The organism is Roseibium marinum (assembly GCF_002906165.1).
GTDB classification, from domain to species: Bacteria; Pseudomonadota; Alphaproteobacteria; order Rhizobiales; family Stappiaceae; genus Roseibium; species Roseibium marinum.
On the sequence record NZ_PPCN01000022.1, the window covers coordinates 1 to 57671 of the forward strand.

Annotated in this window: 46 protein-coding genes and 4 pseudogenes (1 of these 50 running past the window's edge); 29 read left to right on the forward strand and 21 right to left on the reverse strand. The window is 56.5% G+C overall.

The annotated features are described in order from the left end of the window. The 4 genes from CLV41_RS28040 to repC (CLV41_RS26980) form a co-directional block, all read left to right on the forward strand. Positions 1-181 (forward strand): hypothetical protein (locus tag CLV41_RS28040; RefSeq protein WP_208987748.1); only part of this gene is annotated, 181 nt, incomplete at its 5' end. Between the two features lie 447 nt (positions 182-628). After that, positions 629-1825, forward strand: a complete 1197-nt coding sequence (gene repA / locus CLV41_RS26970; RefSeq protein WP_103225599.1) for a plasmid partitioning protein RepA — start codon at positions 629-631, stop codon at positions 1823-1825. Continuing rightward, positions 1822-2826: a plasmid partitioning protein RepB gene (gene repB, locus CLV41_RS26975; protein WP_103225600.1), complete on the forward strand. Its 1005-nt coding sequence runs from the start codon at positions 1822-1824 to the stop codon at positions 2824-2826. Before repA ends, repB begins: the two co-directional genes overlap by 4 nt. Before the next feature lie 233 nt (positions 2827-3059). Continuing rightward, positions 3060-4328: a plasmid replication protein RepC gene (gene repC / locus CLV41_RS26980; RefSeq protein ID WP_103225601.1), complete on the forward strand. Its 1269-nt coding sequence runs from the start codon at positions 3060-3062 to the stop codon at positions 4326-4328. 280 nt (positions 4329-4608) lie between these two features. On the opposite strand, the gene CLV41_RS27675 is transcribed toward repC (CLV41_RS26980), so the two are convergent. The 6 genes and pseudogenes from CLV41_RS27675 to CLV41_RS28250 all read right to left on the reverse strand — a co-directional run. Continuing rightward, complete coding sequence (locus tag CLV41_RS27675) at positions 4609-4836, reverse strand: hypothetical protein (RefSeq protein WP_146048655.1); 228 nt, start codon at positions 4834-4836, stop codon at positions 4609-4611. A gap of 82 nt (positions 4837-4918) precedes the next feature. Next, a complete protein-coding gene (gene mog, locus CLV41_RS26990; protein ID WP_103225603.1) occupies positions 4919-5440 on the reverse strand; it encodes a molybdopterin adenylyltransferase in 522 nt (173 codons plus the stop codon). Between the two features lie 82 nt (positions 5441-5522). Beyond that, on the reverse strand, positions 5523-5900 hold the full coding sequence (locus CLV41_RS26995; RefSeq protein WP_408014301.1) for a GTP 3',8-cyclase MoaA family protein: 378 nt from the start codon (positions 5898-5900) through the stop codon (positions 5523-5525). After that, positions 5889-6209, reverse strand: a pseudogene (locus CLV41_RS28435) (radical SAM protein); the annotation flags it as partial. The pseudogene CLV41_RS28435 and the gene CLV41_RS26995, both read right to left, overlap by 12 nt. Next, positions 6202-6747, reverse strand: a complete 546-nt coding sequence (locus CLV41_RS27000; RefSeq protein ID WP_103225605.1) for a DUF2478 domain-containing protein — start codon at positions 6745-6747, stop codon at positions 6202-6204. The gene CLV41_RS27000 and the pseudogene CLV41_RS28435, both read right to left, overlap by 8 nt. A gap of 152 nt (positions 6748-6899) precedes the next feature. Next, positions 6900-7149: pseudogene (locus tag CLV41_RS28250) on the reverse strand (carbonic anhydrase); the annotation flags it as partial. A 357-nt stretch (positions 7150-7506) separates the two neighbouring features. Between CLV41_RS28250 and CLV41_RS27010 the strand changes: the two are divergent. Further along, positions 7507-8205 carry a cyclic nucleotide-binding domain-containing protein gene (locus CLV41_RS27010; protein ID WP_103225606.1) on the forward strand — a complete coding sequence of 233 codons (699 nt, stop codon included), beginning with the start codon at positions 7507-7509 and terminating at the stop codon, positions 8203-8205. A gap of 87 nt (positions 8206-8292) precedes the next feature. Here CLV41_RS27010 and CLV41_RS27015 read toward each other — a convergent pair whose 3' ends face one another. The 7 genes from CLV41_RS27015 to CLV41_RS27045 form a co-directional block, all read right to left on the reverse strand. After that, entirely contained in the window at positions 8293-9549 is a 1257-nt protein-coding gene (locus tag CLV41_RS27015) for an NnrS family protein (RefSeq protein WP_103225607.1), read from the reverse strand. Further along, positions 9546-10295, reverse strand: coding sequence for an ABC transporter ATP-binding protein (locus tag CLV41_RS27020; RefSeq protein WP_103225608.1), 750 nt, complete (start codon positions 10293-10295; stop codon positions 9546-9548). The genes CLV41_RS27015 and CLV41_RS27020 overlap by 4 nt, the downstream gene beginning before the upstream one ends. Then, the gene (locus CLV41_RS27025; protein WP_103225609.1) at positions 10292-11128 is read right to left on the reverse strand and encodes an ABC transporter permease; all 837 of its coding nucleotides are present in this window, start codon (positions 11126-11128) and stop codon (positions 10292-10294) included. Before CLV41_RS27025 ends, CLV41_RS27020 begins: the two co-directional genes overlap by 4 nt. 55 nt (positions 11129-11183) lie before the next feature. Further along, the gene (locus tag CLV41_RS27030) at positions 11184-12179 is read right to left on the reverse strand and encodes an ABC transporter substrate-binding protein (protein ID WP_103225610.1); all 996 of its coding nucleotides are present in this window, start codon (positions 12177-12179) and stop codon (positions 11184-11186) included. A 141-nt stretch (positions 12180-12320) separates the two neighbouring features. After that, on the reverse strand, positions 12321-12716 hold the full coding sequence (locus CLV41_RS27035) for a YbaN family protein (RefSeq protein WP_208987749.1): 396 nt from the start codon (positions 12714-12716) through the stop codon (positions 12321-12323). A 139-nt stretch (positions 12717-12855) separates the two neighbouring features. After that, entirely contained in the window at positions 12856-13440 is a 585-nt protein-coding gene (locus CLV41_RS27040; RefSeq protein WP_103225611.1) for a UbiX family flavin prenyltransferase, read from the reverse strand. Further along, positions 13437-14948 (reverse strand): UbiD family decarboxylase, encoded by a 1512-nt coding sequence (locus tag CLV41_RS27045; RefSeq protein WP_103225612.1) that lies wholly within the window; start codon positions 14946-14948, stop codon positions 13437-13439. The genes CLV41_RS27040 and CLV41_RS27045 overlap by 4 nt, the downstream gene beginning before the upstream one ends. Before the next feature lie 152 nt (positions 14949-15100). On the opposite strand from CLV41_RS27045, the gene ubiT reads away from it, so the two are divergent. The 6 genes from ubiT to CLV41_RS27075 all read left to right on the forward strand — a co-directional run bounded on the left by ubiT (position 15101) and on the right by CLV41_RS27075 (position 18935). After that, positions 15101-15661 carry a ubiquinone anaerobic biosynthesis accessory factor UbiT gene (ubiT, locus tag CLV41_RS27050; protein WP_103225613.1) on the forward strand — a complete coding sequence of 187 codons (561 nt, stop codon included), beginning with the start codon at positions 15101-15103 and terminating at the stop codon, positions 15659-15661. A 20-nt stretch (positions 15662-15681) separates the two neighbouring features. Further along, a complete protein-coding gene (ubiU, locus tag CLV41_RS27055) occupies positions 15682-16668 on the forward strand; it encodes a ubiquinone anaerobic biosynthesis protein UbiU (protein ID WP_103225614.1) in 987 nt (328 codons plus the stop codon). A gap of 3 nt (positions 16669-16671) precedes the next feature. Continuing rightward, a complete protein-coding gene (gene ubiV / locus CLV41_RS27060) occupies positions 16672-17583 on the forward strand; it encodes a ubiquinone anaerobic biosynthesis protein UbiV (RefSeq protein ID WP_103225615.1) in 912 nt (303 codons plus the stop codon). Further along, positions 17556-17942 carry a hypothetical protein gene (locus CLV41_RS27065; protein ID WP_103225616.1) on the forward strand — a complete coding sequence of 129 codons (387 nt, stop codon included), beginning with the start codon at positions 17556-17558 and terminating at the stop codon, positions 17940-17942. Before ubiV ends, CLV41_RS27065 begins: the two co-directional genes overlap by 28 nt. A 147-nt stretch (positions 17943-18089) precedes the next feature. Continuing rightward, positions 18090-18656, forward strand: a complete 567-nt coding sequence (locus CLV41_RS27070) for a cytochrome c oxidase subunit 3 (RefSeq protein ID WP_328590059.1) — start codon at positions 18090-18092, stop codon at positions 18654-18656. A gap of 6 nt (positions 18657-18662) precedes the next feature. After that, the gene (locus CLV41_RS27075) at positions 18663-18935 is read left to right on the forward strand and encodes a nitric oxide reductase F protein (protein ID WP_103225617.1); all 273 of its coding nucleotides are present in this window, start codon (positions 18663-18665) and stop codon (positions 18933-18935) included. 73 nt (positions 18936-19008) lie between these two features. Here CLV41_RS27075 and CLV41_RS27080 read toward each other — a convergent pair whose 3' ends face one another. Continuing rightward, positions 19009-19671: a Crp/Fnr family transcriptional regulator gene (locus tag CLV41_RS27080; protein ID WP_208987751.1), complete on the reverse strand. Its 663-nt coding sequence runs from the start codon at positions 19669-19671 to the stop codon at positions 19009-19011. A 957-nt stretch (positions 19672-20628) separates the two neighbouring features. Here CLV41_RS27080 and CLV41_RS28365 point away from each other — a divergent pair. From CLV41_RS28365 to CLV41_RS27115, 7 genes are all read left to right on the forward strand, one after another. Then, entirely contained in the window at positions 20629-23346 is a 2718-nt protein-coding gene (locus tag CLV41_RS28365; protein WP_103225643.1) for a nitrate/nitrite transporter, read from the forward strand. A gap of 13 nt (positions 23347-23359) precedes the next feature. Next, positions 23360-27100, forward strand: coding sequence for a nitrate reductase subunit alpha (locus CLV41_RS27090; protein ID WP_103225644.1), 3741 nt, complete (start codon positions 23360-23362; stop codon positions 27098-27100). Then, positions 27097-28620, forward strand: coding sequence for a nitrate reductase subunit beta (narH, locus tag CLV41_RS27095; RefSeq protein WP_103225619.1), 1524 nt, complete (start codon positions 27097-27099; stop codon positions 28618-28620). The genes CLV41_RS27090 and narH overlap by 4 nt, the downstream gene beginning before the upstream one ends. Beyond that, positions 28620-29345 carry a nitrate reductase molybdenum cofactor assembly chaperone gene (gene narJ / locus CLV41_RS27100; protein WP_103225620.1) on the forward strand — a complete coding sequence of 242 codons (726 nt, stop codon included), beginning with the start codon at positions 28620-28622 and terminating at the stop codon, positions 29343-29345. The genes narH and narJ overlap by 1 nt, the downstream gene beginning before the upstream one ends. A gap of 11 nt (positions 29346-29356) precedes the next feature. Further along, positions 29357-30091 (forward strand): respiratory nitrate reductase subunit gamma, encoded by a 735-nt coding sequence (gene narI / locus CLV41_RS27105; protein WP_103225621.1) that lies wholly within the window; start codon positions 29357-29359, stop codon positions 30089-30091. Positions 30092-30204: 113 nt separating this feature from the next. Then, positions 30205-30957, forward strand: coding sequence for a peptidylprolyl isomerase (locus CLV41_RS27110; protein ID WP_208987752.1), 753 nt, complete (start codon positions 30205-30207; stop codon positions 30955-30957). A 16-nt stretch (positions 30958-30973) separates the two neighbouring features. Continuing rightward, positions 30974-31558, forward strand: a complete 585-nt coding sequence (locus tag CLV41_RS27115; protein WP_103225623.1) for a hemerythrin domain-containing protein — start codon at positions 30974-30976, stop codon at positions 31556-31558. 260 nt (positions 31559-31818) lie between these two features. On the opposite strand, the gene CLV41_RS27120 is transcribed toward CLV41_RS27115, so the two are convergent. Further along, entirely contained in the window at positions 31819-33678 is a 1860-nt protein-coding gene (locus CLV41_RS27120; RefSeq protein ID WP_103225624.1) for an ABC transporter ATP-binding protein, read from the reverse strand. A gap of 182 nt (positions 33679-33860) precedes the next feature. Here CLV41_RS27120 and CLV41_RS27125 point away from each other — a divergent pair, with 182 nt between their 5' ends. Continuing rightward, positions 33861-34583 carry a class I SAM-dependent methyltransferase gene (locus CLV41_RS27125; RefSeq protein WP_235867278.1) on the forward strand — a complete coding sequence of 241 codons (723 nt, stop codon included), beginning with the start codon at positions 33861-33863 and terminating at the stop codon, positions 34581-34583. On the opposite strand, the gene CLV41_RS27130 is transcribed toward CLV41_RS27125, so the two are convergent. Further along, positions 34566-35156, reverse strand: a complete 591-nt coding sequence (locus CLV41_RS27130; protein WP_103225625.1) for a recombinase family protein — start codon at positions 35154-35156, stop codon at positions 34566-34568. The two genes, CLV41_RS27125 and CLV41_RS27130, sit on opposite strands and share 18 nt — an antisense overlap. A 153-nt stretch (positions 35157-35309) precedes the next feature. On the opposite strand from CLV41_RS27130, the pseudogene CLV41_RS27135 reads away from it, so the two are divergent. Then, positions 35310-38287, forward strand: a pseudogene (locus tag CLV41_RS27135) (Tn3 family transposase). A 125-nt stretch (positions 38288-38412) separates the two neighbouring features. On the opposite strand, the gene CLV41_RS27140 reads toward CLV41_RS27135, so the two are convergent. Beyond that, positions 38413-39102, reverse strand: a complete 690-nt coding sequence (locus CLV41_RS27140) for a M48 family metalloprotease (RefSeq protein ID WP_170107339.1) — start codon at positions 39100-39102, stop codon at positions 38413-38415. A gap of 711 nt (positions 39103-39813) precedes the next feature. Here CLV41_RS27140 and repC (CLV41_RS27145) point away from each other — a divergent pair. Together repC (CLV41_RS27145) and CLV41_RS27150 are read left to right on the forward strand one after the other, a co-directional pair. After that, entirely contained in the window at positions 39814-41172 is a 1359-nt protein-coding gene (gene repC / locus CLV41_RS27145) for a plasmid replication protein RepC (protein WP_103225627.1), read from the forward strand. A gap of 96 nt (positions 41173-41268) precedes the next feature. Beyond that, entirely contained in the window at positions 41269-41811 is a 543-nt protein-coding gene (locus CLV41_RS27150; protein ID WP_103225628.1) for a hypothetical protein, read from the forward strand. Positions 41812-41911: 100 nt separating this feature from the next. On the opposite strand, the gene CLV41_RS27155 is transcribed toward CLV41_RS27150, so the two are convergent. Further along, positions 41912-42868, reverse strand: a complete 957-nt coding sequence (locus tag CLV41_RS27155) for a helix-turn-helix transcriptional regulator (RefSeq protein ID WP_103225629.1) — start codon at positions 42866-42868, stop codon at positions 41912-41914. Positions 42869-43179: 311 nt separating this feature from the next. Next, positions 43180-44565: pseudogene (locus tag CLV41_RS27160) on the reverse strand (transposase). Between the two features lie 225 nt (positions 44566-44790). Between CLV41_RS27160 and CLV41_RS27165 the strand changes: the two are divergent. From CLV41_RS27165 to CLV41_RS27185, 5 genes are all read left to right on the forward strand, one after another. Then, entirely contained in the window at positions 44791-48870 is a 4080-nt protein-coding gene (locus tag CLV41_RS27165; protein ID WP_103225630.1) for an Eco57I restriction-modification methylase domain-containing protein, read from the forward strand. Continuing rightward, positions 48867-49904 carry an SIR2 family protein gene (locus CLV41_RS27170; protein ID WP_103225631.1) on the forward strand — a complete coding sequence of 346 codons (1038 nt, stop codon included), beginning with the start codon at positions 48867-48869 and terminating at the stop codon, positions 49902-49904. Before CLV41_RS27165 ends, CLV41_RS27170 begins: the two co-directional genes overlap by 4 nt. Positions 49905-49912: 8 nt before the next feature. Continuing rightward, positions 49913-51664 (forward strand): ATP-binding protein, encoded by a 1752-nt coding sequence (locus CLV41_RS27175; RefSeq protein WP_103225632.1) that lies wholly within the window; start codon positions 49913-49915, stop codon positions 51662-51664. A gap of 387 nt (positions 51665-52051) precedes the next feature. Continuing rightward, positions 52052-52294, forward strand: a complete 243-nt coding sequence (locus CLV41_RS27180) for a type II toxin-antitoxin system Phd/YefM family antitoxin (RefSeq protein ID WP_103225633.1) — start codon at positions 52052-52054, stop codon at positions 52292-52294. Beyond that, on the forward strand, positions 52287-52466 hold the full coding sequence (locus CLV41_RS27185) for a hypothetical protein (protein ID WP_103225634.1): 180 nt from the start codon (positions 52287-52289) through the stop codon (positions 52464-52466). The genes CLV41_RS27180 and CLV41_RS27185 overlap by 8 nt, the downstream gene beginning before the upstream one ends. A 525-nt stretch (positions 52467-52991) precedes the next feature. On the opposite strand, the gene CLV41_RS27195 is transcribed toward CLV41_RS27185, so the two are convergent. Together CLV41_RS27195 and CLV41_RS27680 are read right to left on the reverse strand one after the other, a co-directional pair. After that, a protein-coding gene (locus tag CLV41_RS27195; protein WP_408014300.1) for an IS3 family transposase occupies positions 52992-54079 on the reverse strand; the annotation gives its coding sequence in 2 pieces (ribosomal slippage) (positions 52992-53818 and positions 53818-54079; 1089 coding nt in all). Beyond that, complete coding sequence (locus CLV41_RS27680; RefSeq protein WP_146048657.1) at positions 54024-54326, reverse strand: transposase; 303 nt, start codon at positions 54324-54326, stop codon at positions 54024-54026. The genes CLV41_RS27195 and CLV41_RS27680 overlap by 56 nt, the downstream gene beginning before the upstream one ends. A 156-nt stretch (positions 54327-54482) precedes the next feature. Between CLV41_RS27680 and CLV41_RS27205 the strand changes: the two genes are divergently transcribed. Together CLV41_RS27205 and CLV41_RS27685 are read left to right on the forward strand one after the other, a co-directional pair. Continuing rightward, entirely contained in the window at positions 54483-54881 is a 399-nt protein-coding gene (locus CLV41_RS27205) for a hypothetical protein (RefSeq protein ID WP_103225637.1), read from the forward strand. Positions 54882-55202: 321 nt separating this feature from the next. Beyond that, positions 55203-57671: the 5' portion of a caspase family protein gene (locus CLV41_RS27685; RefSeq protein WP_146048658.1), read on the forward strand. The gene runs 297 nt beyond the window's last position; only the first 2469 of its 2766 coding nucleotides appear in the window; it begins with the start codon at positions 55203-55205; the stop codon falls past the right edge of the window.

Consider the following 57671-nt stretch of genomic DNA (forward strand, 5'->3'; position numbering starts at 1 on the left):
ACCTCGCAGCCACAACCCAGAACCTCCGCAAACTCGCAAAACTCATCCCGGCCCCGCAAACCGGCTGCCCTGCATGAAAAAGGACCGGATTGCTCAAACTCAGCGCCCCGGTCAAAACCGCAAAACCATCGAGTTTTTCAACGGAATAGGCCGTAAGTACCCACTTGAACCCTATGGGTGAATGTCAGCTTTTTACCGAATGCAGGCTGCAAGCCGACAGTCCCCTCGCGGCCCCATTCCTGACGTTTGCTTACACAGCGGTGAAAGCTCGCTTGTGTCCATCTTTTAGACCGTCGATCATGTGGTAAAATGCTATTTTAGGAACAATGCTGAGCAACACCAAATTGACGGAATGAGGCGCGAAAAGCGACCAGGTCAACGAGGCGTGCCCAATGCGCAAAAGCGTTCAACTTTTTGCTGTGTGCATTCCATTTTTCCTGGCGGCTGAAGGTCATCAAGGCTTTTGCAGGTCGAATGGCGGCGTCGGGATAGCCAACATGCCGAAGATGTTAACTTTTCATTTACGAAAAAAACCTTGGCAGAATCGGTATTTTCCGTTTACCTGACGCCTAGATGGTGTTTTGACGTCTCAGGGCGTCAGGTTGCTTCAAGGGGTGAACTTCTACCGATGACTTTTGAAAACACTTCAGAGCGTATAGCGCGCTATACGTCTCAATTGTCGGCGGAGCTCCATGATCTGAGGGCGCAACTATATCCGCCGGAGGCGCGAAAGCAATTCGGGCGGACTTTCACAACGCAGGATCTTGCGAAGTTACTGAATATTCCGAAGAGCACCCTTCGGACTTTGTCGCTGGATGGGAAGGGGCCTGTACCTGAACGTTCAAAGAACGGTTCCAGGATCTACACGCTTCAGCAAGTAGGTGAGCTACGCGAGTTTCTTGCAAGCCAGAGACCAGATGAAGAACTTGCGCTCTTGCCGCATCGCCGGGGAGCCGAGCAGCTTCAAATTCTGGCGGCCGCCAACTTCAAGGGTGGGTCAAGCAAGACGACGACAAGCGTTCATCTGGCGCACTATCTCGCGTTGCAGGGGTATAGAGTTCTTTGTATTGATCTGGACCCGCAGGCGTCGATGACCTCAACATTCGGGCTTCAGCCTGAATTTGATGTTGGTGATGACGAAACCGCCTATGCCGCGTTGCGTTATGACACAAATCGTCGGCCTTTAAAGGAGGTCATCAGGGAAACCTACTTCCCGGGGTTGGATCTCATACCTGCCAATCTGGAGCTGATGGATTTTGAGTTCGACACGCCATCTGCATTGAACAAAGGAGTCCGCGACGAACTCGGACTTTTTTTCGCCCGTTTGCGAAGCGCGATCAGCACCGTTGAAGACGATTACGACATGGTCGTAATCGATACGCCGCCTTCGTTGGGCTATTCGACATTGGCTGCTTTGTATGCGGCCACAGGGATGATCGTCACGGTGCATCCCGCAATGCTTGATGTGGCTTCCTGCAATCAGTTTCTAATCATGATTTCTCAGCTTTCTGACGTTCTCGAAGAGTTTGGCGCGAAGTTTCAGCATTCGTTTTTCAGGATACTTCTGACGCGCGTAAACCCGAATGATGGACCTCAAAAATTCATGTCTTCCGTCATGCGCAAGCTTTTTGCCGAGGACATGATGGTGGCCGAAGCCTTGGAGTCGACAGCGGTTGCGGCAGCCGGGGTCGCGAAAAAATCTCTCTATGAGCTCGAAAACGGCGAAGTTGGAAGAGACCCGCTGCTTCGCGCGCTGGATAGCGTCGATCGCGTGAACGCCGAGATACTAGGGCTCATTCACGAGCAATGGGGTAGGGCATCATGAAGAAAGGCATACTGAAAACGCTGACTTCAGCAGCAGGACAAGCGCATACGAGTCAAACGAACTCAATGCCGGTTGCCCCTAAAAGGGCAAAGGGCTCTCCGGTTCTTGCCAATGCTGAAAAAGCACTTCGAGATCTCGCCGGCGACAGCATCGTCAATTTGGATCCCCACCGTATTGAGCCTTCGCCTTTTCGGGATCGGATGGAAGAAGACGCAGAGGCGAGAGAACAACAAGACGAGTTGAAACGCTCGGTGTTGAAAGAAGGCCAAAAAATACCGGTTCTGGTTCGGCCACACCCTTCTAAGCCTAATTGTTATCAGCTTGCTTATGGACATCGCCGCTGGAAGGCAATTAAGGAAATAGCGGCGGAATCCGATCGGCCGGAAACGGTCTTCTTGAGAGCGTATGTCCGGGATCTGACAGATGCCGAGCTTATTCACGAGCAAACGATTGAAAACGGCGTTCGCGAGAACCTCTCCTGGATTGAGAAAGCTCTTTGGGCGCAGCAGCTGAAATCCACTGGAATCAGGCAGCGCGAAATGACTTCGCTACTCGGAGTGTCTGAGGCCGAAGTCTCCCGTCTGTTCAAGGTGCTTAATAGCGTTCCCGAAGCGATGATCAGGGCCATTGGCCGTGCGGATGGGATAGGGCGGCCGAGTTGGTTGGAGCTGGCCGAAAAAATGGAAGCTGCTCCCGACAAATTGGAGACGGCTCTCGCTTTGTCGCAGACTGCAGATTTCGCTTCGTTGGATTCCCCTAAACGGTTTGACCTCGTGATCAGAGCGTTTGGAGGAAATGCGCGCAATACAAACCAAATTCCCAAAGCGGCAACTGAAGTTCGCCTTGGTCAGGAGCTGATCTGTTCAGCAAAATCAAACAGAACCGGCTTCCAACTCAGTTTTCCAAAGTCTCAAAACGACTTCGGGGAGTGGTTGAGCCAGAATATGGAACGCATTTACACTGACTTCACTGCTCAAAAGGCTGACAAATCAAATGATTAGGAGGTTCAATGCGGTAGTCTGAAACAAAGAACCCGCCAATGAGGCGGGTCCTAATGAGACAAGCACAAGTGCCTAAAATCTCAGTCTAGCAACTCGAATTTTAGAATCACTTGTAGCGTAAGGCAAGCTCTGTCTTTGAGCAGAGCACGATTTCTTGCGCCTTTCTGCTTGTCTCGCATCTGCAATTTTTTGATGACCGGTTGCCGTGTGCGGTTTCCGGCACGGGAGGACTCATGTCTTCAGCACATCAGATCGCGAGTTTTCGCAAGGTATCGGCCGGTATTCTGGCAAGCGCCCATTTGGCGGCGCGCGAAGAACGGCCCCAGGTAGCCAAAAGGGACCTGTCCCTGGTTCTCAAACGCGTCGCGCCAGCATTGGGGGTCGATGGAACCGCCTATCACGTCCTGGATATCCTGCTTGGTCTTGTCCAGGCGGATGATTTCAATGCTGGGCGCCGTCCCGTCGTCGCCATTTCAAACCAGCGTCTTGCGGAATACACCCGCCGCACACCGCGCACCGTCACACGATGCCTGAAGAAACTCGTCGAGGTGGGTATCCTGGCGTATCGCGACAGCCCGACCGGCCGCCGCTATGTTTACCAGAATACCGGTGGTTCACAGGATCAAGCCTATGGCCTTGATTTTACGCCGGCGTGTTTCAACTTCCAAGCGTTTAAGGATCAGGCGGCTTCCTTTCAGCGGCGCATCAAGGCACTGCAGGAAGCAAAGCGGGCGGTCACACGCTTTTCCCGGGCGCTTGTCGACTTGGTGGACGCTCTTGGCTGTGACTATCAGGACTATATCTCGAGGTTGGATGTTATCCTTGATCTGGACGATCTTGAGCCGGTGGAGAAGGCGAAACGCTTGGAAGGCCTGTATCTCGAAGCAGTAGCAACCTTCGAGGCTCAAGCCATTGAAGCTGAATCAGAAAATGAGACTGATATGTCATCCGCGGGTGACATTGGTGTCAGCCCTTTATCTATTACAACCCCAACAGACTCATTTGGAAGTAATAGAAATCGGACTTGCTCTAACGAGCAAGAAATCCAAGACCATGCTGACAACGGCTACGCCGTTGAAGAGGCTCTTGAAAAGGAGCCTGGCGGAGCCGCCATTCGAAAACAATACCCCAAACACCAAGCAGCAAGGGCAGCGGGAGGCAAATCCGCGGAAACAAACCTCGACGGCGTTTCAATCGGGCTCATCAAATCTGCCTGCTCCAACATCCAGGAAGAACTGGGCCTGTCATTTTCAAACTGGGCAATGCTCTGCAACGCGACAGACCAGTTGCGGATGTTGATCGGCCTAAGTCCAGCCGGATACCAGAATGCCGTAGAACGCCAAGGCAGATATCTCGCCGCCGCATGTCTCGCCGTCGTTGCTGAAAAAGCCCTCCGAAATCCCGAGCAAATTACATCGCCGGGAGGATATTTCCGCGCCATGATCGACAGGGCAGGGGACGGAAAACTCCACCTCCATAAGTCACTCCATGGCCTCGTCTGACCCGGGCGCGGGTGGCGAAAGACTTGCGGTTTTGTGGCATCGAATTTAACGAGCCGGAGGTTTTGGCACCGAGTGTACGAGTTGAGGCGGATGTCTGCTGGGACAGGTTCTTAGGTGTTAGTCCCGGCATTTGATGGATCGGTTTGATGATGAAATGAACCGCACCGGTTTTGCCGGAGACCATTTGGCTTAAGTTATGCGGCCACGGCTGGCGCGTCTAGCATGGCGTAGTATCGTTCTTCGGCTTCAGCCGGAGGGATGGGAAAAGAACTCGGTAATTTCATCCCACCTCGATATCCGAAACAATCAAGTCAAACAACTTGGCAATACCAGTGGAACGGCCATGACGCTCTTTCGCGTCACGTCGAAATTCCTGGCCGTCTATGGCAATGAAGCAGAAACGCCCACCATGCAGGAGTTGTTCGCCGCCGGACGAGCCTTTGCCCGGAGGATGGCTAAGCCGATGACTGAAAGGTTGGCGTTGCAACGCAAAGAGCTGCCTTTTCACGGGTCTGTCGCAACTTTAGGGAAGGGACATATAGCATGTCTTTGGTAAGGCGGCTTGAACTGAGCGGCCGCCTCTTTTTGTCCTACCGTCCAGGCCAGTGGGCTTTCAGGATTGCTGGGTCAGTCTCCATTTTTCCGGCTCCGATCAAGTGCAGGCAATAGGGGATCGCCGGAAAGACCGTGCTGAGGCAGACATCAATGCTCGACGGGGCGCCGGGCAAATTGATGATAAAGGTCTTCCCGCGCGTTCCTGCGGTTTGCCGCGAGAGGATCGCGGTCGGTACTTGATCGAGACTGCTCCGGCGCATCAATTCGCCAAAACCGGGAAATTCCTTCACGAGCACTGCGCGCATGGCTTCCGGTGTGAGATCGCGTGGCGAAGGACCGGTGCCTCCGGTCGTCAGAACCATATCGACCCTTTGCTGGTCGCATAGTTCGATGAGTTCGTCCCGGACAGTTTCAAAGCCGTCGGAAATAGTCTTCCGCGAAATCTCCATCGGCGAGGTTATAGCTCTGCGAAGCCACCTTTCTATGGCCGGACCTCCAACGTCTTCATACTCCCCTCGGCTGGCGCGATCTGAAATTGTGAGAATGGTGATGCGCATGTCTTAACCTCCAAATGTAGACATTGTTCGTGCAATGCCTGAAGTCCGATTGGTTTCGATGTGAAAGTCGTGTCCACGCGGTTTAATAAAAACCGCGTGCCTGGTGAGGCGTTCGGTCTCTTTCATTGCCGTCAGATCGACTCAGCCCGTCGCGCAGGGAAACGCTGCCTTCCTGGCCCATGCAGGTATAGAGGTCACCTGTGCAGCTCAGGCGCATACGATTGCAGTCGGAGCAAAAGTCGCAGGACAAACGGGTGATGAAATCGACCTTCCCGTCGGTCTCGCCAACACACATATATTTTGCGGGACCGCCGCTGGATTCTTGTAAGGGCTCTGGCGACCAACGCTCGGCAGGCTCGTTCCGAAGCACCCCGACCGACAGAAAACTGCTACTCGGGCAGGAGCCGACATCGCCCAGAGGTAATTCCTCGAGAAGCGAGCCATTCGTGGTCAGGGTCAACTTGTCAAGTCCGTCGGATTCAAGGAGCCGGGAGAGGTTCCCAAGCAGGCTCATCACATTCTTGCGCACCAGTGGCTCGTCGCCCGTCAGCCCGATCTTACGCACACCGTGATTGATGAAGATCGTGGCCAGCCGGCAGAGCTCTTCAAGGGACGGGACATCCTTACGCGGCGGGAATGTCATGTGTTCTGCCATGCAACAGGTGCAGCGGAGATCGCATCTGTCTGGGATGGACAAGCGGAAATAGGTCGCCGCCGTTGGCTCGATCCTGTCCGCAAATGCACCGCGCCGGGAGACCGTGTCAGCCATGGGCAGCCGTCGCGACGGGAGCCGGTACCACTTCAGCGCACCAGAATAGAATGCCGGCCGTGTCTTCCGGCAGTTCAACCGCCAGGTCGCCGGCGAACCTTCGCCAGTCTTCCAGGTATGGCGAGCGCACCGCGGTGAGAACGGGAATGTTTCTTTCCACCGCAGTTGCAATCAGCTGCCGGAAACCCTGGCCATCCTGTTCTCCCTTGCCAAACCGATTGAGCACGAGGAGATCCGGAAACCTGTCGAGTTCGCGTGTCAGGCGCGCCGTGATCTCGGCAAGTCCGCGAGGGTCCAGTCGGCATCCGCGCGAGGCCCTGCCAAGGGGCTGCGAAATATCGATGCGTTCGCCGGTTGAAAGAAGTTCCAACCCCATTTCCGCGCAGCAGACATCGACAGCTTCAGCGTGTCGTTGCAATACGCCTGAAACACGGTGGCCGTTGCGGCGGAGCGTGTCGCAAACACTTTGCAAAAGAAGGTCCACTTCGCCGCCTTTGGTGGTGAGGACGGCAGCACAGATAGGTGTCGTCTCAGTCATCTGTCTTTCCTTTTCAATGGATGAGGTTGGGTTTCCATATCGTCGTCCGGAACGGGAGGAAGATGGGGGCAGGACCAGGGCAGTCCGATTCTGCGATGATCCAGGTTGCGGATAAGCCCATCTCTCAAATAGTAAACTCGGCCGTGTTCGTCCGCGACATCAAGGATGGGGTGGAGCCAATGATCCACGATGCCATATGCCGGTGCTGTCCTTCGCCGTCTTCACGCCGCCATATCCGGAATTGCTGCAGACATTGATATGTTTCACCCAAAGGTTCTCGACCGCGAATTCAAGTACAGACAGCAGGTTGAGATCGCTTGGATGCACGAGATTGGCCAAGTCGCGATGAACGATGATTTCGCCGGGCTTGCGGCCGGTGGTCAACATTTGCTGCGATAACATGAGCCGCCCGCCGAATTGTTCGGTCCGGACTGCGAACTTCACCGTGACGGAGAATGAGTTTAAGCCGAGCGCTCTGTACTGGTTTGAGCGTGTGACCCACTTCCAGCGAATGCATGGTACAAGCCCCTTTTTTCGAGAACACCGAAGCGGTGTCATCTCGATTTAGATGAGGCCAGATTGCGGGGTATTTTCAGTTGACCTTTGTCAAACGGATTGGTGGTTTCCCGGAAAAAAAGTTGGCAGAGGATCAACATCAAATAACACGGAAAACAATGGCAAGGGCTACGGTTGCATCCAACAAATCACTAGGGTACTTCTGCCAACTGAGGGCTTGATAAACATCAAGAGGACGAGGGCATGCGCACAACCGATTTGGAAGTGGTCAGAGGTCTGCGGCTTTTCTGCAGCATGAGCGAGCAGGCCTTCGATGATCTGGTGCAGGCTGCCTACGTCCAGAACTTTCCCGCTCAGCTGGATCTGATCCATGAAGGAGAACCGGCTGATTTTCTCTATGTCGTCCTGGAGGGAAGTGTCGAGCTCTATACCAACTGGAATGGCCGCTCGGCGACCATGGGGATGGTTTCCCCCGTCACGACATTCATCCTGGCTGCCGTATTGAAAGACGCGATCTGCCTCATGTCGGCGCGTACCTGCGAGCGGTGCAAGTTGCTGTTGATCCCTTCGGCAAACGTTCGGGCCGCCTTTCATCGCGACGAAGCGTTTTCGCATGCGATCATCATAGAGCTTGCGGATTGTTATCGAACGGTCGTCAAGGAACACAAGAACCTGAAGTTGCGTTCCGGTGTGGAGCGTCTGGCAAACAAGCTGCTTCACTATCACACCGTTCAGGGGGGAAATGGCCGGGTCGTGTTGCCCTATGACAAGAAACTTCTGGCCTCTATGCTGGCCATGACGCCGGAAAATCTCTCCAGAGCGTTCAATACGCTCAGACCTTACGGGGTCGAGGTCAACGGAGCCGAAATCACCTTCACCGACCTCAAGGGGCTCGAAACCCTAGCCAAGCCAAACCGGCTCATCGACGACCGGCAGGTTTGAAACGCTCGCGACGAGCCCTTCGCCCGAGCTGACCTTCGAACCGCTTGCGCCGGAAGGCAGCGGCAAACGCGGGGCGGTGCAATCCGCTCAGGCGGCTTTTTTGCCGTTGGTTGAAACGCTTGCACAGCTTTCCTGCGGGGCGACTTCCATCCGGCTCAGGGCGGGCCAGAAGGAAAAGAGCCAGAGGCAGAAGGACGCGGACCACAGAACCACGGCAATGCCATGGTAGGGGCCGGGGAGATCCATGCCGAAATCCGGAGCTATGCGCAGGAAGGCCGACAAGCACAGGCAGACCGCGCCAATTCGCACGGGCAGTGACTGGCCGAGCGTCTGGCCGGTGTGCAGTTTTCCCGCGATGCAGAACACCGAGTAGACGCCAAGTCCGAGCCCGCCGAGGAATGCGAGGTGCAAACCGGTCATTTCCGCCCAGGGCGCGCCGAGCCTGGAGGCACCTGCGAGCATCAGGCCGGCGCCCGCGAAGGCCGACGACCCCGCCAGCATCAGGATCTCCGATTGCATCGCCGCCTTGCCGATGAACGCTTCTGCGACCCGGTCGACGAATGCCGCGCCTGCCGCGATCAGAAGGAAACCCGATACGGCAGGGCTGAGACCGGCAGCTTCTCCCGCCATGGCGACAAGAGCCAGCCCCGGTGCAAGGTTGAGACGTCCGGGATGCGGACGAAACGGCGAGGTTGCCTCGCTCGGATCGAGTACGTGGTTGGTAACCGGAACCGTGATCCGGCTCAGCGCCAGCCCCAGCAAGCCGAAATAGGCCAGTCCGACCAGAAGCAGGGCCGTGGTGGCAAGGTCCAGATTGCCGTACCAGAAGCCGATGCGGACCGACAAGGTGCAGCCGAGCAGGATTGCCAGCCACGCCGCGAAGGCGAGCAGCCTGTCGGTTCTCTGCCGCCAGGAAAGCTTCAGGAGGTAGACGAGAAGGGCCGACATCCAGGCGATGTCCGCCAGGGCTCCAACGGCCCCGAGACCGTCCCAGCCCAACAGTCCGACGGCGCGGCCGGTGATCCAGAGGGCCGCGAGGAGCCAGAGGCCACGCCCCCTGATAGGCCTGGTATCGGTCCATTCCGGTGCTGCCGTGGTCAGAAAGCCGAGCAGGGCGGCACCGAAAGCGCCGACGAGCATTTCGTGTGCATGCCAGAGCTGTGGCGGCACATTGCTGGCGAGAGGAAGATCGAAGCCGATGGCAAGCACCCAGAGAAATGGCTGAAGCGCGGTGTAGACGGCCCCGAGCGGAAAGAACAGCCGGAATCCCTCGTCCGAGAGGACACCCCACAGGCCAGTCGGCAGGGGGCGGTCGCAGGTCTGGCTCGCCGGGCCGCAACTCATGTGATCTGCCTCTCGTCGACATCATGGATATGGCGGAACAGCGGGTCGTTCCCGAGAGTCGATTGAACCCATTCGAAATTGGTTGTGTCGGTCCGTTCGGCCGGTGCCGAGGGGAACGGCCGGATGCCGAGAACACCTCTGCCATGACTGTCCAGCACCGCGATCCTGTCCGCCAGTCGTGCGGCTTCCTGCAGGTCGTGGGTAATGAACAGTCCCGAAAGCTGGCCGCCGGCACAAGTGTCTATGACGAGATCCTGCATGCGGCGGCGAAGGGCGACGTCAAGCGCCGTGAAGGGTTCGTCGAAATAGATGAAGTCCGGTTGAACCGCCAGGGCGCGGGCAATCGCCACGCGCTGTTTCATGCCGCCGGAGAGTTCGACAGGAAATTTCCTCAGATCTTCCGGCAAAAGGGCGACGCGCTCCGCGGTTTCGGCTATCCGGGCAGCTCTCTGCCGACGCGGGACACCGGCCAGCTTGAGGGAAAAGGCAATGTTGCCCTCGGCGGTCGCCCAGGGCAGCAGGGAAGGTTCCTGAAAGATCATCCCGTGACGGCGGTAGCCGCGGGCGATCTGTCCTGCGTTGGCCTCGACAAGATCCGCCGCGATATGCGCCAGGGTGGATTTGCCGCATCCGGACGGTCCGACAAGGGCCATGATCTCTCCTCTGGAGATCGTGAGGTCGATGCCGTCCAGCACCGTCCGTCCGAGATAGGCATGCCCGACACCTTTCAGATTCAACGCACTCACCGCTTAATCCCCCAGGGTTGGGCGGCCCGCCGCCAGCGGTCGAGTTCACCCTTGACCGGATAGATGAGCGTGTATTCGACGGCGATCAGCAGGGCCACGGAAACAATGACCCAGGCAAGCGCGTCGGCGATGTCGAGATTTGTGCGGGCGTCGGCGAGTGCGCCGCCGATTCCACCGGCATTGGCGAGAAGTTCCGCCATGACCGCGACCTTGAAGGAGGTCCCCAGGGCAAGCGCGAGACCGGGAAACAGGGTCGTGGTCGTCTGGCGCAGCCCGACTGACACGAACCGCCTCAACGGCCCCGCTCCAAAGGCCTGCGCCATACGGTCGAGCCCTCGGTCGCGCGTCAGAATGCCGCGCGCCGCGCCCAGGAACACGACCGGCAGCGCCGCGATCAGAATGACCGTGCGCACCGTTGCATCCGATCCGCCGAACCAAATCATGGCAAGCACGATCCAGGCAATCGGCGGAACACCCAGGATGACGGTCACGAGCGGTGAGGCGAGGCGCATCGTGGCAGGCGAATACCCGGCAACGATACCGAGCCCACCCCCGAGAAGCGCGGCCAGGGCGAACCCCGTGACGGCACGCTGAAGCGTTGTAAAGGCAATGATCCAGGCGCGCGGATCGGCTGACAGGGCACCGGCGGCCTGCAGCGTTTCCACCGGAGAGGTCAGAATGAAAGACCCATAGGCTTCATGGCCTGCCTGCCAAACGGCGGCCAGGAGACACATCGCGGCAATTCCGGCCCAGCCGGACCACAGAAACTCCAAAACCCGGCCGATACGGTCGGCCAGGCGTTCAGGGAGACTGACGTGACGTCTTGTGGTCATTTGCTATGGGTTTTCTGTCATCTGGTCTTGTCCGGCGACAGGATGATGTGCGCCATCAGAGGTAGAAGCCGTCATCCGGCAGTTTGCCCCCGATCCGGGCCATGTTCTCTCCCGCCATGGCCTTGAGCATGCGCTCGATGTCGGCGCGCGCCTCGCCCGCCGGCCGTGCGACCAGATTGCAGTGCGGGATGGACGCCGTCAGCAGTGGCACGGGCAGTCCGAGCGGTTCGCTCGCATGTGTAGCGGCCTGAGAAGGGTTCGCCAGGACCTGCGACGTCGCGATGCGCAACACGGCCAGGATATCCGGGAGCGAAGCGCCATTTGCATCCAGAAAACCTTGGGTGACCGCCAGTCCCGCCTGCGGCAGGACGGGAGCCGTGCCGGTCATTTGTCCCCAGGCCGCCTGCAGGTTGACGACCCGCGTCACCGTCTTGCCGGCTTGGCGTCCGCGCAGGATCCCGGCCGTGGTCGACGGCTCGGCGGTGAGTGCGGCTTCAACCCTTTCGGCGAGCAGAAGCTGCATCGCCTCTATCGGCGTTCCCGCGTAAGTGATGTCCAGATCGGTTTCGGGATCCAGGCCGTTGTGCGCGAGAAGTTGCGTTAAAATGATCTCCGGTGTATCGCCGCGGAACGGTACGGCAATACTCCGCCCCTTGAGATCAGTGACCGCGCGGATGTCTTGGTCTTCGCTGATGATGTAAAGGAGGCCATCGGTCATGACGTTCGCGAGGCGGATCGGAAAACCCCGGTTGGAAAGGTTCGCGGCGGCCTGAACAGGAACGACCGACAGGCCGATTTCGCCGGACGTCAGACCTGCCCGCAGTTCATCCGGATTCCGCCAGGCCGTGAACGAGGCGTCATCGGCGATTTCCAGGAAACCTCCGTTGGCGACGGCACTGGCAAGCGTCACGGAAGGACCGGCTGGCGGGCCGAAAAGCGAAAGCTTCTCGATCGTGTCCGCTTGCGCGGCAGCGGGCAGCAGCGGAGTGGCAACGCCAGCCGCCAGAAGGGAAAGCGCATTGCGCCGGGTCAACAGGGTCTTGAAGGTCATTTCATTTTCTCCAGATGTCCCGGTTCGAGGGCGACGAGCCATTGCTGTGGCCGCTCGCGACGAAGTTCTGCAGGACCGGGGACGAGAGGGTTTCCGCTTTCGGGGCGGGGGGAGTGGCTCGCGCGAAGCTGGCTGTGGACCTCAGGCTGCTGGGCACGGCCGTTTGAAGATAAAAATGGCTGCTCCAACCATGCAGAAGGCCTGAATACAAAGAACCAGAGCCGAGGTGGACAAGGTCAGGCTGAGTCCGAAAACGCAGGCCATCATCATGATCGCCAGGACCTTGAAGCGCGTCGCGATCGCGCCGCTTTCGCGCCAGTCGGTTATGACAGATCCGAACACACTGCTGTTTTCCAGGATCTCCTGGATCCGGGGTGCGCTTTTGCCGAAGGCGAAAGCCGCGAGAACGACAAACGGTGTCGTCGGCAAGATAGGCAACACTGCCCCGAGCGCACCCAGTCCAAGCGCGGAAGCTCCCAGAAACAGCCAGAGCGCGCGTCTTGCCGTTGGTGCGGCTTCGTTCAGAAGAGTTCTCAAGGGACCTGACTCCTTTAAGTGGAGTATTGTATTCAAGATTTAGCAGACGGCGACCGGCGTTCACTTGACCAATGTCAAGTGACGGAAATTTTTCCGGCCGGAACGTGGGAGCCGCGCGGTACGGCACTTCCTGAAAACGTCAGCTATCGCGGGAACCGGTCCAGCGCCGCAAATAACCTTCAGGATCCAGACCTGCCGTGGCCAGGGACCGTGCCGCGATCTGCCGGTTCATGTCGTCCAGATCCGCAAGGCCGGAATAGAACGGCGGAACCGGCGGAGAGACGATGGCGCCCATGCGGGTGACTTTCAGCATGGCTTCCAGGTGACCTTCGTGCAGAGGGGCCTCGCGCGCGACAAGAACCAGAGGCCTGCGTTCCTTCAAGGTGACGTCCGCCGCGCGGGCGAGCAGGCCTTCACCTGTCCCATAGGCGATCGCCGCCAGGCTGCGCATCGAGCAGGGCACGACGATCATTGCCTCTACTTTGAAGGACCCGCTTGCGATCGGTGCGGCGAGATTGGATGGAGGCAGGTCCTGCGTGGCAAGCGCGCGTATCTCCGCGCGCGCGGCCGCGCCCAGCTCATGGCGAATTGTCACTTCGGCCCCTGGGGTCACCGTCACATGGCGCGCTATCCGTAAATTCTTCAGGATCCGGAGTGTCTCCAGGGCAAGGGCAGCCCCCGAGGCACCTGAAATCCCGACGACGACGCGTTTCTCTGGGGTCACCTGGCCGATCCTTCCGTATTCGTCTTGCGCGTGAGAGCGGCAAACAGCTCCTCGGCACGGGCATCCACATCGTCCGGCATGACGAGCCTCGCCGCAAAGGGCCGGCTTGTTTCCGAGCCGAACTTGACTGTCGCGTCGATGCCGAGCTTGCCACCGAGGCCGACGCGCGGACTGGCGAAATCGAGCTGATCGATCGGGGTCCCTTCGAGCACGATCATGTCCCGTTCAGGATCCGACCGGGTCGCAACCGCCCACATCACCTCGTCCCAATCGCGAAGGTTGATGTCCGGATCGACAGCAATGACATATTTGGTCATGGAGAACTGCGGCAGAAGAGACCAGAACCCCAGCATCGCGCGTTTTGCCTGGCCGGGATAGAGCTTGTCGATTGCCAGGATGGCCACGCGATAGGAACACGTGGCGGGAGGCAGAAAGACGTCCAGGATTTCCGGCAGCGCCTGCCGCAGGATAGGCCCGAACAGATCGGTCATTGCCTCGCCGATGACGGATGGCTCGTCCGGAGCCCGGCCGGTGAAGGTCGAGAGATAGACCGCATTGTCGCGCATGCGCAGCGTTCGAAGCCGGAAAAGCGGATAGGGAGCAGGGTCGTTGTAATAGCCCGTGTGATCCCCGAATGGTCCTTCCAAAGCCGTTTCCTCGGGCTGTACTTCGCCCTCTAGGACGATTTCGGCGCTTTCGGGAACATGCATGTCGATCATACTGCAGGGAGAAAGGCGAGCCGAGGAGTTGTTGAAGATCCCGGCAAGCGCAAGTTCGCTGATGTTGCCCGGGGCGGGCATGACGGCAGCCAGCAGAGTTGCCGGATCGCAGCCGATCATAACGGCTACGGGCATGACCTTGCCCTCATCCCGCCATTGCCGGTAATGGCGGGCGCCGCCGCGGAAGGGGAGCCAGCGGATGATTGCCGTGTCCTTCCCAAGAACCTGCATCCGGTAGATCCCGAGATTGTAGCTGCGCGGGTCGTCCGGCCCGGGTGGGCGGGTCACAACGACGCCCCAGGTGATCAAGGGGCCCGCATCGTCCGGCCAGCAGGTTTGCACGGGCAGTTGCGTCAAGTCCGGGGCCGCCGCTTTGAGCTGCTTGTCGAAGGACACCCGTTTCGGGCGTGTGTTCAATCCGGCCCTGGCAACGGGAAAGAGCTTGAAAGTTTCGCGTAAGGTTGCTGGAGGGGAGGGCGCGCGCAGGGACGCAAGGAACTCGCCGAGTTCCGGCAGGTGGTCCGGAGTAAGTCCCAGTCCATTGGCGACCCTTTTGCGGGTCCCGAACAGGTTGACGAGAAGAGGTGCGACAAATTGCTTCACATCTGCTTTCGCGGGCGTTTCCAGAAGGAGTGCCGGGCCGCCGCTTTCAATCGCCTTTCGGTGCAATGCGGTTGCTTCTAGCTCCACGTCCACACGATCCCTGACATGCAAAAGGTCCCGGTTTTCGCTCAGGAAGGCGAGGAATTCCTTGAGGTTACGAAACGGTTGCAGGTCGCGGCTGGACATGAAATGGGCCGATGGTTCGTGAACGGCAGGCGATGGAAAAGTGCCTGCGGGAGCAGCCGGTATCCGGGAGCCGCACTTGAATGGCCTTGATTATTGTCAAGAACTGCACTTCGGAAGTTGGCATAGGGTCTGAGCCGGAAAGTGAGACCCCCATGCAAGATCTTCGTTCAAATCTCAGCCTCCCACCCGTCGTCTCCACCTTTGTCGAGCCTCTTCCCAGGTCGCCGATCGAAGCGCTCCTTTCGGTGTTTACCCGGCGTCTGGTGGCCCGCAGACCGGACCTGCTGCGCCGCCTTGGCGCTATCGTCCATGTGCCGATCGCAATCGTGCCCGATGACATGCCGCACGCCTTTTTGCTCTCGCTCAACGCAGACAATTCCAGGGTTTCGATCTGCGAGAAGAGTGAGATCGACGATGCGGAGGCGGTCATAAGGGCACCGTTTCTGGTGCTGCTCGGGCTCCTGGACGGAACTTACGACGGCGACGCGCTGTTCTTCTCGCGCGATCTCAGGATTGAGGGCAGAACCGAATACGTTCTTGCGCTGCGTAATACGCTGGAAGAAGCCAATCTGACCTCCGGAGAGTTCTTCGGTCTGACCGGTGTTTCCGCCCGCTGGGTCGACGACATCACACGCAGCCTGCTTGCGCAGGCCCGCAGCCTGGCGTCCTTGTCCGCCGATTGGGGCAACACGGCCTCGGGACAGCGTTCGTGACGATCATGAGCGGGAAGCGGATGGAACTGGTCTGTCCGGCGGGAACACCTGCCGCTTTGCGGGCAGCCGCGGATGCGGGGGCGGACGCGATCTATTGCGGCTTTGCCGACGAGACCAATGCCCGGAATTTTCCGGGACTCAATTTTTCGCCCGAGGAACTGTCCGTGAGTGTCGCATATGCGCATGAACGGGGCGCGAAGGTCCTTGTCGCGATCAACACCTTCGCGCAGGCCGGAAGCACGGATCTCTGGACAAAGGCGGTCGACAATGCCGCTGCCTGCGGTGCGGATGCGATCATCGCAGCCGATATTGCCGTTCTGGATCACGCGGCGACCCGTCATCCGGATGTTCGCCTGCATCTTTCCGTTCAGGCCGCGGCCAACACCCCGGAGGCGATCCGGTTTTACACCGAGACATTCGGTGTCAGGCGCGTGGTCCTGCCGCGGGTTTTCAGCGTGAATGAAATCGCGGCGCTGAACCGCGAGATCGATGTTGAAACGGAAGTTTTTGTCTTCGGCGGCCTGTGCGTCATGACCGAGGGACGCTGTTCGTTGTCGTCCTATGCCACCGGCAAGTCTCCCAATCTGACCGGCGTCTGTTCGCCGCCGGACCATGTCGACTACGCGGAAGACGAAACGGGACGAATGAAGGCGCGTCTGGGCGGCTTCACAATCGACTGTTTTGAACGGGGCGAACCAGCCGGATATCCCACGCTCTGCAAGGGGCGGTTCTCCGCCATGGGGCATAGCGGCTATCTCTTCGAGGATCCGGTCAGCCTGAACGCCTTTGAACTGTTGGAAGAGCTTGCAAAGGCTGGCGTGACTGCGCTCAAGATCGAGGGCAGGCAGCGCGGCAAGGCCTATATCGCCAGTGTCGTGAGCGCATTTCGAAAGGCGGTCGACGGGCTGTCCGGCGGCGCTGACGCAAGTGCCGCGATTTCCGCGCTGAAGGCCATGTCCGAAGGTGGGCAGCAGACCACCGGTTCCTACAGAAAAACATGGCGGTAAAGAATGGCGGGTGCATCTCCCATTGAACTTGCTCTGGGCCCTTGCCTGTTCAACTGGTCGGCGGACCGGCTTCTGGATTTCTACAAGCAGATCGCCGCTGAAGCGCCTGTTGATCGGGTCTACCTCGGTGAAGTCGTCTGCGGCAAACGTATGCCGTATAACGATCCCGTCTGGCCGGACGCCATCGCGGTCCTGACAAGCGCGGGCAAGGAGGTCGTGCTCTCGACACTCGCCCAGCCCGTCAACAAGCGGGAAAGGGACATTCTCGCGCAGCAGGCGGCCTATGACATGCCCATCGAAATCAACGACATGTCCATGGTGCCCGCCTGTCGCGACCGAACCTTCACCGCCGGTCCGTTCCTGAATATCTACAATGAAGCCAGTCTGGGCTTTCTGACGAACCGGGGGGCGGTAAGCTGGTGTCCGCCTGTCGAACTCCCGCTTGCCTCGATCCAGAAGATCGCCGCGCTTGTCCCGGAAGTCGACGTGGAACTCTTTGCCTTCGGCAGATTGCCGTTGGCGCTTTCTTCCCGTTGCTACCACGCAAGGGCACACGGTCTGCGCAAGGATTCATGCCAGTTCGTGTGTGAGAAGGACCCGGACGGGATGGACATTGCGACACTGGACGGCACGCGTTTCCTGGCGGCAAACGGGATCCAGACCCTGTCCGATGCCTGTCACTATTCCGGGCTTTCCAGCGGGCAGCTGAAGGCAACAGGCATTAGGCGGCTGCGCCTGTCGCCACACTCACTCGGCATGGTCGAGGTCTTGACCGAATTCCGGACGTTTCTGGATGGCGGCATCGATGCGCAGGAGCTGGAAGCGCGCCTGACCGCAATGAATCTGCCGGGTCCGCTGTGCAACGCTTATCTTTCTGGAGATCCGGGATGGAAGAAGACAGCCCTTCCTGCATAGCCGAAAACGGGGCGGACGTGGACGAATCCTGCTGCGATGTGGTGGACCAGATCCACCGCGAACTGGCACGGCTCGACATGCCGTGCACCTGCAAGACACAGCTGGACCGCACGATCGTCGCGATCGAAGCCTGGCGAAAATTGAAACGGCAGAAGGAACTGATCCGGACAATCACCGCCGACTATGGACAGCTTGAGGCCGGTGTGGCGTTCATGTCGGAACTCGCCCGATTGGACGGGCAGTCGCTGAGCGCACAGGAAATGCACGACCATGCCGAGAGTTTGAAATTCCTTGCCGATCTTGCCGACCGCTGTGCGAGATATCTGACGGAGCTGGCAGGGATAACACCGTCCAGTTGACCGGCGCAGCAAGGCTGTCACCGACCCCGCAGATCGGCGCATGCGGAGTCTCTCCGTTAATCGCGGACCTCCGGTATGTCTTTTCCCATCCAGGTCCGCTTGTTCAGGCTCTGCCGCGGATCAACCGTCGGCTCACAGGAGGACAGGTTGGACGACAAACCCGACAATGCACCAGTTAACGCGCTGGAAACACTGCCCGGTGATCTCATCATGTGGGTCCTGATCGTCAGCGAGCTGCTGGTTTTCGGGGCGGGGCTCGCTGCTTTCCTGTCAGTCAGGATCACCGATCCATCCGGATTCTCCCTCGCGCAGGCACGGCTTTCACCGACCCTTGCCGGCATCAACACCATTGTCTTGATCACCAGTGGATTTCTGGCGGCGCGCGCACTGAATCTGCGGCTACAGGCGCGACGATCTGCGGCGCGCTGGCATCTGGCCGGGGCCGGGGCACTGGGGGCGGTGTTCATGGCGCTCAAGGTCGACGAGTATCTGGAAAAGGCGGGAGAAGGCATTTCCACCGAGACCCATCCCTTTTTCACGTTCTACTACCTTCTGACGGGATTTCATGCTGCCCATATACTGGCCGGCATGGTCATTCTCGCTCTGGTCGCTTGGAAAGACGATCCGGGTGACATGGAGACGGGAACGGCTTTCTGGCACATGGTCGATCTCGTCTGGGTGCTTTTGTTTCCGGTAATTTATCTTCTGGGATGACCTGCGATGATCCATGATGCAACGACACGTGCCTGGGTGACGCTCATGGTCCTGAGCGGGGCGTCCGTGTTGGTTGCCCTGACGGGCGGCGCGAGTTTTGGCGGTAGTGTTGCCGGCGCCTTGATCCTGTTGTTTGCCTGGATGAAGGCGCGGGTCATCCTGGCCCGCTATCTCGGTCTCTGGCGGGCGCCCGCCTGGCTGAGCGGCTTCAACTGGGTATTGGGTCTATACTGCATGCTGCTGCTCGGGCTTTTTCTGGCCCCGGATTTCATCCGGTAGAAGCCGCTGGCACCTGCGGCGGCGGATCTAGCGCGCGCTGTCCGGGACCGCAAGCAGGCTGTGACGTCTCTGATCATCCCTTGTGCCAGGCTTCGACGGGATCTTCCTCGGAAAAGGTACGCAACCGTTCAATATCGTCGATTTCCGCGTGGTTGCGGTTAATGCGCACTCCAGCGGACTTGAGGCGGGCGAAGGAGCGCGACAGGCTTTCAGGTTTCATGCCCAAACGGCCGGCGATCAGGAACTTGTCGTAGGGGAGAGTAACCTCACACTGTCCTGTTTCCTGTTCGCATAATTCCAGAAGGAATTCTGCAACGCGTTGTGGGCCGGTCTGGGCCTTGAGCTGTTCCAGTTGCGAGACGAGCGAATGCAGATGGGCAAAGGTGGATGCTATCATGGAGACGGCGATCTCCGGTTCCTTGCGCATGGCTTCCAGCAGGGCGATGCTCGGGATGCGCATGACCTCGCAGGACGTCACCGCTTCGGCCGAAACCGGATAGGCCAGGCCGCGGAAGGCAACCGCCTCACCGAAGCTTTCACCTTTCGTGAACACGTTCACGATGGCTTCGCCGCCGTTCGGTGAAATCCTATAAAGCTTCACCCAGCCATCCATCACGATGTGAATTGCCTGAGCCGTTTCACCCTGCAGGAACAGGGTTTCCCCCCTATCATAGTCCGACCAGCTAGACATGTTGAGCACCATTTCCCGGATCTGTTCCGGAAAACTCTTCAGCAACAACGAGTTCCGGGCAATCTTACTCTGGCGTTCGTTCGGCATTCCTTCTGACCCTTTCAGTCCACGCGACGGAATAGGCATGAGACATATAGTGATTTTGCACAATAGGTGAGTGCGGCCACCCACGATGATCCACACGTTGGTCCTTGGCCCGACCCCACTGTTGGCGATATCCGTGTCGGAGCTTTCCGCCAGCGCGGCCCGCCGCGCTTACGCCCTTCCATCCGGCGGTCTGCCGCACGGTCGAAGGTCAGAAATATATGGTTTCAACGGCTCGGCGGATGTCAGGCGGCGCGCCGGCAATCACCGTTTCCGGTTGCCCGGACGCTGAAGAGAGTTTCTGGCGGAGCCTGAAACGAGCCCTGGAAAGTGGCCGAAACCGCCGTGCGGATCAAAGGCGACCATATATCCCGTCTGGACGATTTCACGGCAATGATGTCAACATGCAAATATTGTCTCGCAAGCGCAAAAAAATGCATCACCATGAAAATACACTTCGTTTAGGCGCAGTCGAGATCTAGCAGAAGGGGAGTATATTTTGTTTTATGTGGCCAAAAATAGTTTTATAGCGTCCAATTTCCGGCAGAATTTCTTCTAGATTCAGATAAAAATTAAATAAAAACTTTATTTTCTCGCTGAGAAGGGTGTGTATATAAATATTTGCAAGTAAAATGGCCTGTCAAGCTTATTCGCGATACGAACCCGGAACGGGTTACTTTCAGATATGCTAAAGATCAATCCACATCTTGATAAATATCAAGAAATTAATTGATCTGTATTCTGTTTGGCTTGATATTTTGACGCGTTCAGATCGACATGTTTGTCCGTATCATTTGTTTTGCTGCGTTTCTTGAAACATCTTGATCCAAATCAAGAATTGACGGTCCTGAAGTCCTCAATCTCGTCAACGTGCTTGAAAAGAGCATGTCGCACACGCAGACGCGAGGAGGCAAATTCATGGACAGTACCGGGACCGTCCGCGCCACGGATCAGAACAGGGCACTTGGACTGAGTACAATCGCATTTACGGCGTGTTTCGCTGTCTGGACGATTTTCTCGATCATCGGTGTCGCCATCAAGGCGGAATTGGGGCTGAACGATACCGAGTTCGGTCTGCTCGTTGCCACCCCGATCCTGACCGGGTCCGTTACGCGCCTGTTCCTGGGTGTCTGGACTGAGAAATATGGTGGAAGGCTGGTCTTTTCGACGCAGATGCTCCTGACGGCTCTGGCCACCTGGGCACTCACACTGGCAGACAGCTACGTCATGTATCTGATTGCCGCCTTGGGCATCGGCCTTGCGGGCGGCTCGTTCATCATTGGTGTGGCCTACGTCTCGCGCTGGTACGACGCAGGCCGTCAGGGCACGGCGCTTGGCATTTTCGGAGCCGGCAATGTGGGCGCTGCGGTGACAAAGTTTGTCGCCCCCTTCGTGATGGTCGCTTTTGGCTGGCACGGTGTGGCCTATGCCTGGGCTGCGGGTCTGGCCATCATGGGCGTGCTGTTCTTTCTTCTGGCAAAAGACGATCCCGAACTGGTCGCGCGTCGCCAATCCGGTGTTAGAGCGCCGTCTCTGGCCGAACAGTTTGCGCCCCTGAAGAATCTTCAGGTCTGGCGCTTCTCGCTTTACTACTTCTTCGCGTTTGGCGCCTTTGTCGCGCTGGCCTTGTGGCTGCCGCACTATCTGATCGACGTCTATAGCGTGAGTATCGAGACAGCGGGCATGGCGGCAGCGACTTTCAGCCTTGCGGCGTCAGTCTTTCGCGCTTACGGCGGGAAGCTGTCGGATCAATTCGGTGCGCGCAGGGTCATGTATTGGAGCCTTGGGTTCTCGACGCTTCTGCTGTTCATGCTGTCCTACCCGGCGACGGATTACGTAATCCAGGGACGGAACGGTCCGATCGCGTTTTCAACAAGCATGGGCTTCTGGCCCTTCGTCATGCTTTTGTTCGCCTTGGGGTTCTTCATGAGCCTCGGCAAGGCAGCGGTCTTCAAACACATCCCGGTATATTACCCCCAACATGTTGGGGCAGTCGGTGGTCTTGTCGGGATGATCGGCGGACTGGGCGGCTTCGTCCTGCCCATCGTGTTCGGCACGGTGCTGGACCTGACCGGGGTCTACACCTCCTGTTTTGCTCTGTTGTTCTTGCTGGTTGGAACTGCACTCGTCTGGATGCACTTTGCGGTCCAGCTGATGGAACGTGAGGCACACGGCGTGTCGCGCGATGCGCTGCCCGAACTGGCTGAACTTGACCGGTTCCCCCTGCCTGAAAGCGCCGGGGCGCGCCACACACTTGAGGAATGGGTGCCCGAAAATGCAGCCTTCTGGCAGGCTAGGGGCCGACGTATCGCCCGGCGCAACCTGTGGATTTCCATACCGGCGCTGTTGCTGGCCTTCTCGGTCTGGATGGTCTGGTCGATGGTGGTGGCAAAACTTCCGGCAATCGGGTTCGACTTCACCACGACCCAGCTGTTCTGGCTGGCGGCGTTGCCGGGCCTGTCCGGGGCGACGCTGCGGATCTTCTACAGCTTCATGGTGCCGATTTTCGGCGGACGGCTGTGGACGACACTTTCGACGGCATCGCTGCTGTTGCCCGCGATGGGCATCGGCTATGCCGTGCAGGATCCCGAGACGCCATATCTTATCTTCCTGGTTCTGGCGCTGCTGTGCGGCCTGGGCGGCGGCAACTTCGCGTCGTCGATGGCCAATATCGCCTTTTTCTTTCCGAAGGCCGAAAAGGGCAACGCTCTGGCACTGAATGCAGGCTTGGGCAACCTTGGCGTTTCGGTGATGCAGTTCCTGGTGCCGCTAGTCATCACGGTGGGGGTGTTCGGGGCGATGGCCGGTTCACCGGTTACGCTGGAGGACGGCAGCCAGCTCTGGATGCAGAACGCAGGCTTCGTCTGGGTGCCATTCATCCTCGTTTCAACAATCGCTGCATGGCTCGGGATGAACGACATCGCCGATGCCAAGGCCAGCTTCCGCGAACAGGCGATTATTTTCACCCGCAAGCACAACTGGCTGATGTGTATCCTCTATACCGGCACATTCGGCAGTTTCATCGGCTATTCGGCGGGCTTTCCGCTGCTGACCCGGCTTGCCTTCCCCGAAGTGAACGCACTGCAATTTGTGTTCCTGGGGCCGCTGGTGGGGGCACTGAGCCGTGCCGCCACCGGGTGGGTGTCCGACCGGTTCGGCGGCGGGCGTGTCACCCTGTGGGTCTTTGTCGGGATGATCGTCGCGGTCTTTGGTGTCATCACCTCACTGGGAGCGGGCAGCTTCACGGCGTTCTTTGCCTGCTTCATGGCGCTGTTCTTCCTGACCGGAGTCGGCAACGCCTCCACCTTCCAGATGATTCCTGCGATCATGGGGCGCGAAGTGCCTCGCCTGATGCCGGAACTGGATGCGGCCGAAAGTCGTCGCCAGGCGGAACGCGAAAGCGCCGCGATCATCGCCTTCACATCCGCCATCGCCGCTTACGGGGCGTTCTTCATCCCGCAAGCTTATGGCACGTCGATCGCGATGACGGGTTCCGCTGTCGGGGCGCTGTGGGGCTTTCTGGTCTTCTACGCGATCTGCCTTGTGCTGACCTGGGTCTACTACACACGACCAGGCGGGCTTCTCCATGACATCGAACGCGGTCGCGGTCCTGCCGCTGCCCAACCGGCCGAATAGGAAAGGAAACACCATGAGCCATCTGCTCGACAGATTGAACTTTCTTCAGCCCAAGGAGCTCGAACAGTTTTCGGATGGCTACGGGCAGGTAACTCGTGAAAGCCGCGATTGGGAGGATACGTACCGCAACCGCTGGCGGCACGACAAGATCGTGCGGTCCACTCACGGGGTGAACTGCACCGGCTCGTGCAGCTGGAAGATCTATGTCAAGTCCGGCATCGTGACCTGGGAAACCCAGCAGACCGACTACCCCCGCACCCGCGCGGATCTGCCCAATCACGAGCCTCGCGGCTGTGCGCGGGGGGCAAGCTACAGCTGGTATCTGTATTCCGCCAACCGGGTGAAAAATCCGCTGGTGCGCGGCCGGCTGATGAAGATCTGGCGCGACATGCGCAAGACGATGGGCCCGACCGAAGCCTGGACCAAGCTGCAGGCAGACCCGATCCTGCGCGCCTCCTATGTCGAGACCCGTGGCAAGGGCGGGTTCGTGCGCGCCACCTGGGACGAGGCGACCGAGATTACCGCCGCCGCCAATGCCTATACCGCCAAGACCTGGGGCCCCGACCGGGTGTTCGGCTTTTCGCCGATTCCTGCCATGTCGATGGTCAGCTACGCCGCAGGCGCGCGCTACCTCAGCCTTCTGGGTGGCACCTGCCTGAGCTTTTATGACTGGTATTGTGACCTGCCGCCTGCTTCCCCGATGACCTGGGGGGAACAGACTGATGTGCCCGAAAGTGCCGACTGGTATAACGCTGGCTTTCTGCTGCTGTGGGGCTCGAACGTGCCGCAGACAAGGACGCCGGATGCGCATTTCTATACGGAAGTGCGCTACAAGGGCACTAAATCTGCCGTGGTCTCGCCGGACTATTCCGAGGCGGCGAAGTTTGGCGATGTGTGGCTAAACGCCCGGCAAGGCACAGATGCAGCCTTGGCCATGGCCTTCGGTCATGTGATGCTGCGGGAATTCCATCTGGATCGCCAGGTCGATTATTTCGAGGACTATACCCGCAGGTATTCCGACTTTCCAATGCTGGTCAGACTGGAGGAACAGGACGGCAAGCTGGTTCCCGGTCGGTTCCTGCGCGCCGACGATCTGGACGACAAGCTGGGGGAGGCCAATAACCCCGAATGGAAAACCGTGGCCTACGACGAACTGACCAATGGGGTGGTCGCGCCAAACGGGTCGGTCGGGTATCGCTGGGGCCAGAACGGCGTCTGGAATCTTGAGGAGAAAGCGCAAGAGGCCAAAATCCGCCTTCAGAAGAGCTTTGTGCTGGAGGACGACCACGACGAGGTTCTTGGCGTCGACTTTCCCTATTTCGGTGGCATGGCCGTTGGTCAGTTCGCCACCAATGCCGATCACCCGGATGTTCTGACGCGCAACGTTCCGGTCAAGGAGATCGCGACGAAAGACGGCAAGGTCAGGGTGGCGACCGTGTTCGATCTTTTCTGCGCCAATTACGGCCTTGATCGCGGACTGGGTGGTGACTGGGTCACGAATGATTTTGCCAACGACATGCCCGGCACACCTGCCTGGGCGGAAAAGATCACCGGCGTGAAGGCCGACAAGATCATCCATGTCGCGCGCGAATTCGCATCCAATGCGGAAAAGACCCAGGGCAAATCCATGGTGATCCTCGGTGCAGGGATCAACCATTGGTATCACATGGACATGTCCTATCGCGGCATCATCAACATGCTGGTGATGTGCGGTTGCGTCGGTCAATCCGGTGGCGGCTGGGCGCATTACGTGGGGCAGGAAAAGCTGCGTCCGCAGACCGGCTGGCTGCCGCTGTGCTTCGCGCTGGACTGGAACCGCCCGCCGCGCCAGATGAACGGCACCAGCGCGTTTTATGCCCATACCGACCAATGGCGGTATGAAAAGATGACTGTAAGGGACATTCTGTCGCCAACAGCCCCTGAAGGCGACTGGGACATTTCCATGATCGACTACAACATCCGTGCCGAACGGATGGGGTGGCTGCCCTCCGCGCCGCAGTTGAAAACCAATCCGCTGGAGGTGGCCAAAGCCGCAAAGGCGGCGGGGAAGGACATTCCGGCCTACGTCGCAGAGAAGTTGAAATCCGGCGATTTGCAGATGTCCTGCGAAGATCCCGATGCGCCGGAGAACTGGCCCCGAAACATGTTTGTCTGGCGCTCCAACCTGCTTGGGTCCAGCGGCAAGGGGCACGAATACTTCCTCAAGCACTTGCTCGGAACCGACCATGGTGTCCTGGGTGAGGATCTGGGTGAAGAAGGCGGCCAGATGCCGAAGGAGGCGGTCTGGCACAAGGACGCGCCGCGCGGGAAACTGGACCTGCTGGTGACCATCGACTTCAGAATGTCCACCACTGCGGTCTATTCCGACATCGTTCTGCCCACGGCGTCTTGGTACGAAAAGGACGACATGAACACATCGGACATGCACCCGTTCATCCACCCGCTTCAAGCGGCGGTCGATCCGGCTTACGAATCCAAATCCGACTGGGAAATCTTCAAGTCTCTCGCCAGGAAACTGCAGGACATCACACCCGGCTATCTCGGCAGGGAGATGGACGTTGTGGCCGTGCCGACGTTGCACGATACGCCGTCCGAGCTTGCTCAGGATCAGGTGAAAGACTGGAAAAAGGACGAATGTGATCTGATCCCGGGCAAGACCGCGCCCAATTACGTGCCCGTCGAACGCGACTATACCGCGATCTATGACCGCTTTGTCACGCTTGGCCCTCTCATGGACAAACTTGGCAATGGGGGCAAGGGGATCACCTGGAACACCGAGGATGAGGTCGAAAACCTTGGCGACCTGAATGGGCGCCAGTTGGATGGGCCCGCGACAGGCCGCCCCAGGATCGACACCGGCATCGACGCCTGCGAGACGATCCTGATGCTGGCGCCCGAGACCAACGGGGAAGTTGCGGTCAAGGCCTGGCAGTCGCTGGAAAAGGTGACCGGGCGCGAACATGCGCATCTGGCCGAAGGCGAGCACCACAACAAGATCCGCTTTCGAGACATCGCCGCGCAGCCGCGCAAGATCATCTCCAGCCCGACATGGTCGGGGATTGAATCCGAGAAAGTCAGCTACAACGCCGGCTATACCAACGTGCATGAACTGATTCCGTGGCGGACCCTGACGGGCAGACAGCAGCTCTATCAGGATCACCTGTGGATGCGGGCCTTTGGTGAAGGCTTCATGTCGTACCGGCCTCCGGTCGACCTCAAATCCGTGACGGAGGCGGTGAAAGACAAGGGCGACTCTCTGGTCCTGAACTTCATAACGCCGCACCAGAAATGGGGCATCCATTCGACCTATACCGACAACCTGCTGATGCTGACCCTGAACCGGGGCGGACCGGTGGTCTGGATATCGGAAGTGGACGCCAGAACCGCGGGCATCGCCGATAACGACTGGATCGAGGTGTACAACGTCAACGGTGCCCTGACCGCCCGGGCCGTTGTGTCTCAGCGGATCAAGAAGGGCACGACCTTCATGTATCACGCCCAGGAAAAGATCGTGAACACGCCGGGGTCGCAAAAGACCGGCAATCGCGGCGGCATCCACAATTCCGTCACCCGTACGGTGCTGAAACCCACCCACATGATCGGAGGCTATGCCCAGCAATCCTATGGTTTCAACTACTACGGCACCGTTGGCGCGAACCGGGATGAATTTGTCGTCGTCAGAAAGATGAACAAGGTCGACTGGCTTGATGCCGAGAAGCCATATCAACCCGCTCAGACGGAGGCCGCAGAATGAAAGTCCGCGCACAAATCGGCATGGTGCTGAACCTCGACAAATGCATCGGGTGTCACACTTGCTCCGTCACCTGCAAGAACGTCTGGACCAGCCGCGAGGGGGTCGAATACGCATGGTTCAACAACGTCGAAACCAAGCCGGGCCTTGGCTATCCCACGGATTGGGAGAACCAGAAACGCTGGAACGGCGGCTGGGAGCGGACCAGATCCGGTAAACTTCAGCCCAAGCAGGGGGGCAAGTGGCGGATCCTGGCGAACATCTTCGGCAATCCGAACCTGCCGGAAATCGACGATTACTATGAACCTTTCACGTTCGATTATGACCACCTGAAATCGGCGCCAGAGATGGAGGCGTTTCCGACGGCGCGTCCCCGCTCGGTCATCACCGGTGAGCGGATCGAGAAAATCGAAAAAGGTCCGAACTGGGAAGAAATCCTGGGCGGCGAGTTTTCGAAGCGCTCCGGGGACTACAATTTCGAAAGCATACAGAAGGAGATCTACGGGGAATACGAAAACACCTTCATGATGTATCTGCCCCGGCTCTGCGAACATTGCCTGAACCCGGCCTGCGTGTCGTCCTGCCCCTCGGGTGCGATCTACAAGCGCGAGGAGGACGGGATCGTCCTGATCGACCAGGAAGTGTGCCGCGGCTGGCGCATGTGTGTGTCCGGCTGCCCCTACAAGAAGGTGTATTACAACTGGTCCACCGGCAAATCCGAGAAATGCACCCTGTGCTACCCGAGGATCGAGTCCGGCAACCCGACAGTCTGTTCGGAAACCTGCGTGGGGCGTATCCGGTATCTGGGTGTGATGCTCTATGACGCCGACAAGATTGAGGACGCGGCCAACATGGAGAACGAGCAGGATCTCTATGATGCGCAGCTAGGTGTTTTCTTGGACCCCAACGATCCCGCGATCATCGAGGCGGCCCGCGCCGATGGCATCCCCGAGGACTGGATCAAGGCGGCCCGCGAAAGCCCTATCTGGAAAATGGCGATGGAGTGGAAGGTGGCCTTCCCGCTGCATCCGGAATACCGGACGTTGCCGATGGTATGGTATATCCCGCCGCTGTCGCCCATCCAGAATGCCGCCGAGGTGGGCAAGATCGGTCTGGACGGCGCGATGCCAGATGTCCGCAACCTGCGTATCCCGGTGCGTTACCTGGCCAATATGCTTACCGCCGGCGATGAAGAGCCCGTGATCCATGCGCTGGAACGGATGCTGGCGATGCGATCCTACATGCGGTCGAAGACCGTGGAAGGTGTCATCGACGAAGGCATCGCCGAGCGCGTCGGCCTGAGCGGTCGCATGATCGAGGACATGTACAAAATCATGGCTCTCGCTGATTACGAAGACCGTTTCGTGATCCCGACAACCCATCGCGAACAGGTCGAGGACGCCTATGACCTGCGGGGTGGTTGCGGGTTCACCGACACCAACGGATGTTCGTCCGGCATCTCGAAGGGGTCTTTGTTCGGCGGGGCCAGAAAGCCCCTCAAGATGCCCGCGGAGGTGCAGTGATGGTCCCCCAACTCCAAGATCGCACGCTGAAAGCCCTCTCGCTGATCCTGAGTTATCCGACGCAGGAATTGCAAAAGGCCATGCTGGAGATCGGCGCCGTTCTGGCCTCCGACACCCGGCTGACCGCTGCCCAACGGCGGGCATTGCGCCCGCTGGTCGAGGAACTGGCCAGTCGCGACATTTATGATCTCGAGGAGCAATATGTCATGCTCTTCGACCGGTCGCGCACCCTTTCCCTGAACCTGTTCGAACATGTTCACGGTGAAAGCCGCGACCGGGGAGGGGCGATGGTGTCGTTGGTCGAAACCTACCGCGCAGGCGGGTTCGATCCGGTTACGCCGGAGCTGCCGGATCACCTTCCGGTCCTGCTGGAATTCCTTGCCACACGCCCTTTCTCCGAGGCACGCGAAACGCTGGCGGATGCGGCGCATATCTTCACTGCCCTGATCGGACGGCTTTCACGCCGCGAAAGCAATTATGCGCCGGTGTTCGGGGCGCTGGTGCAGCTGTCGGGGGTGAGGGCCGACAAGGAAGCGGTGGGTGCAATGCTCGGCCAGCCCGACGATGATCCCAACGATCTTGAAGCGCTCGACGAGGTCTGGGAGGAAAGCGAAGTGCTTTTCGGTCCTGACCCGAATGCCGACTGCCCGCAGGTGCGCGATATGCTCGCAAAAATGGATCCCCCCCAGACACCCGCGCCGATGCTTCGGCCCGCGGTTGAATAACGGAGGCTCAGATGCACACATTCATTTTCGGAATCTACCCTTATATCGCCCTGTCCGTGCTGGTGATCGGCAGTATCGTTCGCTATGAGCGCGACCCTTTCACCTGGAAAACAGAATCCAGCCAACTACTGCGCAACAAACGGCTGATCGTCGGATCGATCCTGTTCCACATCGGCGTGTTGACGATCTTTTTCGGACACGTTGTCGGTCTGCTGACCCCGATTCCGCTGTTGGAAGCGCTGCGCATCGGCCACGAGTTCAAGCAGATACTGGCAATCGTCGTTGGCGGGGCAGGGGCCGTATCGGCGCTGATCGGCGGTTTCATCCTGCTGCACCGCAGGTTGACTGATCCGCGCATCCGCAAAACCTCCAGCACGATGGATATCGCGATCCTGTTGCTGCTGCTGTTTCAGCTTGTGCTTGGGACGCTGTCGATCTTCGTTTCCCTTCAACATATAGACGGTAGCGAAATGATCAAATTCATGATGTGGGCGCAGGGTATCTTCACGCTCGATCCGAACGCGGCCAGTTATACCGTAGGTACTTCGTGGATTTTCGAGCTTCATATCCTGACAGGTTTGACGATCTTTGTCCTGTTCCCGTTCACCCGGCTGGTTCACATCTTTTCGGGCATTTTCGTCCCCTTGCGATACCTGTTTTTGCGTCGCGGGTATCAGATCGTGCGGTCCCGCCGTCAGACTGCGTTGGCACAGCGGAGCTCCTCCACACAATCTCCAGCGGAGTAGCGATCTTGTCAGAACCACTTCGAACAGTCGTGAGCCACAATGGCAAACCTTTGGGGGGGCAGCAAACTGCGCCCAGGACCGCGGAAACCCCTCTGATTGTCAACGGTGAAAGAGTGCCTCACGCCGTTGTCGCCGCCGAAACGCAGAACCACGAAGCCCCGAAGGGAAATCCCGGCAGCGCCTGGCGCAAGGCTGCCAATGCGGTCGCCATCCGAACCTTGCTGTTGCAGGAAGCCCGGTCGCGCAAAATCGCTGCGGACCCGCAGGAAGTAGGCCCTGGACGGTTTGAAATCGAGGAAGAAGCCCTCATCCGGGGGCTTCTGGAATTGGTCATCGACGTTACGCCGCCTGAACCAGGCGACATTCGGTCCGAGTGGGAGAAAGACCCGGCACGCTTTCGGGCGCCGCCGCTTTGGGAAGTGTCGCACATACTGTGCGCCTGCGATCTACGCGATGAAGCCGGTCGAACAAAGGCGCTGGTACGTGCCACCGGAATACTTGAACTGGCCCTGGGTGACCCCGGGGGCTTTGCGTCATTGGCTGCGCGTGAAAGCGATTGCGGATCGAAGGCGTCAGGCGGGGCGCTTGGACAACTGGGGCCGGGAGACATTGTTCCTGAATTCGAGGCGGCACTGCGTCAGCTTGCCGAGGGCGAGATCATCGCAGCACCGGTTCTTACCCGTCATGGCTATCACATCATCCGGATGGACGCTCTGGGAGAGGGCCAGGTCCTGCCGTTTGAAGCTGTGCGGGAAAAGATCGGGGAAGCCTTGGAGAAAACCGCCTGGGCCAGACAGGCACGTCAGTTCGTCGATCAATTGGTGAAAGCCTCAAGAATAGAAGGCGCTGACTTGAACATGGGCTGATCGGGAGGAAAGGCCAATGACAAGGGGGGCTGCACGAGGATGGGCCGCGGCAGGAGGAGAAACCGTCAGAATTGGAGTATTGGAAAACCCGCTGGATTTTCTTGCCGAAGATCACGTGCGCGAACGGGAGGTCTGCGCGTTGATCGACAAGCTGGCCGCTGGTTCGCCGGTCAATGACAGCGAGCGCCATATGCTTCTGGCTTTCCTGAACGAACAATTGCCGCAACATCTTGCAGATGAAGACATCGATCTGTTTCCGCTGATGCTGCAACGCTGCGCGCCTGACGAAGAAATCGACAAAGTGATCCACGAGCTCCTGGCCGGTCACGGGACTACGCGGTTGGATGCGCCAGCCATAGCCGGCCTGATCGAAGCCGGAGAAAGGGAGTTGCCGGCATTCTCCAAGAAGATGCGGACACGCATGACAGGGTTCGCGCATCAGGCGCGGCAAGACTTGATTGTCGAAAACGCGATCATTCTGCCCTTGGCCCGCGCGCATCTGACCAAAAACGATCTTGCGAAGATGAAAACCCACATGTTGGAGCGGCGCAGTTCTGACGTGCCCCCGCTATGTGTTTATGTTCCCCGTCAGCAACCATGAGACAGAAATCCTCCTTAAGCAATTTCGCCGATATGTCTCATGGTTGCTGACGGGGAACACTCCGCCACTTCGTTCAATGAGGTGTCGCGAAACCACAACCAAAACAAATATCCATTTCAAAATTTGCTACCAAAGATAGAAAGTTCCGAGGGCGTGTCAACGACCCCTGAAAGGGAGTTGGACCCGCCGCAGTCGTTCAGAATGAGATTAGCTGCGTGATGAAGCCATCACCAGCCCTTTGGTTGTCGAACCCCACGCTGTCATGTTTCGTCGAAGGTGTCTGCTATATAGCCGCCAGTTTGCCGCTTCCAGAGCCGAGAATACAATCCGTCTTGCTGGAGCAGATCTTGTGGTGTCCCCTCCTCAACAATACGTCCTTCGTCGAGAACGACGATCCGATCCATGCTGGCAATTGTGGACAGCCGGTGTGCGATTGCTATTACGGTTTTTCCATTCATCAAAAGCGCTAACTTGTCCTGAACCGCTGCCTCGGCTTCGCTGTCCAGAGCGGAGGTCGCTTCGTCAAGGACGAGGATGGGCGCGTCTTTCAGTAGAACACGGGCGATTGCAATGCGCTGGCGCTGCCCCCCGGAGAGTTTCACCCCACGATCCCCAACGAACGCGTCGTAACCAGTGCGCCCTTCACTGTCCTTTAGGTCCGCGACAAACTCACTTGCTTCAGCCATCGATGTGGCATGTTCCAGTTCCTCAAGCGACGCGGCGGGCCGGCCATATCGGATGTTGTCGCCAATGGAGCGATGGAGCAGGGAAACCTCCTGGGTTACGACACCTATGCTCTCGCGAAGGCTCTCTTGGGTGACGTCGCGGATATCTTGGCCGTCAATGAAGATGCCACCGTTTTCCAGGTCGTAGAAGCGCAGCAGCAGGTTAACGAGGGTTGATTTTCCTGCGCCCGACACCCCCACCAAACCGACCTTCTCACCAGGTTTCACGGTCAGAGACAAGTCGCGGATCACACCTTGTCCCTTATGATAGTCGAAGTGAACATTCCTGAATTCGATTTCGCCGACGGTAATATCGAGTGGCTTTGCGTCCAACACATCCTGGACAGCTGGGGGTGTGGTCACGACCGGCATGGCGTCCCGAATTGTGCCAACAGCTTGGAAAATCTGCTGTCCCATCTGAATGAACGCCCGTGCATTGGCATTCAGTCTTTGAACGACAGCGATCATGGCGACAAACTGACCAATCGTGACGAAGCCCGCAACCAATCCCCATAGCCCAACGGCCACATTGCTCATGATGAGAAAAACACTCAGAAGCATGACCCAACTGTCTGTCGTCAGATATATGCGCCGTTCGAATTGTTGGGTCTCGATTGCATCTCGCATTATGTTTCTGATAGCGCCTGCCTCGCTTTCCTCAGCGGCGAAGAGCTTCACCATTTGAATATTGCTGTAAAGGTCGGTCATTGCACCGACAACAAGACTGCGCGTGCGCGCAGTTCGGCGGGAACGCTCCGCATATCGCGGCACTGCCAGGAATGCGATAACCAGATTACCTGCGATCCACACGAACACAGGGACCGCAAGCGGCCAGGAAAGCGCGGCGAGCAGAACGAGGGATCCAATGAACTGTACTGTGAAGTGGGGCACGCTCTGGAAGGCAACTGCGATCTGCTGCTGGAGTGCAGAGGCGGCTTGAGAGATGCGAGCGGCAATTTGTCCGGCAAATAGATCGTGAAAAAAACCAAGGTCCTGACGCTCAACCGCCTTGTAGCCCTGCCATTGCATTGCCGCCGGCATGCATACCGTCACTACCTGTGAATTGAGAGTATTTGCCAAAAAAACGCATAGCGGCAGGAAAGGAAATACGAGAACTCCCAGGATGGCGAGCAAGGTCCAGTCTTCCCTTATGAAAACGGAGGCTCCTTTTGAGCTGACACCGTCAACAATGACGGACATGCCCCAAATGACTGTAAGGTTGATGCATTCAACAGCGACGCTGAATATAGCAATACCAGCCAAAACACCGCGAAACATCCGCGCGAAATGCAAGACAAACGAAAAGGGGCCATTCGACGGAAGTGGTGAATAGGGGATGTCCAAAGGCCGGATGATGGTCTCAAAACGACGGTACACGAAATCTGAAAATGACATAGGTGACCCAACCGAAGGTGAGGAAAGGAAAGCCGCTCAGCAATCGTTTCAACTTAAACACGAAATAGATGTCGGGAAAGTCGATATGCAATTGTAGCGACAGATCGAATGGACAGTGATTATTGTGCGTGTAACGAGGTTGGCAATAGTATGCGCTGATGGAATCTGACCAGTCCAACTAAGTGACCGAAGCAAACCAACGCGCTTGGAACGCTGAGCGGTTCAATGCATGGGTATCCGCTTTCGGGAGTCCCGAGGTTGAGGCAGCAAGAATCGTCGCTGAACCTGAACGCGTTCTCCGCCGTCTCTCCCCGTACCTCGCAGATGTCGCGGGCAAACGCATTTGCAACGTCCAAGGCTCTCATGGCCGAATCGCGATTGCGCTCGCGCGGCAGGGTGCAGAGGTGACAGTTGCCGATTTCTCTGAAGAGAACCGGCGCTATGCGCTCGACCTCGCTGCGGCCGCCGATGTTACGATCGATTACTTGCTTTGCGATATCATGGAGGCGGATAATCATATTAAAGACCGCGACTTTGACGTTCTTGTCCTTGAGCTTGGAATTCTCCACTATCATCAGGATATTGCAGGTTTCTTCGCCGTAATGCGCAAGCTTTTGAGACCTGGCGGCAATCTCTTTTTGAACGAATTCCATCCGGTCCAGAGAAAGCTTTTCTGGACCGAAGGACCTCATGACTATTTCCAGTCCGACCTGGTAGAGGCTGACGTGCCCAATCCCGATGCCACCGGTGCAAGCCTTGGAAGGTGCCTGTATCGTTTTTGGACCATGGGCGATATTCTGACTGCAATCATCACAGCCGGGTTTACAATCGTCAGGCTGGATGAGCACCCGGATCCAAGAAACTCGACTATTCCAGGCTCCTTTACGCTAGTTGCGCTTGCTTGAATCTTCATCACGTACACGCATTATCGTCTGGCGACTTGTGCCAAATTTCCTAGCTATGGCGGACACGCTTATCCCTTGGGCGAGATCGTCGCGGACCTCTTGCTTCTTCGGTTCGCTGAGAGCCGCTGGCCGTCCAAGAGTCCTTCCTTCCGACATGGCACGTTTGAGACCGGATTGCGTCCGCTCAACCAGCAAATCCCGCTCGAACTGGGCTACGGCATTAAGCACGTTCATGGTCATCGTGCCGGCGGAGCTCGTGAGATCAACCCCACCAAGTGCTAGACAGTAGACACGCAGCCCTTCGTCGGCCAATGCCTTGACCGTCGAGCTGACGTCTATGGCGTCCCGGCCAAGGCGATCGAGTTTCGTCACAATGAGAATGTCGCCAGGTTCCAGACGGTTCACCAGTCGAGAGAATTCCGGACGTTGCACGATCGGTACACTTCCGGAAATCGTCTCGGTCACGATCCGGTGGTCTTCGACGTGAAACCCAGCCGTCCTGATTTCTTCAATCTGGTTTTTCGTCGTCTGTCCGGTCGTTGACACACGGGCATAGGCGAAGGTGCGCGACATATCGTCAATCCTGTCCGAAAAGACTGTTCAAATTATCTGCCTGTCCAGAATGCTGTCAAGGTAATTTGTGGACAGGCTGTTTTAGCCCTGTACGCAATCGGACGTTTTCGGACACAGACGTAGGCCATCGACTTGCACAGTATGGAGTGAAAGATGGCCCGGCGGATGCTTCTCAAGATTCAGGAGCGACAAGAACTATTCGATGTCCCGACCGACGAAGACAGCCTGATCCATCATTATTCCCTGTCACCAGCCGACCGGCTTGAAATCGAGCTTCGCAGAAGAGAACACAATCGGCTCGGTTTCGCGATGCAGCTTTGCGTAATGCGCCATCTGGGCCGGGTACTCTCGGTCAACGAAGCTCCGCCAAAGGCAGTGCTCAACTATATTGCCGAACAGGTTGGAGCCGATCCCGCTTCATTTGAACGGTATGCCCGGCGCGAGGAAACGCGCAGCAATCACATCACACACTTGCTTGGTTATCTTGGAATGAGGAGTGCGACCGCCCAGGATCGCCGAGCGGCATTGTTGGCTGCGATGCAGGCTGCTTCTGCAACCGACAAAGGCTTGCCAATCGCGAATGCCATCATCGCAACGTTTCGCGAACGCCGCGTGTTGTTGCCTGTGGCGAATGTCATTGAACGTTTGGGATTGCTGGCACGAACCATCGCGCGCCGTCGTGCTGAAGCCGCCCTGATCTCAGACCTAACACCGGAGACACTGGAGACTCTCGACGGTCTGCTGACCGTCGATCCGGCGATCAGCCAGACCCGCCTTCACTGGTTGAAGTCAGCTCCGGACGCCCCGGGTGCGATGAACCTAGTCGGATTGACAGAGCGCATCGCGTTTCCGCGCTCGCTTGGCATCGATCCCCAATTGCAGGCTCGTATTCCGTCTGGACGTTGGGACCAGATGGTTCGTGAAGGAGATGCCACGCCGGCTTGGCTTGCCAACGACTTTACCGCCAGTCGTCGGCGAGCGACACTCGTGGTGCAGGTCATCAAGCTTGGCCAGAAACTCACCGACGACGCGATGACCATGTTCATCAAATTGCTCGGCCGATTGTTCTCAAAGGCCAACAACCGCAAAAAGCAGCGCCATATGAACACCCGTGCTGAAACATCGAAAGCATTGCGCCTGTTCCTCGACACGATCGTGGCCTTGCAGGCAGCTAACGATACAGGTGAAGATGCGATCGACACATTGAACCGGCAGGTCGGCTAGTACCGGCTACTGCAAATCAAGCCAGGTCTCGAAGCCATCGTCGAAAGCTACAGCACTTCCCCGTTAGCGCTGGCGGCCGAGCAATACGGTAACCTTAGCAAATATGCGGCAGCTTTCCTCCAAACATTTTCTTTCCAGTCACGCCGTCGGCACGATCCGTTGTTGGCCGCAATAGAAGCCCTCCGATCGCTTTATGCCGAAAGTAGGCGCGTTCTTCCTGACCGCGTCCCGGTTGCCCATCTTTCAAAGTCGGACAGGAAGCTGATCTTCGAGAAAGGAAAGCCGGATCGCCGGCTTTATGAGATTGCGACGCTCGCTCAATTGCGTGATCGGCTCAGATCCCGCGATGTCTGGGTCGAAGGCAGCCGGGCCTTGCGGCCGATCGATGAACATCTGATGTCAAAGTCCACTTTTGTCGCTCTCAAGGAGGAAGACAAACTGGGTCTCGGTGTGCAGAGAGACGGCGAGGCGTGGCTGGCCGAGGTCCAGCAAATGATGGACTTCAACCTCAAACGGCTGGCGTATCGTGCCCGCAATGGAAAGCTCGAAGGCGTCAGGCTCGAGGCGGGAACCTTGATCGTGAGGCCGCATTCCAGGGATGTTCCCGCTGCGGCTGAAGATCTGAACGCAGAAATCTCCGAAATGTATCCGCTTGTGGAAATTCCTGACCTGCTCCGGGAAGTGCATGAATGGACCGGCTTTGCCGACCAGTTCTCCCATGTTCGAACGGGTGACGTTCCTCAGAACCTATAGGCGATGTTAGCCGGCGTTCTCGCGGACGGGACGAATCTCGGACCGAAACGCATGTGGCCGGAGCTTCAAAAGGGATCAGCGCCCACTAGATCGGCTGGATGCGCTCCTTCCATGCTCGGTCCGAAACTTATCGCGCCGCGCAAGCCTGCGTGACCGACGCACATACGCTTCATCCGCATTCGCGTCTCTGGGGTGACGGCACGACAGCGTCTTCCGATGGGCAGTTCTTTCGGGCTAGCGACCGGGCCGCAAAGCGCGGCGACATCAACCTGCACTACGGAAGCGAACCGGGCACGAAATTCTACAGTGGACTTTCAGATCAGTACGGCTACTTCAGCATCCTGCCGATCAGCCCCACCGAGAGCGAGGCCGTCTATGTCCTGGACGGATTGTTTGACCATGACACCATTCTCGAGATCGAGGAACTGTTCACCGATACCGGCGGCGCCAGCGATCAGGTCTTCGGACTGTTCCCTTTTGTCGGCAAACGCTTCGCTCCCCGGCTACGCAACATCAAGGACCGGAAATTCCATACCTTCGAAAGGGCCGATACCTACCCGGCATTGGCCAATCATATTGGCACTCCGATCAACACCACGCTCATTCTCGAGAATTGGGACGATCTCCTGCGCTTGGGCGCGTCGGTCACCACGCGAGCCGTCGCGCCGTCAAACATATTCAAGATGTTTGCAACCTCGTCGAAAGCCAATGACCTGGCCAAGGCTGTCCGCGAGATCGGTCGCATCGAACGGACGCTGTTCATGATCGAATGGTATTCGAGCCAATCGCTCCGCCGGCGGTGCCAGGCTGGTCTCAACAAGGGGGAGGCCGCCCATAAGCTCAAGCGTGCCGTCTTCTTCCACGAACGCGGCGAAATCCGTGACCGCTCTTATGACAGCCAGGCGTTCCCGGCCTCCGGGCTCAACCTGGTCGTCAGTGCCATCGTGCACTGGAACACCGTCTATCTCAGCCGGGCAGCAGCTCATCTGCGCCAGCAGGGCCGGAATATTCCCGATGATGTGCTAAAACACATCTCACCGCTCAGTTGGGAGCATATCAATCTGACGGGCATTTATTCCTGGGACACGGAACAACAAATACCTGAAGGCTTCAGGACGTTGCGGCTCCCCGGAAATATCCTCCGGGCTGCATGATGTTCACAATCCGTTCGAGCTTAGCGCAGGATTTTATGCAGATCTTGTTCTGACCCCCATGGGGGAAGGGGCACGGCGAGAGAAGGTCAACGTGCTGTGAAAGATCCAGAATGTGCGGGTAGTTGTTACCGGGCTTCGCGCGTCAGTTCGTCGTGTCGGAGCTCGCTCGGCGGATGGGTGCGCATGAGCCAGTCGGAGAACTTGTCGCCCGGCAGTTCGCTCACGTTCGAAATGTCATCCAGAAACTCCGATATCCCGACGCTGTTCATCAGCTTTCCCGCAAACCTGTCGGCCTGGTACTCCTGAAACTGTGACGTGGACCCGTTCAGGAAATGCGCGATGTCGCACGGAAGCCTGAAGACGACCGTCGCCAGTGTGAAGATCAGGCCAATGATCGGAATGCGGTTGATGGTGGTGTTGGCGAGGCCAACGCCGAGATTCACCGGCAAGGTCAGGTAGTGCAGGAGCATGTTGGTCCTGGTATCCCAATTTCGCAGGTGCCCGATCTCATGGGCCGCAACGCCGGCCAGGCGCTCGATGCCTGCCTGGGTGTCGCCATACTTGTGCAGGATGCCCTTCGTGAAGCACACCCGGTTATGCGCGTAGGCGATGGCATTGATTTCGCCGATGTCCTGAACCCGCCAAACGATCTGGGGCAGTTTGATCCCGCTCTTTTTTGCACAGTCTTCCAGAACGGCTTCGACCTTGGCGACGAGTTCTTTTTCGCGCTGAGACAGTCTGCGTGTCGAAAAACGAATGTCGAAGGCGCTGGCGGCGAAAGACGGCACGTAGGCAACGAAAACGGCCGGCGCCACAGCGATAGCCAGGGATACGGCGAAGAACTGCCAATCTTCTATTAGTATCGGCCTGTAAAAGAGTGTGCAGGGGACATTGATTAGTGCAATTGAAAACGCGGTAATCAGAAAGGCGGAAGTCATACCCGCGCAAAGTGCTAGCAGCCGCGTTCCCTCAATAACTGCAACCCTGAATACGGGGTTCATCTTTTGGCTCTCCTTTTGACCAGGGGGGTTCTATCAATGATTGCAATGTCCAACAAGTAATTACAGTATTATTTTCTGGAAAATAATGAAAAGACATAGAGATATATTGGTGAAGGTAAATAATTAGAATTTGACCGTTCGTGTACGTTCTTATTTGTTTTAGTACAATTTAATATTCCTTCACAGAAAAGTTGCAAAAAAAGCTCTGGCGTTGTCAAACAAAATTGAAACACACTCCGAATATTGCCACTCCTAAGGACGCAGGGTTGCTGAACTGATTCGCTGCAAGTCAACGCTTCAATTTGGTGATTTTGAATGGAATTGGACACAAAAGGCCCCGTTTAGGGGCCTGAAATGGAAACCCCTAGACCCGACAAGTCGGATCCAGGGGGGAGCCTTACCTAAGTAAGTCTAGAACGCTGGTTTTGTAGCTCCCCCAGACAATTTGACAAGCCAGGCCGCAATTTTTGCGGGCGGATTTCTATTGTCTATCCACAACCACAGGGTAGGGGGACGGAGCTGGACTTGAGCAAGTTGGAATACCCGTCGCATCCGGATTGGATTGACGCTGCAGAAGCCGCAAAACACCGCCGCGCGTTTTCATCGGGGATCCTCGTCCCCTCGATCAGTCTGCCAAAAGGCAAGACCAAAATCGACGTGATCAAGGCTCTCAAACGGGCGCGTCGCGCGCTCGACATCAAGCCGGCTGTTCTCGCTTACCTTGAGCATCAGATTTGCATGACCCAGGCCGAGGACTGGGAGCAGGGGGCGACACCGGTCGCCTTCTCCCAGGTCAAGACCCTTGCGGCGCACTTCGATGTCGAGGAACGCACGATCCGAAACTACGAATCCAGTCTTGCCCGCAAGGGCCTCATTCTCTGGAACGATTCCGGAAACCACCGGCGATATGCCAAGCGCGACGAGACCGGAAAACTCGTCGATGCTTACGGCATTGTGCTCACGCCTCTGATCGAACGTTTTGCGGACATCGAAAAGATGGGCGAGGCGGATGCGGCTGACCTTCAATTGCGCAGCTCCGAAATCGGCCGCATCAGATCCTTGCGCCGTGTTCTGAGCTATCTGGCGGAGCACGCTCATGCCCATGACCTCAGCGCAGACGTAACCTGTGCGGCAGAAAAGCTCTTACAACGGATCCCTTGCCGGAGCTTCAGCAAGAAGGCCTGGCCGACGATTGCAGTGTGTTCTCTTCGTTTGGAGTTGGAGGACCAAATTGCGCGCCTGAAACATGCTTTGACCAGCGTTCTCGATCAAGAAATTTCCGCCCAGGCGGAACAGGGTTTCCGGCGCCAATATACGGAAGATACAAGGCAAAATCCCGTAGGGACTTGTAGTGGAGAACGGACATCGCCGGACGGCGGTGAAGTTATCGGGCAAACGGAGCCCGCTAACGCGGGCGGCATGGAAAAGGGCAGTAGGGAGCGGGCACAAGGCCCCGATGTTCCCACACGTGCGCAGGACAGTCAGGATACCGACAGGTCCTGCGGCGCGACCGGGATCGAGCATATACGCTTCGATCAGGTGACCGATGTTGCCAGCGAACTCATGCGCGAGCTGATTGCGGGAGAGGCCGGGCAGGGGAGGGGAAATTGGTCCTCCCTGGACAGGGCCGCCGCCACCGCTGCTGCCTGGATCGGCGTCAGCCCGAGCCTGTGGGCCAATTTGCGGGGGGAGATCGGCTCGGCCGCGGCCGCCGTCTCAATCGTCCTCGTGGAACGGCGCATGACCGACCCCGACAATCCCATCTCCAGTCCCGGCGGTTATCTGCGCGGCATGCTCGCCAAGGCGGGCAGGGGACAGCTCCACCTTCACAGATCCGTCTTCGGGCTCTTGAAGCAGGCCCAGCCGGAAAGCGGTCTGACCTGATGGTCAGGCTGATACGCGGCGCGCGGCGGACTGGCGTTCCGCCAGACAAATTCCGAGGGCAGGGGGCTCGCCCCCACGGCCTGTCAAGGCTGCCCGATGCCGGCGGCCGGTAACCCGGCCGACCTTGACAGACCGTTCCCCCGTTCCGGCGACGGAACAAATGAAATCCAGCTCCCAAAACACGAGGACCGTGAACTTATGAGAAAATTTCTGATCGCATCATGCGCTGCTGCCTTCCTGGCGGCATGTCAGACCACCGATGGCGGAACCACATTCTCCCAGGCGAACAAGCCTACCGTCGTAACATCCAAGAACGTGGCGGCCGCCAAAGCCGCTTCAAAGGCCATTTTCACGAGGCCGACGCTTGGCTTCAAGGTTGCCCGTGAAACGGACAACAAGGCGCTGTTCAACAAGACGCTCCCGACCAACGTCAACGACAACAACCCGCTGAAGGACCGGACCAAGGGCGCGCCGGTTTCCTTCCTTGAACTCACGTTCCAGGCCGAGGGCGGCAAAACCCGGGTGACGGGCGACTACTGGCTTGTGCTGAACCCGAAGGAGGCACACAAGGATATTTTCAATTTGCTCGCGACGCCGGACGGGGCTCGCTTGCAAAAGAAGCTAAACGAGTTGCGTTGACCGCCAGGCGCTGCAAACCCAAAATTTGCTTTGGGAATCCTGGACCAATAACCCCGCGAGCGCCTACGGACGCTGGCGGGGTTTCATTTTGTTCAACCGCCTAGCGATTTTCCTGTTTTTGCGCGTCGTTTTCGTATTCTTTCAACATGCTCTTGTGCACGTCGATGATGTCGAGCAACGGAAAGTCAATCAGCGCGATATTGGTGAACGGGAAGAACGATTCAAACTCGCCAAATTGATGGGACAGTTCAAATGCGGCCGGGGGCTCTCCTGCGTCCTCGTCAATCGCGTCTATCGCATCGTAGGCATTTTGCTCCTCCACCCAATAGGTGGTTTCGTTGCCGTCGATGTCGAAGATGCGGGTGCTATGGACAAGGTCTAATGCACTCTCTCGGTCAAGATCTTTTTCAGAGACAAAGGCAGCGATGGCAGACCGGTACTTTTCGGAAGTGCCCGTGTGCCAGGCCTTCTCGTCGTCGCAAGAAGCCCATTCCCTAAGGCCGCGGTAAAGCTCAAGAGGCCACCCCGTGATAGCATCGCCGACATCGACGAAATCACCGTTCTCCGGTTCGTCGTTTTCTTCCGCAAGCAGCCAGATCCGGCGCATTGCTTTCGGGTTCACGATCAGTGCGCGATTGTTGAGCGTTGTGACAGTGAACCACTTCGCTTGGGTTTGAAGGACTTCGCCGTTCAGGGCGTCTCTGATCTTTTCGCGCTGTGAGGCAGAAATCGGATACCATTTGGTGTGTTTTCGGTCTCTCATTTTCAGACCGAGGTTCCCCCAACAACCGTCGAACTCTTCAGCCAGCGCATCCGCATGTGGAATTGAAACGGTGAGCTTGTTGCTCGGGCTTACCCCTTGGAGCCCGAGAATGTCGTCAACGCTGCAACCGAAAATCATTGCCATGTCACGTAGCGCATCGATGCCGGGTTCTGTCGCTCCACTCTCCCACCTGGACACGGTCTGTTGTGTCTTGCTGAGCAGTTTCGCCAAGTCACCTTGGCTCCAGTTCATTTTTTCACGCAGTTCTTTTATCTTCATGTCAGTCTCACGCATTTAATGTGTGCTGTGACACGATTAGCGTGTTTCTGGAGGGTACGCAATATATGTGTTTTTGCTACGCGATTTTGTTGTTATGCCTGTCGCGACGACCCGCGGCTGCGAACTCGGACGCAACAACATGTTTTTGGACATGATCCTGGAATCAGCCGTTCGTTGCGCGGTGAGTGAAGGTCTATAGAGGGCGGATACCGTTGAAAAAGTCGATGGTTTTCCGGTTGATCGCTGTCGGTTCTGATTAGTCCAGGACTTTCCGTCCGGCACTTATGCGCCGGATGCTTCTTATTCAGTGTTGGATGGGTTTCATGTCATGCGATGGCCTCCGTTTGGGGCGTTCGAGGTCGTCGTTTTGCGAGCTTTCTGAGATTCTGGGCAATCGCGGCGAGGAGGAACTCGTCTTTGGCCCCATTTGGCCCGCGAAGCCTGAGCCGTGTTAGGTTCAGAATACGCTTAAGGTGCGCGAACAACATCTCGACCTTCTTACGCTTGTTGCGGGAGATCTTGTAGGCTCGCGATTTGCGGGCTGAACGGGCAAAATCACGAGCATCTTCATCCGGCTCACGTGTGACCGCCCTTGCGTCCATGTTTGGGCAGCATCTTTGTTTCGACGGGCAGGCCTGACAGTGGGCCTTTAATGCCCGGTATTTGTAGGTGCCCCCGATCTTCTTGACGCGGTTCGGGTCGGAGTAGTTGCGGCGGAAACGACGCAGGCTATGCCCTTCAGGACAGATGTACTGGTCTTTTTCTTCGTCCCACTCGAAGTCGGACCGAGACCAGGTTCCGTCTGAGCGCTCAGCCTTGTCGATGACGGGAATGAAGGGGATTATGCCTTGCTTCTTGACCAGCCAGCCGAGGTTTTCGGCTGATCCGTAGGCGGTATCCGCGGCGATCCAGTCCGGTTTGATGCCGAAGCGTTTTTCCGTGCGGCCCAGCATGGTCTTTTAGGCGCCCACTTCCGCTTGGCGAATGGCCCGGGTGGCCTCGACATCCATGATGAGCGAGTTCTCCGTGTCGATCAGGTAATTGGTGGCGTAGGCAAAGTAGGGCCTGCTTTCCTCCGCCCGTGTCCATTGGGCCGCCGGGTCCGACCTGGCAACGAACTTCGGTTGAGAAGGCGACGCCGCGCCAAAGGCCGCATCGTCAAGCGTGTCGAGATATTCGCGTGCCGCGCGTGATCCGACCTTGCGGGCAACATCGGCATTCCACTCTGACGCCGGCAGGGACCGTGTCTTGTTCGCATCCGCCGGGATCAGGCTGGCGTCCACGGCAAAGCCTTCCCCGGAAACAAGGTTTTCCTTCAGGCACCGTTCGACTGTCGCTTCGAAGACGTGACGAAGCAGATCACTCTCGCGGAATTTGCCATGGCGGTACTTCGAGAAGGTCGAATGGTTCGGGACTTTGCCGTCGAGACCCAGGCGGCAAAACCATCGATAGGCAAGGTTCAGATGAACTTCGTCACACAGCCGCCGTTCGGATCTGATGCCCATGACATACCCGATCACTAGCATCCGCACGATCAGTTCGGGATCAATCGAGGGCCTGCCCAGGTGACTGTAGAAGGGCTGCACTTTCGCGCGCATTCCATCGATGTCCAGGAAACGGTCAATCTCACGAAGCATGTGATTGGCAGGAACGTGGTCCTCAAGATCGAAGTCATAAAACAGCTGAGCAGGTGCCGATTGAGTTCCCATCATGGCCAAATCCCCCAATTTCCTCATACCTGAGTGAATCAAGGAACTTCCCGCTCCGCAACAAAGACTTTTTCAACAGTATCGGCGGGGAGCGGACGTTTGCTGGTCATGCGAATATGAACACGACACAAGACCAAAGCAGACCTCCGAACCTAAATCTCCCCACATTCTTGCTGCACGGCGTTACGGCAACTGCTACCTTCGCGAAAAATATCAGGAAATCTCGATTTGAGCAGTGAGATCACAAGCCAGGGCAGTCTGTTTACATCCGACTTTTTGACCGAAACCATTCAAGCCGTTTCGGAGTGGAGCACTATTGGCGATGCCGATCTTGACCAGTTTGGCAAATCTATTCGATCGGTCTTCGATCGCTTCCCAATTTCACAGACGCCCAATGAAAGTCAGACCGAAGATGATCTGATCTGGCCGATCTTGGAAGCACTCGGCTGGACGGAATCCCTTCGCCAGCAAAATCTATCGCCGCGCGGTCGAGAAGATGTGCCGGATGGTTTGCTCTTCGACAGCGCGGAGACGAAGACCAAAGCGAACGGCTTCCCAGAAGAATGGAAGCGTTACGAGTTCGGGCGCGCAGTCGTCGAGTCCAAAAGGTGGGCACGTCCCCTCGACCGCCGCTCTGGCCGCCGCGGGGAGGAAACCGCCCCGTCAACCCAGATGCTCCGCTACTTGCGTCGCATCGACGACATCACCAACGGCGCGCTGCGTTGGGGCATTCTTACCAACGGCTCAAAATGGCGGCTGTATTTTTCGGGCGCACGATCCGTCTCAGAGCAATTCTTCGAGCTCGACATCGCCGCAATACTAGACTTGCCTGAGCACAATGCAGGACTTTTCGCTCTCGATGAAACTCATCGTCGTCATTGGCTGAAGGTCTTTTTACTAATCTTCCGGCGTGAGGCATTCGTGCCAATGGGCGCTGATCCACGCACTTTCCACGAGAAAGCTCTTGAGGAAGGAAAATTCTACGAGGAACGTGTTGCTGAAGACCTCTCGAACAAGGTCTTTGGGGAGGTGTTTCCCGATCTGGTGCGTGCGATCGTCAGAGCTGCACCTGATGCTACCGATCTACAGGCAGTACGCGAAGCCGCACTGATCCTTCTCTACCGACTCTTGTTCATCCTCTATGCTGAAGATCGTGATCTCTTGCCTGTTAAGGACAAGCGCTATGACGACTATGGGCTGCGCAATAAGGTGCGCCTCGATGTGAAAGAGCGCAAAGACAAAAACGACGTCTTTTCCGATACAGCCGCACGGTATTGGGGCGCAATGGCTGATCTGTTCATCGCGATCGACCAGGGAGACGCCTCTATTGGGTTGCCGCCCTACAATGGAGGTCTTTTCGACCAAGAACGCCATGTGATCCTGACCAATATCCGGATCCCCGATGCGGTCATGGCGCGTGTGATCGACGCCTTATCGTTTGAATCGACGCCAGATGGGAGGAAATATATCAACTATCGCAACCTTTCTGTGCAACAGCTTGGCTCGATCTATGAACGACTTCTTGAATACGAGGTGACGCGCGACGGCGATGAAATCACTGTTCAGCCGAACATCTTTGCGCGCAAGGGATCGGGCAGCTACTATACGCCCGACGACCTTGTGCAGCTCATCCTTACTGAAACGCTCGACCCGCTTGTCGAGGAACGTAAGCGCGTCTTCAGGGACAAAATCACTGAGCTTGCGCAGGGCGAACTTCCGGATCATCGTAAGATTGGCCAGCTAAAGCGCCTCGATCCTGCGACCGCGCTTCTCGACATGAAAATCTGCGATCCCGCCATGGGCTCAGGCCATTTCCTTGTGAGCCTTGTCGATTTCATGGCCGATCAGGTGATCACGGCAATGGCTGAGGCTGAGCTCGACGCGCCAGAGGAATGGGGGGATTATATTTCGCCTCTTGGCGAACGGATCGACACGATCCGCAACACGATCCTCGCCAATGCCGATGAACGTGACTGGACGATCGACGAGGAGCAGCTAGACGATCGCCACATCATCCGCCGCATGGCGCTCAAGCGCTGCATCTATGGCGTGGACAAGAACCCCATGGCAGTGGAACTCGCTAAGGTGGCATTGTGGCTTCACACCTTTACGGTGGGCGCACCACTTTCGTTCCTCGATCACCATTTGCGCTGCGGCGATAGTCTCTTCGGTTCTTGGGTGAAGAACGGCGTCGAAAAGGCCGCGAACTACGGCACGCCACTCTTGCTGCATGAGCCTATGAAACGAGCGCTTCGCGCTGCCTCTAAGATGCAGATCGTTGAGGGGTTGACCGACGCCGAGATTGCCGAGGCGCACCGATCTGCAGACGTGTTTGCCGAGGTTGAGGACATGACAGCGCCTCTCGATGCGCTCTTGAAACTGATCCATGCAATCGACTGGCTCGACATCAAGGGCAAGGCGGGGAAAGACGCACTAAAAATATTCTTCGATGGCCAGTTCGGCGACCCTCTCGATATAGCAATGGGAAAAAAAGAGCCCAAAACCAACCGCGAGGAAGGGCAGCGCTTTACTGCAATTCTTGACCAAGCCCGCATGCTGATCGCAGAGGAAAACTTCCTCAACTGGCAGGTGGCCTTCCCTGGCATTTGGTCGAATTGGGAAAAGGACGAGCTGACTGGTGGTTTTGATGCGATGATCGGAAATCCGCCATGGGATAGGATGAAGCTACAGGAGGTAGAGTGGTTTGCGGCTCGTCGAAGCGAGATTGCGTTAGCTCAGAGGGCTTCTGATAGAAAGAAGATGATCCAGGAGTTGGTCGTTGAAGACGACCCACTTATTCATGACTACGAAAAAGCGTCGGAACGAGCTGAAGCGTCCGTCGAAAGAGCGCGAAAGAGTGGAGAATACCCGCTGCTTTCGGGCGGCGATGTGAACATCTACTCGCTTTTTGTTGAGCGATCTCTTGGGCTTATTTCAGACAGTGGCATGGTTGGTCTTTTGACTCCGATTGGCATCGGTGCAGACAAAACGGCGGCTAAGTTTTTCTCGACTGTAAGTGAGGCCAAACAGGTTAAGGTTTTTCTAGCGTTCGAAAACAAAGGCGGGTGGCTTTTCAAGGATGTCCACCATGAAGACCAGCCAACGATTTTAGTAGTTGGAGGCAAAGAGCGACGATACGATTCTTTCAAGTATGGTGTGAAACTGCATCAACTGCCAAGCGATGCAACCTCATCCGTTGTGATGCTCACGAGCGAGGATTGCCGAAGGTTAAACCCCAATACCGGAACAGTGCCAATCTATCGTGAAGCTGCGGCAGGCGCTTTGCTGACTGAAATGTATAGGCAAGGAACTATCCTTGTCGATCGTTCTGGCGGCGTTGAAAATAAGGCGTGGCCGGTCAAGTACCGTACAGTTTTTCATATGACCAATGACTCGGAGTGTTTTCGCACCCTTGATGAGCTCAAAGAGTCCGAAGGAGCCTATCCAATTGGGGGCGAGAGATTTGGCAGCGCAAAAGGTGATTGGTACCCTCTGTATGAAGGCAAGATGATTTCGATCTATAATCATCGTTACGCTGGTGTTCGGGCGAATGAAAATAACATTAGTGGGCAAGGGGTTCCTGTTCATTCAACAGATGAACAGCTCAACAACCCAGAATTTACGCCTGTTCCGAGGTATTGGGTTTTGGAAGATGGGCTCGGTATTTCGAGCAATTACAGCCTTGCTTTCAATGATATTTGCAACACCAACAACCAACGTAGTTTAATCAGTGCTATAGTGCCAAGGGCGGGGTACGGCAATAAGCTTCCGATCTTGCAACCCGTTGGCGACTTGAATGCAGAAGACCTTTCGTTAATTATGGCGAATTTTTGTTCTATCGCGTGCGACTTTGCCGCTCGGCAAAAAATCCAAAGCCGAAACCTGAACAAGTATATCTTGGAGCAGCTTCCCGTCATCCAGCCAGAGCGGTTCAAAGATTGCCGCTTTGGCTCCAAATCCGCCGCTGAAGTTGTGCGTGAAGCAGTCTTAGAACTGACCTACACTGCCCATGATATGGTCCCCTTCGCGCGAGACATGGGTCATGTGGATGATACAGGAACTGTGAAGCCGCCGTTCGCCTGGGATAAAGAGCGCCGCCTTGTTCTTCGCGCCAAGCTCGATGCCGTCTTCTTCCACCTTTACGGTATCACCGACCGCGACGACATCCGCTACATCTACTCGACCTTTCCTATCATCGAGCGCGAAGAGAAGGTTGCCTATGGCGGCAAATATCTCTCTTGCGAGTTGTGCCTCGCTTACATGAACGCGCTAGCCGCTGGAAACCCGGACGCGGAGATCAAGCTGTGAGCGAAGAGGAAAAGATCGTCGAGAAGATCGCGACGCTCGCCCAAGATTGCTTCCATCAACATCCCGTCGTTATCCTTGGGAGCGGGGCATCCGTTGTGCACGATCTAAGAGGCATGGGTGATTTGGCCCAATATCTGTGCGATCACATCCAACTCGAAGATGGCGAAGAAACTGATGCATGGCTGTTGATCAGAACTGCTTTGGCTGATGGCGACGGCCTGGAGGAGGCGCTGCTAAAAAATACCGCGCCGATGAGCCTTGTCGCGAAAATTGTTGCGCTGACTTGGCAAGCGATTGCAGAAGATGACCTAGCAGTTATGGAGCGAACCGCTCGAGGAGAAGAGCATTTCGACCTAGCAGATTTGCTTCGCGGCTTGTTCAAGAGCACCCATATGGTCACCAATATCGTAACTCCAAATTATGATCGCATCGCAGAGTATGCTTCTGATGTCGCAGGATATTTCCACGCGACTGGCTTCGTGCCTGGAATAATTCGGGCGCGCGAAGGGGCCGATGCGATTTCGGTTCGCCGAGGAGGTCAGGCTGCGAGAGCGGTCAGGATCTGGAAGGTCCACGGGTCTCTCGATTGGTTTGCCGACGCAGCAGGCCGGGTTGTTTCCTTGCCAATCTCCAACGTTCTTCCAGAGGGCTTCGAGCCGCTGATAGTAACGCCTGGCGTTAGCAAGTACGAGCGTACTCACGATGAGCCATTTCGATCGGCAATCCAAGGTGCCGACAGAGCTCTAGAGCATGCTGCTTCATTTCTCTGCGTGGGATACGGTTTTCGAGATCGACACATTCAACCAAAGATTGTCGATAGGTGCAGGTGGCAAAACGTACCCATTGTGATCTTGGCTCGCACGCTAACCCCAGAAACCAAAAACTTCTTGGCAGAAAATGCGGGCCAAGCCTATTTGGCTTTAGAGCGAGATGGAGACGGGACAAGGGCATTCTTGCCGGAACACCCTGAAGGCGTACACATTGAAAGGCCCGACCTTTGGTCATTCGATAGCTTCAACAAAATGGTCATGTGAGGTTTGGAATGCCGATTTTTGACTATGACGACGCTGAAACACTAGGAAAGATCATTGCGGTCGATACTGCAGTAGTCGTCGTTCGTGTTGATGAACTGGAAAGGTTAAAGCGTGTACAGGTAAATCGGCTTGTCGCGCTCCAAAGCAGCAAGGCGGGTCAGCACTTGGTTGGCGTGGTCTCTCGTATAACGCGAAAAGCACCAGATATCTCGCCTGAAGAGCAGCAAGCCGAAGCTGATAAAATAGAAGATTTACCTGAGAACAACCTGGTTCGAGTCTCACTCATCGGCACTTTTATCGACAAGTTAGGGCTCGATGAAAACGTCTTCAGACGAACTCTCGAAACGGTTCCTGAGATAGATGCGAATTGCTTTGCACTTGAGGGCGAACGCCTGACTAACTTCATGCAGGTGATTTCGAATGTTACTGGCGACGGGCCGCAACTAGAGCTTGGCAAATACACCCTCGATGACAATGCCACAGCGTTTCTCAATGGAAATAGGCTATTCCAGAGACACGCGGTGATTGTGGGAAGCACCGGTTCAGGGAAATCCTACACGACTGCCCGTATGCTAGATCAGGTGGCGGCTCTAGATCAGGCTAACGCCATATTGTTTGATATTCACGGTGAATATAAGACACTGGACGGCGAAGAGTTCCGGCACCTGCGCGTTGCTGGCCCCGGCGACCTTGACCAAGAGCAAGGCCTTGATGACGGCGTCTTGTACCTTCCATATTGGCTTCTCGGATATGAGGCAATGGTTTCGCTATTTGTTGACCGCTCTGATCAGAACGCACCTAATCAAGCGATGGTAATGGCTAACAGCATTACGGATTCAAAACGCAAATATCTCACTGACGGAAACCACGCAGAAGTGTTGGCCAATTTCACGGTGGATAGCCCTATTCCATTTCCGCTCGACGAAGTTCTCGAGCGACTAAAGTTTCTCGATACAGAACGTGTTGACGGCGCCAAGACCGGGACAACGAAAGCTGGTGATTTCAATGGAAAATTGAGCCGACTGGTTGCTCGCTTTGAAGCGAAGCATCTTGATCGCCGCCTTGGGTTTCTTTTTCAACCCCATGTAGAATGTATGGATATGGAATGGCTGCCTAGGTTGGCCCACGCTTTGACTGCCAGCAGGGGAACGAAGACTGATGAACGCGGTGGCATTAAGATCATTGATTTTTCGGAGGTCCCGTCTGACATTTTGCCATTGATGGTGAGCCTTCTTGCCAGGCTGGTCTTCAACGTCACTCAATGGACCCCAGTGGATATGCGCCATCCGATCGCTTTGTTCTGCGATGAGGCGCACCTTTACATTCCAGAGCGAGCAGGACGGGACGGAGTGGACGATATCTCCGTAGGGATTTTTGAACGCTTGGCCAAGGAGGGCCGGAAATATGGTGTCGGGCTTGTTGTTATTAGTCAGCGTCCATCAGAGGTAAACAGAACTGTATTGAGTCAGTGCAACAACGTAGTCGCCATGCGCCTAACAAACGGTGATGACCAGAGCGTTATCCGAAGGCTTTTGCCAGATAGCCTTGGCGGTTTTGGAGATCTGTTGCCGGTTCTTGATGTTGGGGAAGCACTGGTTGTCGGTGATGCAAGCCTGCTGCCTACCAGAGTTCGGGTCGGTGAACCCCGGTACAAACCGAATAGCGCCACTATCGAATTCTGGGATCGTTGGGCTGGAGATACACCAGAGTCTGATATCGCAGGGGCTGTGTTGTCTTGGAGGCGCCAAAGCGCGAGATAGCTCCGCCCTTCCAGCTGTAGGCCATCGCTGAAGTAGTGGAGATCGCGCGTCCGCCGCGAACGGCAGCGAAGTCCGGCGGACCGATAGTTCAGCTGATCGCGGATTTGGCACCCGCAGCGAACGGCAGCTTCGACGGACCGCAGCGCAGCATCACCAAAAGGTGACCAACAGCAGCAATGGGCCGGAATTGTCAACGCATCCTGGGCCGGCGAATGTCGGCTAAGCCCAAGCTGAGCAAGAAACCCGCCAGCCCGTTGTCCGCGCCATTAGGCCCATTTCTTTAGCCGCAGGATTTCGTTGGAAAGACACCTATTTGGCTTTGGAAATGTTGATTTTATCCAAAATAGCTAATATAGTGATTTTGTCTAAACTCAATGGGAGTCTACCATGCGTGCCTTCAGCTCAACCGAACTTGCCAACAAGACCGGCGATGTTCTTGCCGCCGCCGCGCAGGAGCCCGTCGCTATTCAACGGCACGGAAAATCTCGCTTCGTAATGCTTTCAGCTGAGGAGTTTGAACGCCTCCAGCAGAAGAGGGATACCAGAAAGGCGGTCCATGTGTCGGAGCTTTCCGACACCGATGCTGCTGATCTGCTTTCCGCTTTGGAAGACAGCATAAAAGATGACTGATCGGCAAGGCAGCCCGGAAGTCGGCGACATTTGGGAATATCCCTATCTTTGGGCCTGGCAAGCCGACAACGGCGAAACCGAAGGCCGGAAGGCCAGGCCCTGTGCTCTGGCGCTCATCAACCGCAAGCATGACAACCTGACAGAAGTGATCCTGGTGCCGGTCACCACCTAGGAACCTGTTGCAGGATCCCATTTCGTTGAAGTGCCACAAATCGAGAAAAAGCGAGCCGGGCTCGATGACAAATTGCGACTTTGGGTGATCTGCGACGAATTTAACTCAGACATACCCGAGCACTCTTATTATTTCGAGCCGGGCGACCGGATCGGGGCATTCAGCATTAAATTTACCAAGAAGGTACAGGCTGTGCTCGCAACGGCGATCAAGGCCCGCAAATCCGTCCGCATTTTTCGAAGATAGGCTGCCATTGCAAAGACAATTTTGACAAACCAGTCAAAAAAAATTCCATAATAAACATTATCAGATTTTTGATAAGATATTGAAAATAAATATGTTTTTCTTTTTCTGAGTCATGCGAATAGCTTTTCTGTTCAAGGTAGTGGCCGCCAGTTTCACCTGACTACGCACCGCCCTGTCATGAAACGGCTCTTATGGGCTGTGACCGGACTGGCGGCTAGCGTGCTCCGTTTGAGGTTAGCTGGTAATCATCCCATTTTTGGCGGGTTTTAAAACTGGACTTCAGGCCGCTGTTTTCAGTTTCATTGCGGGTGTGATGCCGCCGATGGCCATGTTGGGCCGCTCGTTGTTGTATGTCCATAGCCAGCGCGTGGCGTGGTCCTGTGCCTCCTCGATCGTTTCGAATATGTATTGTCCGAGCCATTCATGGCGGACGGTTCGGTTGTAGCGCTCGACATAGGCGTTCTGTTGCGGTTTGCCGGGCTGGATGTATTCCAAGCCGATCCCACGTCTTGAAGCCCATATTTGCAGGGCGGCACTGACGTTTTCCGGACCATTGTCCACCCGGATGTTCAAAGGCTGCCCGCGCCATTCGATGATCCGCTCCAGAGTGCGGATAACCCGAAGGGCCGGAATGGAAATAGCCACTTCAATGCCCAGGCCCTCACGGTTGAAGTCGTCCAGAACGTTCAAGGTCCTGAAGCTGCGTCCGTCGGCCAACTGATCCGACATGAAATCCATAGACCAGGTCATATTGGGGCCATCGGGAACTGCCAGAGGCTCCGGCTTTTCCCGAGCCAGGCGCTTTTTCGGCTTGATGCGCAGGTTCAGTTCAAGCGCCCGGTAAATCCGCCGGACGCGCTTGTGGTTCCATGCGAAGCCTTTGACATTGCGCAGATAAAGGAAACACAGGCCGAAGCCCCAGGTTCGGTGCGTCGTGGTCAGCCGGACAAGCCAGTCCGCGATCTCGGCATTCTCGTCACTGAGTTTGCGCTCATAGCGATAACAGCTCTCGCTGATCTGGAAAGTCCGGCAGGCAAGCGCGATGCTCACACCGCGCTGCCCGACTGCTTTGGTGGCCATCCCTTTACGTTGAGACGACCTCAAGGCTTTTTTCCCAAGGCATCCTTCAGCAACTCATTTTGCATCGCCATTTCGGCATACATCTTTTTCAGCCGGCGGTTCTCTTCGGCCATGGCCTTCATTTCCGCCATCAAGGACGCATCCATACCGCCGTACTTGGATCGCCAGTTGTGGTACGTCGCGTTGCTGATCCCGTGTTCCCGGCAAAGATCGGCAACCGGCACACCGCTCTCACCCTGCTTCAAAATCGCCAGGATCTGGCTTTCCGTAAATCTTGATTTCTTCATGTCGTTCTCCAAGCGCATCAAAGGCCGGAGAAGTCCAATTTTCAACCCAGTGGTTTTCGGGGATGATTACCGGGTCAGCTGGAATTCGCGCAAACCGGGGATCCTTCAGCCAATTGTGGATCATATTGGCATTCGCCGAATACCGGCGCGCCACTTGGGCAACCGATGCACCGGGAAGAACCGCTTGCGCGCAGATCTCCCGATTCTCCTCATCAGACCAGCTCCGCCGCTTTCTTCGCGTACTCATTAGGCGCCCTTAAGTGTCCATTTAAATAAGTGGACACTTAAAGCACCAAACGGAAACTCGTTAGGTCGGGTTCAACGGACGCTTACACTGGCGAGACCATGCACGCACCTTTTGGCGGCGCATCACACAGGGACAATCACGGGAGGGGCCGGATCAATGAGCAGAGGGGTGCATGGGATTTTGAGCGAACGCGGCTATCAGCGTGATGCTGAACAAAGCGACCTATATCAGGGTTTGATGGATAGCGGCGGTCATCCGCAAATGGGCTTTACCTTGCATCAGTTCGGCGGCGACACGCATGGCTTTCTCTATCACAATTTGCGCAGCTTCCGGCATCGCCGAACTAGCGGCGGCCCGGACGACAACGAGTACCTAACCTTTAGCGCCGATGGCAAGGCGGTAACGATGCGCGGGCGGAATTTGGACAAGGTGCTGAGGGCAATCATCAGCCATACAGTGATGGCGCTTTACGAACATGATGGCGAGACGCCCTACCGCCGCGACACGCCGCTGATCGACCGGGTGGAAGTAACCCTGCTGAATGGGGAGGACTGACTGTTCTCTAAATTTGCACCAGGCTAGTTGCTTCATAAGGTACTGGACTATGGACTTTCATGAGATTCAGCCGCGAAAAAAGTCAAATACGTTGGCTCGTGGTGACCGGGCTGTTTCTGCTCCAGCAGCTCCAGAAATGACTTTCTGCAATATAAGCGGCGTGAGAAGCCCAATTTCAAACGCAGTCAAGGCCTGTGCCTCGCTACCAAAATTCAGCCATGTAAAAACACCTGAAACTAGTATCATGGATACGGTTACCACCCAGTAAAACACGCTTCGCAGATATTCTGGAAACCGTGGATTTGTCCTGAGGCCATACCAATGAACGAGTTCAGCAACGAAACCTCCAAAGAGGCCAACCAGCGTAACACTGAGTCCACTGGTCAACACCATCCCGCCAGCCACTTTCGATCCTCCATACACTCCGCTTCAGCCACTAAATACTTAATTAATTTGGCTGCCGACCAATTTTCCAGTCGGAATTACATGTGCTCGAGATCCCGTTTACAATTTTCTGTAGAAGGCTCACTAGCCTTGTCGAACACAATTTCACAGCTCACGTGTAGCGAGCCACCAATACACGTTCACGACGAGAAACTCACTCGTAAAACATTGAAAGAATTGTTTCAAGATTTGAATACCCGACAGGGTGGCGACGATCTGGAACTCATCCTTATTTTATCGGGACATGGTGATCAAAATGGCACTAAAACCTGGTTTTGCAGCTTCGAGGCTCAACCAGATGTCGTTGATTTGGACGGAGATGAGTTAGCTGATTTGGTCCTGCTTGCTCATCCTGTAAAAGTAACTGCGATATTCGATTTTTGTCATGCAGGTGGTGTTGCAAAAGATTTCCACAAATCGTTGTCTAAGCAAATCGGCAACAACAACCTGCTGGTGGTATCAGGTGCTTCGTATAAGCAACTCGCCTATGAACACCCTGCCCTCGGGAGAGGTTTGTTCACTATAGCGCTGCATGAGGCACTCGTTGACAAGCGCTACTTCTCGAACGTTAGACTAGAAAACTCTACAACGCATTCACTACTTTCGTGTGATCTCAAACGGTTTTTAGTCTTTGCTCGAGAACGCACTGAGCAACTCGCCTACTTGTTCGCAAGCGGCCGCAACCAGACTCCAGAACATCTTGGAGGTGGCAGCCTGGAACTCACTTGGTCTGACTCGGTCATAGGGCCTCCGGTCGCACCCGAAGTACGTGGCGCTTTGGCTGCACGCATTCGTAGACTGTTTGGCTGGTGTACAGCCATTGTCTTTACAATTGGACTGCTTTCTTTCTTTCTTCAGTATCATATCGCTGTCCAGCCTAACGGCTGGATTGAATTACGCCCTGGACCTGCGTGGATGTCTTCACTGCTTCCCCGCTTACTAAGTTCAGAGACTCAACTTTCTATTGCTGTCGATGACTTGTCCTCTCCCTCGCCAATTTGGGAAGAAGATCGAATCGGGCGTCGCATTTCTCTATTGCGGGGCGAGATTGGCGGATTGGTAAATCATAAAGTTGGAAATCAAGAAAACTGGGAGTTTCGCCTTGCCACTGAATTGTCGGACGAAGCCAAACGTCGAATAGATTTCGTAAACTCCAAGCTGGACATGGCAACCATCTGCGACGTCGAAGACGTTAGACGCGATCAAGTGCGTGACTATCAGTTCGCATTGGAAGCATCATATTTGGATCGTACTCGGTCATGTCCTGCTTTATACTTTCTACAACATGGTCCTGATGTTGCGCATCTTTACGACGTTGAAGATCTGCAAACTTTGATCAACTTTGGCCTTACTGAACTATCTAATCAAGCAATCAAGACATATCTAGCCGGACTTGCACTATCATTTAAGGAGTTAGAAGATGACGACCAGCGTCGTCGTGCCCTAGAAGTAGCTACACTACTTATCTCAGCCCGTTCCAATACAGGCGTCGTCAATTCGCAAGACTGGTTAGCTTTCATTCAATTTCTGGAGGATGTGGCACAAAGTCGAAAACTAAGCGTCAAGCCTGATGGTGTGGTGTTTCCGCGATTGGCGAAATGTTCGCAAAGCTGGTGCGAGTTGTCCGTCAAGCTTGTCGAGTATTTTGCAGCTGGACCTGAAGCTGCTGGCATGGGCAACGCCGTCGGATTGATGATGTGGCTGATGGCGAAGGATTCGGAGCGCCAATCTGCGGAAGGTTCAGCCACGCGAAGCTGGTCTCTGCCGCCATTACTACTGCTTGCGCGACGCGGCGAGCTGAGTGCCAAAGACTTTAGTTTAATCATCCGACGTTTTAATTTAGTCAGCATTAACAATGACATGTTTTTCATCGACTCAATTTGGCTGCCGCGATTTGCGCGGGCAATTCCCCTAAGTGATGAATGGGAGACCCAATTATGGAGCTGCGCCCTTAGAAAACCGGATATTGATTTTCCCTGCTCTCCATTTGACTCCGGACTTGCTGCACAGGTGTTGTCCACACAGGGCCAATACCTTGATGACAAACAGCTGGCGCTGCTTGTGGAGAGCCTGGACAGCAGAATGAAAAATGACCGTGAGGTTTCGCTCTTTGGCTCCGATATTAAAGACCTAGCGTGTTGGGTTCCAATTCCGCCTCGCTGGATATCCGGCCTTGAACGAGGAGTTGATTACGACGTTAAGATTGCTCCTCCGCGTACAGCAGATCCATTGACCGGCGTCCAAGTTATTGAAGTGAACGATGTGTCTGCTGCTCAAGCTCTTGCCGCTTCGTTTAAAGCAGATCACGGCAGTTCGCCTCGGACAAGAAATCTACTTGTGCGGTAC

Bases quoted from the DNA above. Each gene is read 5' to 3' on its own strand.
- repB (WP_103225600.1), top strand. From the start codon at position 1,822: ATGAAGAAAGGCATACTGAAAACGCTGACTTCAGCAGCAGGACAAGCG.
- CLV41_RS27115 (WP_103225623.1), top strand. From the start codon at position 30,974: ATGACAAGGGGGGCTGCACGAGGATGGGCCGCGGCAGGAGGAGAAACC.
- ubiU (WP_103225614.1), top strand. From the start codon at position 15,682: ATGGAACTGGTCTGTCCGGCGGGAACACCTGCCGCTTTGCGGGCAGCC.
- CLV41_RS27030 (WP_103225610.1), bottom strand. From the start codon at position 12,179: ATGACCTTCAAGACCCTGTTGACCCGGCGCAATGCGCTTTCCCTTCTG.
- narJ (WP_103225620.1), top strand. From the start codon at position 28,620: ATGGTCCCCCAACTCCAAGATCGCACGCTGAAAGCCCTCTCGCTGATC.
- CLV41_RS27015 (WP_103225607.1), bottom strand. From the start codon at position 9,549: ATGAGTTGCGGCCCGGCGAGCCAGACCTGCGACCGCCCCCTGCCGACT.
- CLV41_RS27175 (WP_103225632.1), top strand. From the start codon at position 49,913: ATGCCGATTTTTGACTATGACGACGCTGAAACACTAGGAAAGATCATT.
- CLV41_RS27150 (WP_103225628.1), top strand. From the start codon at position 41,269: ATGCCGGCGGCCGGTAACCCGGCCGACCTTGACAGACCGTTCCCCCGT.
- CLV41_RS27130 (WP_103225625.1), bottom strand. From the start codon at position 35,156: ATGTCGCGCACCTTCGCCTATGCCCGTGTGTCAACGACCGGACAGACG.
- CLV41_RS27010 (WP_103225606.1), top strand. From the start codon at position 7,507: ATGCGCACAACCGATTTGGAAGTGGTCAGAGGTCTGCGGCTTTTCTGC.
- CLV41_RS27120 (WP_103225624.1), bottom strand. From the start codon at position 33,678: ATGTCATTTTCAGATTTCGTGTACCGTCGTTTTGAGACCATCATCCGG.
- ubiV (WP_103225615.1), top strand. From the start codon at position 16,672: ATGGCGGGTGCATCTCCCATTGAACTTGCTCTGGGCCCTTGCCTGTTC.
- narI (WP_103225621.1), top strand. From the start codon at position 29,357: ATGCACACATTCATTTTCGGAATCTACCCTTATATCGCCCTGTCCGTG.
- CLV41_RS27025 (WP_103225609.1), bottom strand. From the start codon at position 11,128: ATGACCACAAGACGTCACGTCAGTCTCCCTGAACGCCTGGCCGACCGT.
- repC (WP_103225601.1), top strand. From the start codon at position 3,060: ATGTCTTCAGCACATCAGATCGCGAGTTTTCGCAAGGTATCGGCCGGT.
- ubiT (WP_103225613.1), top strand. From the start codon at position 15,101: ATGCAAGATCTTCGTTCAAATCTCAGCCTCCCACCCGTCGTCTCCACC.
- CLV41_RS27065 (WP_103225616.1), top strand. From the start codon at position 17,556: ATGGAAGAAGACAGCCCTTCCTGCATAGCCGAAAACGGGGCGGACGTG.
- CLV41_RS27155 (WP_103225629.1), bottom strand. From the start codon at position 42,868: ATGCGTGAGACTGACATGAAGATAAAAGAACTGCGTGAAAAAATGAAC.
- CLV41_RS27205 (WP_103225637.1), top strand. From the start codon at position 54,483: ATGAGCAGAGGGGTGCATGGGATTTTGAGCGAACGCGGCTATCAGCGT.
- CLV41_RS27680 (WP_146048657.1), bottom strand. From the start codon at position 54,326: ATGAGTACGCGAAGAAAGCGGCGGAGCTGGTCTGATGAGGAGAATCGG.
- repA (WP_103225599.1), top strand. From the start codon at position 629: ATGACTTTTGAAAACACTTCAGAGCGTATAGCGCGCTATACGTCTCAA.
- CLV41_RS27090 (WP_103225644.1), top strand. From the start codon at position 23,360: ATGAGCCATCTGCTCGACAGATTGAACTTTCTTCAGCCCAAGGAGCTC.
- narH (WP_103225619.1), top strand. From the start codon at position 27,097: ATGAAAGTCCGCGCACAAATCGGCATGGTGCTGAACCTCGACAAATGC.
- CLV41_RS27000 (WP_103225605.1), bottom strand. From the start codon at position 6,747: ATGACTGAGACGACACCTATCTGTGCTGCCGTCCTCACCACCAAAGGC.
- CLV41_RS27075 (WP_103225617.1), top strand. From the start codon at position 18,663: ATGATCCATGATGCAACGACACGTGCCTGGGTGACGCTCATGGTCCTG.
- CLV41_RS27185 (WP_103225634.1), top strand. From the start codon at position 52,287: ATGACTGATCGGCAAGGCAGCCCGGAAGTCGGCGACATTTGGGAATAT.
- CLV41_RS28365 (WP_103225643.1), top strand. From the start codon at position 20,629: ATGGACAGTACCGGGACCGTCCGCGCCACGGATCAGAACAGGGCACTT.
- CLV41_RS27180 (WP_103225633.1), top strand. From the start codon at position 52,052: ATGCGTGCCTTCAGCTCAACCGAACTTGCCAACAAGACCGGCGATGTT.
- mog (WP_103225603.1), bottom strand. From the start codon at position 5,440: ATGCGCATCACCATTCTCACAATTTCAGATCGCGCCAGCCGAGGGGAG.
- CLV41_RS27045 (WP_103225612.1), bottom strand. From the start codon at position 14,948: ATGTCCAGCCGCGACCTGCAACCGTTTCGTAACCTCAAGGAATTCCTC.